Here is a 57671-nt window from a genome sequence, read left to right on the forward strand (position 1 = left end):
CCTGGCAGAGTCGGCTTTATCCGGCATTATCATCGCATCGAAACGCGGATTGGTCAATTTATGATATACTCCACCGTCGTTAGGGTCCTGCATGGTGAGCATCCAGCGAAGATTCCACAATACTTCGTCCAGCACATCGGGCAACCGGTTATTGCTTTCGGGGATATTTAGCTTAACTGTTTTCATATACTCCGGGAAATCTTCATATAGGGAAAGGAGCGTCGCCGTAGAGATCCCGCTGTTAACAATATATTTGTTGTAATCGCCGGCATCGTACCAGCCGCGCGGCGAAGAGATCATTGTCCCCTCCGGTCGCCTTTCGGTAGCTGCGGAAGGGTGGATCAGCACTTTATCATCCGGATGCCCTGCTGCTCTATGCCATTTGCCGGCATACTTTTCCTCCAGCGGGATAGAGGCCCTTTGGTAATAAAATGCTTTTATAGTACCATCGGCAACCGGCTTAAGCGCATTAGTACTAATTTCGAAAGGATATGAGTCGCCGAGTCCCGGCAAATTAACTACATATTTCCCCGGCTTTTTAAATGATGAAAAATCGGCTATGGAGGTAAATTTACCAGAGAACGCAGCTTGGGTCGACATTTTTAAGTCGCCCGTAAAAACGGTTTTATTATTAAGCGAGCGAATATAGAATTTACCGCTTTGCTGAACTGCAATTATGGCCACTTTACTTGCCCCGGGGTAAAAACCTACCTGGTTTAAGCGGATAATATTTTTAGCATTTTGCACCTGTGCCTGCGCTTTAACATGCAGTTGCAGGCAAATACATATCGCCACTATTAACACAGTGCTTATTTTTTTACAATACATTTTGCAAGATTTATATCAGCTAAAGGTAATGCTGGCATTCAAACACTTGTAATACTATATTGCCATTTATACCTGTAACAGTTATACTATTTTACCAAAAACGGGTCTGTGCAATGCACAGACCCGTTTTTTTATTAGTGGTTTGTTAGTATTAGAATAACCTATAACCAAGGCTCAAATTAAACAGGCTTACCCGTGTTTTGTACGTATTTGAGTTATCAAAATAAGTTTGTTGGGTTAACCCCGCCTCGTAACGCAAATCAATCGATATCTTTTGTATATCTACACCGGCACCAACCTGTATGGCAAAGTTAGAGCTTTTGTAGTCCAGGCGACTTGCATCTCCCAAGGCGGTACCAAAACCACTGTTTTTATTTATTGCGAACGATAGCAACGGGCCACCATAAAACCTCCCGCCAAAACCCAGTGCACCAACTTTTACACCTAACAATAAGGGGACATCAATACTGGTGAATTTTGCACGGTTCGAGGTGGAATTATTGCTGTTGTTGATGTTAACATTTTTGCTGGTTAGATAAATTTCTGGTTGGAAGTTAAACCCCAATGCACCGAAACGTGCCCAAACACCACCAAGGTAACCGGCGCGATTATCGCTGCTTAACGAGCTGCTGCCTGATGAAAGACTTGTTAAGTTCACGCCTCCCTTCACGCCAAACTGCACGCTTGGTAATACTTGGGCCTGCGCTGCAAACGCAGTTGTTAAAAATATGGATAATACGAGTAGTGACTTTTTCATAAGGGTATAATTTTTTAGTGTTAACAACAAAAATAAGCTTTTGTGTTGTTAAAAATTGCTCAGAAGGAACAGGATGGGCTTTAATGGAAATATCCGGCGCGCCGTTGAAAATGGCGGGCCGGATACCGTGTTAATTCTGCGATAAATGTAATATAATAATCTAATAAGATGCAAATTTTATTATAATGATAATTTTCCCTGGTAATAATCTAAAATTTTGTTATAAATATAAACCGAGTACCTGGCATTGATCATGTTCAGTTTTGTTCTGTCGAGGTTGTTTTTGGCTACCACAAAATCTACTGAGGTAAGTACACCGGCATTAAAGCGGATCTCCGCCGTACGGAAGGATTCGGTGTAGGCCGCCACCTGTTCTACCAATACATTATACTTTTCGTAGGCCGAGGTCATGTTTAAATATGCCTGCTCAACGTTTTGCCTTAGCTGCACTTTGGTGGTTTGTTCTACATAAATATTGTTCTGCAGATCTATCTTCGCTAAAGCTACTTTGTTACGTTTTTGGAAATAGCCCAGTATCGGCACCCTTAAACTGATACCTACATTTGTACCGCGATTGTTTTTAAACTGATCAGCATAACTTACATCCTGCCCGGCAATTTGTCCCGAGCTGGAGATGTTGGTGGATAAGCCCCCGAACAACGATACGGTTGGGAATAGCCCGCCCTTTGCAACGCTCACGCCTTTTTCCGCGCTTTGGCGTCTTAAGGTAGCCGCCTTTACATAAGCAAGCTGGTTTAAAGCGATATCATACACCTGATCGGACGAGTTTGATGTTTGTTTAGCCAGGTCTTCGGCATTGATGGGTGCAAGGGTAATATTTTCCTTGTAAGGGATGTTCAGGATCTGCAATAAACTCAGTTTAGAACCTTTTAGGGTTGCCACGGTGTTCACTACGTTCAATTGATTGTCGCCATAGGTGCCTTTAAGGTCGTACAGATCAGATGGTTGTTTGTTAGCGCCTTCTTTCTCCAATATGTTTAAACGTTCCACCTGCTTTTTCGACACATCTAACTGATTTCGTACCTGGTTAAGCAGTTCGGTATTATTCAGCACCAATAAATAGGCAGTGATAACGCTAATGGTAACCTGGTCTTTAGCCTGCTGAAAATCCATTTTACCGGCCTGATAGGCTAATGAAGTTTGCTTGATGTTATTCAGGTTTTGTAAACCGCTAAACAAAGTAAGATCGCCGTTTAGGTTATAGTTACCCGATTTGAACGACTGGTTCACATACGTATTGGTAGATGGATCGATACCGCGGCCGCTGCTGATGCTGTGATCTACCTGGCCGCTGATGGCCGGCAAAAGGAATTCTTTTGCCTGGTTAGAATTCACCTTGGCGGTTTGCAGCAACAGTTCGCTCTTTTTTACATCCAGGTTGTTTTTGATGGCAATATCGATGCACTGCTGCAGGTTAAGCGTAGTATCGGCCGTTTGGCTGTGTGCCAGTGCCGGAATAGTTAGGGCTAAGCTAAAAAGTAAGTATTTATAGTATCGCATTTTGTGTTATAGTTCAGAATTTTTTTGAAGATTCTACCCTTCCATCCAATAGGTTAATAATACGCGAACCATACTCCGCGTTTTTTTCCGAGTGCGTTACCTGGATGATGGTAACGCCATCTTCTTTGTTTAATTTACGAAACAGCTCCATGATCTCTTCGCCTTGTTTGGAGTTGAGGTTACCGGTAGGCTCATCGGCCAAAAGTAGTTTTGGTTTGGCTATCAGCGCGCGGGCTATACCCACCAGTTGCTGCTGCCCACCAGATAGTTGTGCCGGGAAAAGGTCCTTTTTACCAACGATGTTAAAACGATCGAGCATGTCTGCAACCATGGCTTTGCGTTCGCTGCCTTTTACATCCTGATAGATCAGCGGGGTTTCGATGTTTTCGTAAACGGTTAACTCATCTATTAAATGGTATGCCTGGAAAACGAAGCCGATGTATTGTTTATATAAAGCAGAGCGCTGCTTTTCTTTCATCTGGTGAACGGGCTGATCTACAAAGTAATGGTAGCCGGTTGATGGATCGTCCAACATGCCGATGATATTGAGCAAGGTAGATTTACCCGAACCTGATGGGCCCATGATAGATACAAACTCACCCTCATCCACATCAAGGCTGATATCGTTGATAACGAAATTTTTGTTGCCGCCAACCTGGTAATACTTCGAAATATGCTGTAGTGATAACATTTTAACTGTTTAAGATTAATGGATAATTGTTTACTGGTTGCAATTTCTTAATTTGATTTTGGCATTAAAGTATCAATAACATACCAAAGTTATAAATTGCTAATTATCAGTAATTTATAATTAAATTTAATTGTAATACTGTACGCTTCTGTACAGCAGGGCGTTCGGTAATGATACACTGTCGGAGGGCAAGAGCCAAGAATCAAGAGACAAGACAAAATTACGTGAATGACAACTTTGTTACAAAAGACAAGAGCCAGAACAAATTAATGCCTGACTCCCGCTTCTTACAGTCTTTTATCTTGTCTCTTGATTCTTATCTCTTGGCTCTCGCCTCTACTCGCTCCGCAAGCTCTTCACCGGGTTGCTGAGTGCGGCTTTGAAGGACTGGTAGCCAACGGTGATAAAGGCAATTAGGATGGCCATCCCTCCTGCCAGTAGAAACACATACCACTGGATATCTATGCGGAAGGCGAAATCCTGTAGCCAGGCGCTCATAGCGTACCAGGCCAGCGGTGATGATATGACAACTGCTATGAGTACCAACTTGAGGAAATCGGACGAGATAAGGCCTACAATGCTCATCACATTTGCACCCAAAACCTTGCGGATGCCTATCTCTTTAACACGCTGACGGGTGCTGAACACCGCTAAGCCGAATAAGCCCAGGCAGGATATAAATATGGTAACCATGGTGAAGGCTTGCAGAATTGAGCCGGTACGCTGGTCTGTTTTAAACATTTCTTCAAACTCCTGGTCGAGGAAATGGTACTCGAATGGCGAGTTAGGGTAAAACTTATGCCACTGCGCCTCCATAGCTGCGATGGTGCCCGCGGTATTTTTGCCGTTGGTTTTTACCAGCAGCTTGCCAAACCAATCATACTCCGGGAACACCACCAACGGCTCTATCTTTTGGTGTAAGGATGAAAAATTAAAATCCTTTGCCACGGCTTTAATAGTGCCCGTGCGGCCGTTAAGCCCGATATGCTTACCTATTGCTTGCTCCGGTTTCCAGCCCATGGCGGCAATAGCGGTTTCATTTAAAATAAAACTGTATTGGCGCAGGCTGTCTTTACGCACCTGCTGCTCATCACCAAGGTCAAGGTCGCGGCCGGCAACAAGCGTCATGCCCATGGTTTTGATAAAGGAGCGTTCAATTGGTGTTGCGGTTACGGGCAGGTTAAAATCGGAGTTTTTACCGTCGGCGCTGTTAATGGAATAACCGCCGCGCACGTTTACCGGCGAGTTGTAGGAGGCCGTTGTACCCGTAATGCCGGGGTTTTGCGCTATCGCATTTTTAAAGGGCTCCAGGTTATTAAAAGGCATGCCGCCAATATCAAGCACCATCACCTGCGAGCGGTCCATCCCGGTATTTAGGTTTTGCATGTACCTTAGCTGACTGCCGGCTACCAGCGTACTGATAATAAAAAACACCGAAACAATGAACTGGAAAACCACCAGCGATTTTCGCAGCGTATTACCGCCTGCCGCACCGGTTGATTTTGTTTTAAGTATCACCACCGGCTTAAATGCCGATAAATACAAGGATGGGTAAGTTCCGGCTAATAACGTTACTATAAAGAACAGGCCAAGTACTGCTGTGACCAGCCATGTAATATTCCATGTTTTAAAATTGAGCGCCTGCCCGCTAAAATCGCTAAAAGCCGGGAAGCAAAAGGTTGCGAAAACTACGCCTGCTATGAGCGATACGAGTGTGATGATACCCGCCTCGGTAATAAACTGGAAGAATAGTTGTTTACGCTGTGCGCCCATTACCTTGCGTACGCCTATCTCTTTAGAACGTTCTGCCGAGCGGGCGGTTACCAGGTTAAGGAAGTTTACGCAAGCCAATACCAGCAGTATAACGGCCACAATGCTCAAAATGTAAACGTATTTGATATTGCCCGAAGGTTCTAAACCACCGGCCGTAGAGTACAGGTGTATGGAGGTAAGCGGCTCCAGGTTATACCATATTTTTTCGCCGGCACTCAAATCGTTTTTAAATAAGTCATTAAGATGGGCGTTTATTTTTTTCTCGGCTGCAACCCTGTCGGCACCGGGTTTTAGCAGCAGGTACGAGTAGTCGTTGGCAGAATCCCATTTGCGGGTGAGCGAACGCGGCATCATGGCGTAGCTGCCTACCATGTCAAACTTTATCTGCGAGTACTCGGGTACATCTTCTACTACCCCGGCAACCATCATGTTGTTGGCACCATCTACCTTTAAAATTTTGCCTATAGGGTTATCGGTACCAAAATATTTATTGGCTGTAGAGGACGTGATCACGATAGATGATGAGTTGCCCAAGGCAGAACCCGCATTGCCTGCTATGAACTTAAAGCTGAAGATCTTAAAGAATGATTCATCGGCCATTAGCACGTTCTTTTCTTTAAAAAGCTTATCGCCAAACTGAACGATGGCGGGGCGCATGTCCGAATAATCAATAATGCGTACGCCGTCTTCCACTTCCGACAATTGTTGTTTAAAAACCGGCACCGGCGCTGTTGGTGTTACCGCTATGGTGTTCACCTCCTTGTAATCCGGCGATTTGTGGTTTTGGATGATACGCACAATTCTATCCGCCTTCTGGTGGAAACGATCATACCGAAGCTCGTTGATGAGGTAAGTTGCCAATAGCAAAAAGCAGCAGATACCCACTGCCAAACCGGCTATACTTATAAACGACGTTACCTTGTTTTGCAACAAATTACGCCATGCTGTTTTTAAATAGTTTTTTATCATTATGCTGTAAATTCTAAATTCTAAATACTAAATCCGAAATCGAACATTCGAAATCCGAAATCTCTTTTATTCACTCCTCAAACTCTTCACCGGATTTGCTATGGCTGCTTTTACCGATTGAAAACTGATGGTTAGCAGGGCAATCACTACCGACAGCAACGCTACGAATACAAAAGTGCCCCAGGTGATGCTGATATGGTAGGCAAAATCTTTCAACCACAAATTCATCGCGTACCATGCAAGCGGCCAGGCTATGAGGTTTGAGATCACCACTAATTTTATAAAGTGGCCTGATAATAACAGCACGATATTTTGTACCGATGCGCCCAGAACTTTGCGCACCCCTATTTCCTTAATCCGTTTTTCGGCAGAGAAGGATGCCAAGCCGAATAAGCCAAGGCAGGATATCAAAATAGCCAAACCGGCCAGTATCCCCACAATTTTGCTCACCTGGTTGTCGGCACGGTAAACCTCCGCAAAATGGTCGTCCAAAAATTGGTATTCAAACGGATGGTCGGGGTTAATTTGCTTCCAGGTAGCTTTGATGAATTCAATGGCCTCTTTTGATTTGCCCGCATTTATTTTTACCGAAACCGTGCGGAAACCCCATTCACTTTGATTGACGAGGAATAGGTTTTCTACCTTATAATGCATCGAATTAAAATTAAAGTTTTTGGACACACCCGTAATTACGCCAAGCGAATCGAAGCCGAAGCGTTGCCCTATCAACGAAGCGCGTGTGGCCCCCGGATGATCTTTTAAGAGTTCGTCGGCCATGGCTTCATTCACAATGTATTCACGGCCGTTTTGAGACTTTTCTGTAGAAAAGTTTTTCCCTTGCGACAATTTGATGTTATAAACGTTGAGGTAATCGTTATCAACAATAAGCTGCGTGGCCGCCAAATCCTTCTTTGGAGAATTTTTATACTGAAACGTAACACCATTTTGGTCTAAATGGCTGCCCAATTGATCCTGCGAAGCAGTTACACCTGCAACAAGCGTATTGTTTAATAGTTGCTGCTTAAACAGCTGGTAGCCTTTGCCCGAAATTCTATCCAACGGAATGGTAACCATTTGCTCGCGGGTAAAGCCAGGGTCTTTAGCCTGCATAAATTTAAGCTGCTTCACCACAAATACGGTGGCTATCATCAGGAATACAGCACTGGTAAACTGGCCAACCACCAACACGTTGCGCAAAGCCCCTTTGTTCTTGCCGGTTTCTACCGATCCCTTTAAAACCTTAACCGGCTTAAAGGAGGACAGGAACAAAGCGGGATAAATACCCGAAATAAGACCCACCACAATAGTCCCCAACAAAATAAGCGGCATAAATAATGGCTTGCAGAAAACGGGCAGCGAAATGCCACGAAGGCTGAGGTTATTTACGTAGGGTAAAGCAAGCTCTACCAATATAATAGCAAATACCAGCGCCAGTAAGGATAACAAAATGGTTTCGCCCAGGAACTGCAAAGCCAGTTGCGGCCTGCTTGCACCTATAGATTTACGTATGCCCACCTCTTTAGCCCTATCAGCAGAGCGTGCTGTAGAAAGGTTCATGAAGTTTACGCAGGCAATAACGAGCACTATAATAGCAATGATGGCGAATAGGTTGGTTGATTTCTGGTCGAACTTTTGAAAGTTGAGGTAATCCAGCCCGATGTCTGTAGAACCGGCATGCACGTCTTTCAGCGGGAGGTAAAATAGTTCATAATATTTCCAGCCATCGCCACTGAGGTGTTTTTTTAAGAAACCCGGCATCTTAGCTTCAAAGGCTTTCAAATCGGCACCGGGCGACATTTTAAAGTAGGTATTTAACCAGTTGCTGCCCCAGTTATCCATCCATTTTTGGTGAATGCCCGGCAAGGAGTACAAGGCATCAAATTGTAGCTGGGAGTTTTTGGGCACATTGGCCATCACGGCTGTTACGGTAAACTTCAGCGTATCGCCGCCGTAATGGTTTATTATTTTGCCGATGGGATCCTCCTTACCAAAAAGTTTTTCGGCAGTTTCCTCGGTAATGGCAATGCTGTTTGGTTTGGTTATCGCCGCAAGTGCATCGCCTTTTATTACCTTAAAATTAAATATCTTAAAAAAAGAAGGGTCAACGGCAAAAACCTCGGGCACAAATATTCTTTTCTCGTTGTAGGTGAACTGATATTTATCGTCCCATTTTATACGGGTGTAATCCTTCACTTCAGGAAACTCTGCCTTAATAGCAGGTGCCATCGGAAACATAGACAAGGCTACCTTTTGAGGTGCGGCTAACCCGGGCCATTTTTGTACCTCATTCAGCCTTACAATATTTTCGCCATGAAAACTGTCGAAGCTTTTCTCGTACGATACAAATAGCAGTATAACAATACAGGCAGCCATACCCACGGCAAGGCCTACGATATTGATAACCGAGGAAACTTTATTCTTCCACAGATTGCGCCAGGCGATCTTAAAATAGTTTTTATACATTTATTACACAGATTTATTTTAGTTCATAGTTCATGGATGATAGTTCATGGTAACTGTGTAGTTTCCTTTTGCTATGAACCACGAACTATTAGCTATGAACACTATTCACTCTTCAAGCTCTTCACCGGGTTTACCAGCGCGGCTTTTACGGCTTTGTAGCTTACGGTAAGCCATGCTATACCCATCGAGCCTACTATTGCAATTATAAATACGCCCGCCGTTAGTGGTATGCGGTAAGCAAAGTTCTGTAGCCATTGCGACATAAGGTACCAGGCCAATGGCATGGCAATTACAAATGCGATACCTATCAGCAGTAAGAACTCTTTGGAAAACATAAAAACAATATTGGCGACCGATGCACCTAATACTTTGCGAACGCCGACTTCTTTGGTGCGCTGAACCGCCATGTACGAAACCAAGCCGTATAAGCCAAGGCAGGAAATAAAGATGGCGATACCCGCGAAGATCTTGTAAACCAGCGCCAGTTTGTTTTCCTGTTCATAAAACTTAGCGATGTTCTCATCCAGGAAATAACCGTTGTAAGCGTATTCGGGATAGGTTTGCTCCCACAGGGCTTTAATAGTAGCAACGGTGTTAGAAAGGTTGCCTGTTTGGATCTTCACCGCAGCCAGGGATTCGAACTGCTTGCGCGGCGCTATAGTTATCGGTTTAACGGCATCGCGCAGTGAATTGGTTTTAAAATCTTTAACCACGCCGGTGATGGTTGCCCAGCTTTTAGCCCCGCCAAATTTTAAAGTTTTGCCAATGGCGTCTTCTGCCTTTTTTACACCAAGCTTGTGTATCAGCGTCTCGTTAACCACCACCTGGCGGGTAGTATCGGCAGGGTCATAACCTTTGCCTGCCGCGAATTTAAATCCGAAAGTTTTGAAATAGTCGGCATCACCAAACTTAAGGAAGGTAGCAAAGGTAGCGCCCTTAGTGTCGTTGTTATAATAGAAGTTGGATCCCCAGTTGTTATCAGATGATGGTGCATCCGAAGTAAAGCTCACCGATTTTACCTGCGGATTTTGCAATAGTTGCTGTTTAAATGTTTGCATTTTGCCCAAGCTGATACTGTCGGTATAGCCCGGTAGTATCAATACAGCGCTTTTGTTGAATCCGAGGTCGGCATCATTTACATAGTTCATTTGTTTTACGGCAACTAAAGTGCCGATGATCAATAATTGCGCGATAACGAATTGGCCGACAACCAATGCCCTGCGCAGTGGGATGCCGCCAACGGAAGCGGCTGTAATTTTGTTTTTGATGGCCAGTATTGGCTTAAAGCCCGATACGACGAATGCCGGGTAGATGCCGGAAAGTATAATAACCGCAATGGTTGTCAATGCCAAAAACAGAATTGTTCCGGCGTTAAACAAGCCGATATTATCCGGCACGGTGGCGATATTTTTGAGGTATGGCAGAGCCAGTTCTGCTATTGCGACTGCAATTGCCACCGAAACTAACACGATAATGGTTGTTTCGCCAATAACCTGTAATATAAGTTGCTGCCGGGTGCTGCCTAATACCTTGCGAATACCCACCTCTTTGGACCTGCTTACCGATTGCGCGGTAGACAGGTTAATAAAGTTGATGGATGCCATAACGATGATCAAAACCGCTATAAGACCCAATATACGCAGGGTTGCCATGCTGGTGCTGTGATCGCCAATCGTATTACCGAAACGGGTATCAAAGTGCATAATACTTAATGGCTGTAAAAAATGGGCACGGGTTACTTTGGTTTTATCCTCCGCGAATTTAGCTGTGAAGCGTACCAACTGCTTATCCATATTGCCAGCCGTCATATTCTGTGGTAGTTCGGCAAATATCTGGTGGTTGCTGCTTAACGAGCCCCATTCATTAGAGTAATTATAATCTTTAGGATGTTCTTTCCAGGTGGTGTAGGAGACCATCACCTTTAGCGGGAAATCGGTATTATCTGGCGCGTCGCCAATAATACCGGCAACGCGTAAAGTTAACACGTTATCCATTTTTAGCGTTTTGCCCATGGCTTGTTTCCAATCGCCAAAGTACTTGATCGCTGTGCTTTTAGATATTACCACCATGTTCGGCTGTTTCAAAGCGCTTTTATCTCCTGCCAACCATTCCGAATGGAAAATATCAAAGAACTGCGGTTCCATAAAAAATACGCCAACTTCTTCGCTGAATTTTTTATCGTTTACGGCGTTGTTTGGGTCGTTACCTGGCACGGTTAGCTGGCTGCCGTAACTGGAGTTTAAGGCGGCAAACTTTACCTGCGGAAAGTCGATCCGCAAGGCATCAAGCGCCGGTACGGATACGCCGGGATTATAAGAGGTACCATCTTCGCCCATTTGCTGGGTAACCACATGATACAAGTTCTTGTAATTGGTAAAACTGGTATTGAAGCTCAGCTCGAACTGCAGGATAACAAATATGAGCAGACAGGCAGCAATGCCCACGCTAAGGCCAGAAATATTTATGATGGAATAACCTTTATGGCGTAGGATGTTGCGCCAGGCGATCTTGAAATAATTTTTTAACATACAAACCGATTTTGCCTTATTGTAGTTAAAAGCTATACCAGTTTTTTAAGTTACTGATTATTAATATTTTAATATTTGACCGAATTGCCCGTAATGTTCGCAAGCGTAACAGTGTGTGTTCGGTTATGATACAGTAAGTTAGTGAGTGGTAAGTAGAGAATGGTGAGTGGTTGGAAGTTGGTGAGCGGAGAACAGTGAATGGTTGAGAAGTTCAAAACCACTCACTAATAACCAAAATACTTAATATACGTATCCAAATCCTTATCACCTCTTCCCGACAGGCAGATCACCACGTTATCGTTTTTATCAAACACCATTTTCTCCAAGTAAGCAAGTGCATGGGCGGTTTCAATAGCCGGGATGATGCCTTCCATCTGTGAGCAAAGCAAGCCAGCCTGCAACGCCTCATCATCGGTGATGCTTACGTATTTGGCGCGGTTTATTTTGTACAAATGCGCGTGCTGCGGGCCTATGCCGGGATAATCCAACCCTGCAGATATGGAATACGGTTCTTCCACCTGCCCATCAGCAGTTTGCATCAATATGGTGCGGCTACCGTGTAAAATGCCTTCGCGTCCAAGAAAAGTGGTTGCGGCCGAGTGACCGCTCTCCACACCTTTGCCCGCCGCTTCAACGGCTACTAATTTTACATCCTCATCATCCAGAAAATGGTAGAACATACCCATGGCATTGCTGCCACCGCCTACGCAGGCCATTACATATTGCGGCAACTCATTGCCGGTTTGCTCCAGCAGTTGTTTTTTTGCTTCGAGGGAAATGATGGACTGAAACTTGGCCACCATATCCGGGTAAGGATAAGGACCAACCACCGAGCCGATGATGTAATGGGTATCCACCGGGTTGCCTATCCAGTCGCGCAGGGCCTCGTTGGTGGCATCCTTCAGGGTTTTACTGCCCGATGTTGCCGGTACCACCCTGGCGCCCAGCATCTTCATACGCGATACGTTTGGTGCCTGGCGCGCCATGTCTATTTCGCCCATGTAAATCACGCATTCGATGCCTTTTAGGGCGCAAACGGTAGCCGTAGCCACACCATGCTGCCCGGCGCCGGTTTCGGCGATGATGCGTTTTTTGCCGAGGCGTTCTGCCAACAGGATCTGCCCTATGGCGTTATTTATTTTATGCGAACCGGTGTGGTTAAGATCTTCGCGTTTGAAGAAAATGTTTGCTCCGTATTTTTCCGAATAGCGCTTGGCATGGTATAAAGGCGAAGGGCGGCCCACGTAATCGCGCAGCAGCTGTTCAAACTCAGCTATAAAGCTCGGGTCGTTCATTATCTTCACGTACTCCTGGCGCAGTTCCTCTACGTTAGGGTAAAGCATTTCGGGTATATACGCCCCGCCAAAATCTCCGTAATAACCCTGTTCGTTAACTCCGTACTTCATTTGTTATTGAATGTTTTTATAATATTAAATGCTTCTTTAAGCTTATTTACATCTTTTACAGCCGGCGCCGATTCAAACCTGCTGTTCAGATCAACACCATACAGCATAGGGTGTTTAATGCTGCTCACTTCTGCCAAATTCTCCAGGCTTAAGCCACCCGATAAAAAGAACGGCACATCGCCCGTGTATCTGTTCAGCACTTCCCAGTTGAAGGTTTTGCCTGAGCCGCCATGGGCAACCGTTTTGGTATCGAACAGGAGATAATCTACTTTATTAGCGTAATTTTCCAAGCGGGTAAAATCAAAATCCTCATCTACACCAAAAGCTTTGATGACGATTACCTTGCTTCGGAACATGGCGCAGTTATCCGGTGTTTCGGCACCGTGCAGCTGAATGGCCTCGAAACCATATTTATTCATGGTTTTGTTGATGCGTTCTACCGAGGCATTTACGAACACTCCTGTTTTCAGGATATGATCTGGCAGCTTTGCCAAAATATCTTCATCAAGCTCCCCAATAAAGCGCGGCGACCTGCTGTAGCAGATAAAGCCCATATAATCGGGCGATAGTGCCGCTACAGCTTCGATATTATCCGGGTGTTTTAAACCGCAAACTTTTATCTTCATATTAGCTGGCAATCAAAGTTTTAAAGCTCTGCAGCGCCTTTTTGCTTACGAGCGATTCCTCGGCCTCGTAAAAACTATCTGCAAATGTTTTGCCGGGCGACATGGTTTTAATGGCCATAGCTGCATTGGTCAACACCACATTGCTCTGCGCCTTGGTAGCTTCGCCGTTAAGCACCTGCATAAATATATCCGCAGAATCGCTTACGGTATGCCCGCCGGTTATTTCGTTCTCATTCAGTTTGGCAAAGCCAAGGCTTTCTATCGTGTTCATCTTTTCGCCTTCGGCAGAAAAGGTTTTAAAATCGCAGGTAAGCGAGATCTCATCATAGCCGTCCAAAGCGTTGAGGATGGTGTATTTGATGCCCGATTTTTGGTACAGGTAAGCATAAACTCTCGCCAGCTCCAAATTAAACACACCTACCAGCTGGTTGCCGGGTTTAGCCGGGTTTACTAATGGGCCAAGCATATTAAAAAAGGTTTTCACGCCCAGCTCGCGGCGGATAGGCGCAACGGTTTTCATGGCTGGGTGGAACAAAGGCGCGTGCAAGAAGCAGATGTTTGCTTTATCAATGCTGCGTTTTAGGGCATCGGTATTGTTGGTGAACACATAGCCCAGATGCTCCATTACGTTGGATGAACCACAGCCAGAGGAAACGCCGTAGTTACCGTGTTTGGCCACCTTATACCCTGCCCCTGCCACTACAAATGAAGCGAGTGTAGAAATATTAAACGTGTCTTTACCATCGCCGCCGGTGCCGCAAAGGTCTATGAGTTCGCCGGTTTCCAGATCTATAGGCAGGCAAAGTTCCAGCATGGCGTCGCGGAAACCTTCCAGTTCGTTCACGGTAATACTACGCATGCAATAGGCCGTCATAAAGGCTGCCATTTGCGAGTTATTATATTTACCCAAAGCGATGTTTTTCAAAATTTCTTTTGATTGCTCGCGGCTAAAGGTTTTGTGTTCAAAAAGATGGTTAAGTATCTGTTTCATGTTAGGGCATAAAAAAAGGGCTACCTTGCGGCAACCCTTCTGTATATCTGTAAAAAACAAAAAATGAGGCTGCCTTACGAATTTTCGTTAAGCCAACACCAATTGTTGTTTAATGCTACTGTTTTCATTTGTTAAGGCAAATATGGAAATACTTTTCACTAAAAACAAGCGGAATGATGTTTTTACAAAAGCAAATGCGTTTAAATTTTATTGAGCTGTCGGCTTAGGTGTTCCACTTTTAAATGTGGAACACCTATTTTTAAAACCATATTGATTATCAGTATTTTACAGTTTTTAGTGAAACACTTTGGAACACCCCTGTTTTTTAGATAATATTTGTATATAGTTTATTATCAATAATATATATAATTTATCGTAAAATAAAAAAACAACATGAAATACTTTTGTGAAACACCAAATATAAGCTCACAAAGGTCGGGATGCCCTTAAATGTAAAGGAATTTCTGTAAAATTGCTTATAGATCTATCCACGCACTTTTAATGTTAGTCGTTGAATTACCGTCGAACACATTGCAGTTCAAAATCCTTATTCATTCAATCGTTAATTAAAACAAATGGCCATACGCGAACAAAAGATAAATCCTGAGAACGACCTTGGTTTTGGCCCACAGCCGGTTATCAAAAGCCAGCCGCTTATTAATAAGGATGGTTCGGTAAATGTGCGGCGTAAAGGATTGGCATTTTTTAATACAGCTGATAATTACCATACCCTTATTAAAATGAGCTGGGGCAAGTTCTGGCTCATCGTACTCAGTGGTTACCTGTTTGCCAACCTGTTTTTTGCAGCTATTTATGTTTCGATTGGCATGGATAGCCTGGATGGTGCAACCGGTAATACCATTTACGAACGCTTTTTAGATGCCTTTTTCTTCTCGGCACAAACCATATCTACTGTAGGTTACGGGCATATCAGCCCAAAAGGCGTGGTAGCAAACAGCGTCGCCGCCATCGAATCCATGATGGGTTTGCTGGCATTCGCGCTGGCAACGGGTTTGCTTTACGGGCGTTTTTCTAAGCCATCGGCTAAAATTGTTTATAGCAATAACCTGTTGGTAAGTCCCTACCAGGAAAGCGGCAAGGGGCTGATGTTCAGGATCTCCAACCTGCGGAGGAACGTTTTGATAGACCTTGGTATCGAGGTCATTTTCTCCTATAACGAAATAGTGAACGGAAAGGCCACACGCCGTTTCTTCCCGCTGGAACTGGAGCGCTCTAACGTAAGTATCCTCACCCTCAACTGGACGATTGTACACCCGCTGGATGAGAACAGCCCCCTTGCCGAAATTACGCCCGATGAACTGGAACGCACACAAGCGTCGTTCTCGGTATTGCTAAAAGCCTTTGACGACACCTTCTCTCAAACCGTACACTCCCGTACCTCCTATACCTATGCTGATATGGTATGGGATGCTAAATTTGTGCCGATGTTTGAACGGGATGAGGATGGCAGAATTGTGTTGGATATGAGCAAGATAAGTGAGTTTGGTTCAGTGGTTCAATAGTTCAGTGGTTCATTGGTACTTGCATATTGGCCATTGGGCTGGATGATAAAGTACGCTCTGGTTGTCATTTCGAACCGAGGTATGGCTGGCGTTGTGTGAAAGGCGACCGTGAGAAATCTTATACGCCATGCATCCAAACTTTGCATGTGAACGAGCAATTAACCCAGTGTCATTATTTTTAAAACCCCATCGGGGTTTAAGGTCGGCAGGGTATGTCAGCAAGAAATATTTTATCGTGCCGTTAGGTTACGAAACTTCCGATGTAGTGTACCTGACGGCACACCAAAGACATGTATATGTTTATTCTACCGACCTTTTGCACCTACGGCGCATTGATTGTTCTTAAATAATGATATTGGGCAATTAGTCTACAAGCAGGGCGAATAAGTTCCCTCCTCACCCCTGCACTCAATCCCACGCCGCTCGTTCGGGATGACAGGGTGGGTTTTGTTCAATACAAAACGATAAAGGAAGTCCAACTCCTGCCATTAACTATGAGCCATCATCTATGAACTATCATCCATCAACTATAAAACATCATCCATCAACTAACGAAGCAACGAATTCCGCTCCTTTGCAAATACTTTATACACCTGTGTATCTAAAAACGCGGGGAAGAATTTGCTGAGAAATACGGTGAGTTTGCCTTGCGTGGTCATGATGAGGGTGCGGCTGCGGTTCTCTACGCCATTGGCTATAATGCTGGCCACCTCTTCGGATGTCATCATTTTGTTTTCTTCGAGTGTGCTTTCGCCTTGTTCTTTGCCGCTTTTATCGAGCGCGGTGTTGCGGATGTTAGATGCCGTGAAGCCCGGACAGGCTACCATTACGTGTACGCCGATTTTCAGGTTTTCTACCCGCAGGGCATCTAAAAAGCCGTTCATTGCATATTTGCTGGCAGAATAACCCGCACGCCCAGGCAGCCCCTTATAGCCGGCTATGGAGGATACGCCCACAATGCTGCCTTTTGTTTTGGTGATCTCGGGCAGGGCGTATTTGGTGCAGTAAACCGTTCCCCAAAAGTTGACGTCCATCAGGCTTTTTAAAACTTGTAGGTCTACATCTTTAAGTAATGCACGCATGGAAATGCCGGCGTTATTGATGAGTACATCTACCCTGCCGAAGGTTAGCACGGCTTGCTTGATCAGCATGGCGCAGTCCTGTTCAACGGTAACATCGCACTGTACGGCAACAGCCTTAACTTTTTGGTGGGTTTCTATATTTTGGGCGATGGTGCATAAACCAACGTACTGCCTTGCACCTAAAACAAGGTTGGCGCCGCGATTGGCAAATTCTATGGCGAGGGCTTTACCGATGCCGGAAGAGGCACCGGTGATAACAATTACCTTATTTTTCAAGTTCATATTTCGGGGCAAATATCTGCGGCACGTCCGGCATCTTGATCTCCGGCATACGGAACATATATTTGGCAGCGAATATAATCATAGCACCATAAAAGTGCCTGATGTAAGTCCACGTAAATTTTGAGCCCAGGTGTTCCCTGTAGTTAAGAATATAGGTTTTGGGGTAGTAGTAATTTTTATATCCCGCAAGGCGGATGCGGTACGATAAGTCGATATCGTGCCCAAACATGGCCATGCGCTCATCAAGCTCGCCCACCTCGTTCAATACCGATCTACGAAGCAGCATAAATGCGCCGTTTATCACATCAACTTCGGCGGTTTCAAATTCATCTACCCAGTTATTGTTCTCGTGCTTATATAACCTCGATTTTACAAAGTGTTTGGCAAGGCCGGTAAGTTTAAAGAAGTTTTCCCATGCCTTATTAAAGCCCCTGCGCGATACATGCAGGAAACGTCCTTGTGGGGTTAGCATTCGTACGCTAAGTCCACCAGCGTCGGTGTGCTCTTCCATAAACGCCAAAGTGCCATCCAGCGCGTTGCTGGCGGTAATTGTATCCGCATTGACCAGTAAAATATACTGTCCGCTTGCTTGTGTAGTGGCGAGGTTACGGCTTTTGGCGGTACCGAGTTGCTTTTCGTTGTGGATGATATTGGCTGTTGAGAACTCCTGCTCCAGCATTTTTACTGAGCGGTCTGTAGAGGCATCGTCAACCACAATCAATTCATAATCAATATGCTTACAAGCTTTAATTAAAGAGCTAAGCGAAGCCTTCAATAAAGCGCACATATTGTAATTAACTACAATAACAGAGAGTTTCATAAGCTATCAGGATAATGAATTTTCGTACGGAACCCGGGTCACGATAGATCGTCCTAAAGTAATCTCGTCTACGTACTCTAATTCACCACCAAAAGCTATGCCACGGGCAATGGTAGAGATATTTATATTAAATTGTTTTAAACGCTTGTGCAGGTAAAAAATAGTAGTATCGCCTTCCATAGTAGCGCTAAGGGCAAAAATTATTTCTTTAACCCCCGCTTCTTTTAACCTTTCCACCAGTGTATCCACCTGCAGATCGGACGGGCCTATACCATCCATTGGCGATATTAAGCCACCGAGCACGTGGTATACGCCATTATACTGGTTGGTGTTCTCAATGGCCATTACGTCGCGTGTATCTTCCACCACGCATACTAAAGAGCGATCGCGTTTATGGGAAGCGCAGATTTCGCATATAGTGCTGTCCGAAATATTATGGCAGGTGCTGCAAAACTGAATTTCGTTGCGCAGGCGGCTAACCGAGGTACTGAAACGTGCTACCTCCTCTTTATCACGGTTGAGCAGATGCAACACCAAACGCAGGGCAGTTTTTTGGCCAACACCCGGTAATTTAGCAAACTCCGCAACGGCATCCTCCAGCAGTTTCGACGAAAAATTCATTGTGCGAAAATAGGGAAATTAGTTCATAGATGATAGTTGATGGTTCATAGCCAGGAGTTCATGGATGATGGTTCATAGTTGATGGTTTGGAGCCGGAAGCTGATAATTCATAACCATAGTTAGTTGATGAGGGCAGTGACTACCTGCAATTCCATTCGGCTATGAACTATGAACTAATTGTGCGTTGCCTTCGGCCCAGACTATGCGCTCATACGCGCACACAGCCTTAGTCACAGGCCGGTATGCGCTCCTATCCTTAACGCTATGAATTTGCTCTAAATCACCAACCCCATCCGGCTATGAACGATGAACCATGATCTCTGAACCATCATCTATGAACTGAGGCTTACTCGCTTCTCAAATTCTTAACCGGGTTTACCAGCGCGGCCTTTACCGCCTGCCAGCTCACCGCCGCCAGGCAAATAACCATGCTCAACACCAGCGTAGCCACAAATACCCAAATACTGATTGTGGTGTGGTAGGTATATTGAGAGAGCCACCTGCTGATATTATACCAGCTGATAAGTGAGCCAATAACAAACGATAGCCCCACCAGCACCACAAATTCCTGCGAGAGTTTTAACCAAAGCGCACCGGTACCTGCTCCCAATACTTTGCGGATGCTGATCTCCTTACGCCTGCGCTCGGCAGAGAACGCGGCAAGCCCGAATAAGCCCAGAGCCGATAACAAAATTGCTAAACAGGTGAACAATATGGCCATAGTGCCCAAAAGCTTTTCGTTGCGAAATTTGGCGTTAAAGCTTTCGTCAATAAATTTGTATTCGAAAGGGTAAGTGGGGTTATATTTCTTGTAGATACTTTGTAACACCGCGAGGTTTCCGGATACGGAGGTATTTGGGTTCAGCCGCAGCCCTATACTGGCTGCCCAGCCTTTCATAAAGCCAATGATAACGGGTTTTACAGGTTCGTATGGCGATGCCAATACAAAATTCTTCACTACGCCAATAACAGTACGCTTTGTATTCATCCAGGTAATTTGCTGCCCTACGGGTCCTTTTAAGCGCATCAGTTTTACGGCCGCCTCGTTGAGAATAACCGCCGTAGAATCGGATGGTCTGTCGGAAACGAAATCGCGTCCTTCGGTTATTTGCAGCTGGTAGGTATCAACAAAATGATAGGTGGCGGCTACGCAATCAATCGGGATATTGCTTTCGCCCGGCAATTGTCCCGGCCAGGTATTTTTCCAGGTAGCGCTGGTTACCCCGGTAATCGACTCGGATATCAGCGCGGCATCGGTAATTGCCCCGGCATCCAGCGCGTCGCGGCGAAAAAGGTCGAACTGATCGTACATCCTGCCGTCGGCCATTATTTCAACCATGCCATTGCGGTTATAGCCAACGGGCCTGTCTTTTATAAACTCTATTTGCCGGTAAACAAAAATGCTAAAGATAATTAAGCAGGTGGCAAAGGTAAACTGCGTTACTACCAATATTTGTCTTGGCCTGATGGCCGTCCGGGTGCTGACCATCTGCCCTTTAAGTACCTTAACCGGGTTAAACGATGAAAGAAAAAGCGCCGGGTAGCTGCCTGCAACCAATCCGGTAAATACGGTAACTGCCAGGGCAATTATCCAGGCCAGAGGGTTAGCATAAGGCAGGCTTAAATTAATGTTGATGATATTCCGGAATACGGGAAGTAATATCATCATCAACGCTAAGGAAATCAGGAAAGCAATAAAAGCCAACAGAAGCGATTCGCCCATAAAATGCTTAATCAGTGCGCCGCGCCTTGCCCCGATGGCTTTACGGATGCCCACCTCTTTTGCACGCTTCTCTGATCTGGCGGTTGAAAGGTTCATGAAATTAGTACAGGCTATCAACAGGATCCCAATAGCAAGAAACAGAAATAACCGCACGTACTCTATACTGCCGCCTGTGTTTATGCCATTTTTAAACTCGCCATATAAATGCAGTTTGGTAAATGGGTACATAAATAACTTTACCGCCTTATCGGCCGGGAAATGCTGACCGACCAGGTTCCTGATCTTTGTATTAACGGACTCCGGTGATGCACCAGGTTTTAATAGTACGTAAGTGAAATAGGCGTAATTATCCCAGCCCTCACCTTTTAGCCATGGCATTTGGTTTAAAAAAGCGGCCCAGGGCATGATCGCCTTAAAAGTAAAGCTCGAATTTTGCGGATGATCGTCGATAACAGCGCTCACCTTCATCGGGAACTGGTTATCAAACTTAACCATCTCACCCACCGGGTTGTGTTTGCCGAAGATGGCACGCGCGCTCGACTCACTTAATATGATGCCCGTTGGGTCGGCGAGCGCGGTACGCTTATCGCCCCAAATAAAACGAAAGGTAAACAGATCGAGCAAAGCCGGGTCTGCGGCTACGGTGTTTACCTTGATCCCTTTATCGTTAAAGGTTATCAACGCGTCTCTCGATTCGTTGATACGCGCCACCTGCTCTACCTCCGGGAAATCTTTTTTGAGCGTTTCGGCGAGTAACTGCTGGGTTAAAGGTTTGGTTTTTATTTCGCCATTGGCCGGCTGATTTTTAAAAACCTGGTACAGCCTGTCGCTGTTGGTGTGGAATTTATCGAAACTATATTCGTTATAAACGTACAGCAACAACATAAAACTCACTGCCATACCAACGGCAAGCCCCCCGATGTTGATTAGCGAGGAAGTTTTATTATTTGCAATGCTGCGCCATGCTATTTTTAAGTAACTCTTTATCATAGGCTTTAGGTAATAAGTGCAATATCTGCACTATGGCTATTAATTCCTAAGCTTTTAACATTCGTTAACTTTTGTTGGTTCATGAATATTCGGTGATGTTTCATCAACCATCCACCAATGAACCAATAAACTATTCCGACCTCAAACTCCTCACCGGGTTGGCAACAGCCGCTTTTACGGTTTGGAAGCTGAGCGTAAACAAGGCTGTAGTAATCATTCCACCACCACTAAGCGCGAAGATCCACCAGCTGATGGCGGTACGGTCGGCGAAATCCTCCATCCACTTATGCATGGCGTAATAGGCTATCGGGGTTACCACTACAAAAGCCAAAACAATTAGCCAGATCAATTCGGTAGACAATAAAGTTACTATCTGTGCTACAGATGCGCCTAATTAATGAAGGTAAACAGCTTATGCCTCCGGAAGCCCCTTAAGGCGATTTTGAAATAGTTCTTTATCATAGTTTTTTAGTCATTGTGTCATTTTGCTTCGCGTCATTGGGCGTCTGTACAAAATGACTTAATACCCCAATGACTATTTTATTCGCTTCTTAAATTCTTCACCGGGTTGGTTATGGCCGCTTTAACGGCCTGCCAGCTTACTGTTATAAGCGTTACTGCCAAGCTGATAGTTATCGTCGCCGCGAAAACCCAAATGCTTATGTTGGTGCGGAACGTATAATTCTGCAGCCATTGGCTCATAATGTAAACACTAAATGCCGAGCCGATAAGAAAGGCTATGGTTACCAAAACCATAAATTCCTTTGATAAATTAAGCCACAGGTTGGCGATGGATGCACCCAACACCTTACGGATGCCAATTTCCTTGCGGCGCTGCTCGGCAGAGAACGAAGCAAGACCAAACAAGCCGAGGCAGGATATAACGATAGCCAGTACAGTGAAAGAGTTGGTGAGCGTACCCAACAGTTGTTCGTTACTGAATTTTTCGCTGTACAGCTCATCTACAAATTTGTATTCGAACGGGTACTCGGCGTTGTATTTTTTGTAAACGGTTTGCAGTTTTGCAAGCGCGTCAGATACGGATACGTTTTTATTGAGGCGCAGGCTGGCCGCCCCTGCCCAGCCCTTCATGTAGCCTATAATGACCGGGCTAACAGGTTCAGATGCCCTCCCCCATATAAAATCCTGCACTACCCCAACAACGGTACGCTTTGCGCCCTGCCAATATACAATAGTGCCCAACGGGTCTTTTAAACGCATTAGTTTTACCGCCGATTGATTTAGCATTATCGCGGTGGAATCAGAGGGCCTGCCCATGTCAAAATCGCGCCCTTCCAACACTTTTATGTCGAACGTTTTGGTGAAATGATAAGTGGTAACCATTTGGCTGATAGGTAATTTATCTTCCCCGGGCAACTGGCCGGGCCAGGTTATGCCCCATGATGAGCTGCCATCGTTAGTGATGCTGCCGGATGTGCTGGAGCCTTCGGTAATTGCACCCGCTTCTATCGCGTCGCGGCGGAAGCTTTCAAATTGATCATATACTTTACCAATCAGCGAAAGCTCTACCAACCCGTCCTTATCATATCCCACCGGCAGGTTTTTAATATAGTTGAGCTGCTTGTATATCAGCATGGTTGATACGATAAGGCAGGTGGCAAATGCAAATTGCACTATAACCAATATCTGCCGCGGCCTCAGGGTTGCCTTGCCCGCATTATTAATGCCCTTAAGCACCTTTACCGGCTTGAATGATGAAAGAAATAAGGCCGGGTAACTCCCTGCTATAATACCTGTTATAAGCGTAATGCCCAGCCCTGCTATCCAAAAATAGGATAAACCGTATGGTATAGCCAAGCTTTTGTGGATGATGCCGTTAAAGTAATCTAAAGAGGCGCCGATAATGAGCAGTGCTACTACAAAGGAGATGCAAGCCATCAGCAACGATTCGCCCATAAACTGCCAGATGATAGAAAACCGGCTTGCCCCTACCACTTTACGCACCCCTACTTCGCGGGCACGGTTTTCCGACCGGGCGGTAGACAGGTTCATGAAATTGATGCAGGCGATAAGCAATATACCAATGGCCAGCATCAGGAACAATCTTACGTAGGATATTGCGCCGCCGACGCTTACGCCGTTTTTAAATTCACTATACAAATGCCCTCGCGAAAATTGGGAAAGCATCAGTTTGTTCTCCTTATCCTCGGGGTTGTTTTTTGTGATCAGCCCGGCGAGTTTGGCGTTTAGCTTTTTTATATCGGTGCCGGGTTTTACCAACGCGTAGGTACGGTAATTAAAATTCCCCCAGCTGGCGTTCGTTTTTACCCAGGGCATATCTGCTTCCAGCATGGCCCATGAGCCTAATGCCTGGAACTTACGCGATGAGTTAGCCGGAAGGTCCTTTATAACGCCGGTTACTTTTGCATTTCGGGTATTATCAATTTTCACGATCTTACCCATCGGGTCATCGTTCCCGAAGATGGTTTTTGCGCCTGTTTCGGTCAATACTATTGATGATAACTCCATAAAGGCTGTTGCACGGCTTCCTTTTACAAATTCATAGGCAAAAATATCAAGTAAGGCAGGGTCGGCAGACAGCATGGGTAAATTGAGCGATTTGTCCTGGTATTTAAAAAGGTGGTTATCATGCCAGGTGGTGCGGGCAGCTTTTTCTACTTCCGGGAAATCTTTAACCATGGCTGCCGCTACCGGTGATGAGATAGAGCCACTGGTTTGTATTTCGCCATTGGAGGGCTGATTGCGCAAAACCGAGTAGATCCGGTCGTCGTTTTTGTAGAATTTATCAAATGTAAATTCGTTATAAACATACAGCAGCAGCATAAAGCTTACCGCCATGCCCACTCCCAGCCCTCCTATATTGATAAGGCTGTACAACTTGTTTTTAAACAGATTGCGAAAAGCTATTTTTAGGTTGTTTTTAATCATAACAATGCCAATATATTAAAAGCGATACCAATTTTATAATAAACTCAATATCAATATATTAATATAAAAATACATATTGCGTACTGTACGCATGCGTAACAGCCATTGTACGGTTATGATACACTGTGGTTTTGGGGAGTGGTGAGTTGAGAGTGGTGAGTAAATAATGGTGAGTGGGGAATAATTACACTTTTAACAAAACAAAAGATGGTGAGCAGTCCTAAACCACTCACCATTCTCTATTCACCACTCACTATTTCATTCGTTCTTCAAACTCCTTACCGGGTTGGCAAGCGCCGCTTTTATAGATTGGAAGCTGATGGTAATAAAGGCTATAACGATAGCTCCACCGCCGGCTGTGGCCACTATCCACCATTTGATGCCATCGCGGTAAGCAAAGCCCGATAAAAACCAATGCTGCATACTAAACCAGGCCAATGGCGAAGCAATAACGATAGCGATGATAACCAGTTTGATAAAATCTTTGGAAAGCATAGCCACGATGATGGAGATGTTGGCGCCCAGTACCTTGCGGATGCCTATCTCTTTGGTGCGCTGCTCGGCAGCATACGCCGCCAGGCCGAATAAGCCCAAACATGCAATGATAATAGCCATGGAGGTAAAGGCGATAAATATGCCACCTATGCGCTGCTCGGTACGGTAACTGTTCTCAAAGTCCTCATCCATAAACGAGTAGTCGAACTGTTGGTTTGGCGCTAAGGAGTGCCATTTTTCTTTGACCTGGGCCAGTACGGCGGTGGCATTCGCCGCGTTTACATTCACGCTTAAGGCACCAGTGTTCTGGTTCAGTAAAAATGCAAGCGGCGAAATATTTTCGCGCAGCGAACTAAAGTTAAAATCTTTTATCACGCCAATAATATGCAGCTTCTTCAGGTTTTTGGCCATGTTATCCGTTGGCATATAAAGTTCCTTATTCAAAGCGTCCTTATAACCTAAGATCTGCACCGCAGCCTCGTTTATGATCACTGCGGAGGAATCCAATTTCATTTCCGGTGAAAAATCGCGGCCATACTTTACCCGCATGCCCATGGTATTAATGTAATCCTCATCAACGTCCCAAACGCCAATGGATACGGCATGTTTAGTATCTAATGTAGGGCTTTCAAACATCGATGTATTATTTCTCCAGCCTCCGGTTGGGATGTAGCCTGTTAAAGTGGCGTTCTTAACCCCCGGCAATGCTTTTACTTCCTGTTTAAATACTTTAGCTTGTTTATCCAAAACCTCCGTATTATTAACAATAAGCACTTGCTCGCGGCTGTACCCAAGGTCTTTACTTTGGATGAATTTTAGCTGGTGATAAATAACCAGAGTGCCTATGATGAGGAATATGGAAATAGAGAATTGGAACACCACTAAAAAACTCCGCAGGAAACCACCCTTAAAGCCGGCAGACAATTTACCCTTCAACACGTCTATGGGTTGGAAAGCTGATAAAAAGAAGGCCGGGTACGAGCCTGCCAGGCAGCCAATTACGACTACGATTACCAGCAAGGCGGGCAGCAGCCATACAAAAGTACCGCTAGTAAATGCCAGCTGCTTATCTGCCATTTGGTTAAATACCGGCAGTAACAGCCACGCGCCCACAACGGCAATAACCGTAGCGGCAAAAGTTACCAAAACCGACTCGGACAAAAACTGCGCGATAAGCGAACTTCGTGCCGACCCCAATACTTTACGCACACCCACCTCGCGGGCACGGTTAGATGAGCGTGCGGTGGAGAGGTTCATGAAGTTTACGCAGGCAATGAGCAATATAAAAATTGCCACCGCCGAAAATATGTACACGTACTGGATATTACCGTTGCCGCTCAGTTCGTTTTGCACGTTAGAGCGCAGGTGAATATCCTTCAGCGCAACTAAATTTAATCTAAAGTAGCTGCCGTCTTTTTCAAAGTCGCTAAAGCTCATGTGCGTGGCGGCTTGCAGCTGCCCGCCAACATATTTGGTTACAAAGGCGTGGAATTTTGATTCCAGTGCTTTAGGATTAGCCCCATTTTTCAATAGAACGTATGTGTTAAAATTATTACTTAACCAGGCGCCTTCCTTGCTCTCGTCCAGCCCGTTCATAGCCAGGAAAAAGTCGAAATTAAAGTGTGATTGCTTGGGGATATCTTTAATTACCCCGGTTACTTTATACAGGATGGTGTCGTTAAAGGTCAGCGTTTTGCCAACTACATTTGTTGCGTTAAAATATTTCAGCGCTGTGGTTTCGTTTATGACCACGCTTTTAGGCTCTGTAAGGGCGGTTTTAGGGTCACCCTGGATCATCGGCAAGGTAAAAACAGCAAACAAGGTAGAGTCTACATAGATCATGTGATCCTCCTGAACATTTTGGGCGTCTTTCCGTACTTTAAAACCGCCACGCTCTCTAAAACGTACCGTATTTTCTACTTCGGGGAAATCACTTTTAAGCGTTGCGGCAAGCGGTGCCGGCGAAACCGCATACTGGCTTGTTTTCCCGCCGAACTTAATATCGTTATTCACGCGGTATATCCTGTCGGCTTTGGTGTTGTAGGTATCGTAACCAACCTCATCTATCACGTAGAAAACGATCAGCATACAAACGCACAGCCCCAGGGCAAGCCCCAGTATATTAATGGCCGTAAAGCCTTTGTTTTTCATTAAGCTCCTGAAAGCTGTTTTAACGTAGTTTTTAAACATGATATTTTTAATTGTTTAAGGTGAAATTTTATGGTTGCTTAGTGCTGTAATACAACCACCAAACCATTTACCCCTATTTTAGGTGATTTAAAATGGTTCACCATTTATGACCACACTTTAACGACTTAGGTTACTCGCTTCGCAAACTTTTTACCGGGTTTGCCAGCGCTGCCCTTACCGACTGGAAACTCACCGTAACAAATGCTACCAGTATAGCTATAAAGCCCGCCAGTACAAATACCCACCAGGATATTTCTATCCGATAAGCAAAATCCTGCAGCCATTTGTACATGGCGTACCAGGTTACCGGTACCGATACCACAATGGCTATCCCCACCAGCTTTAAAAACTCGGCAGAGAGCATACCCGTAATGGTACCAGACGATGCGCCCAACACCTTGCGGATGCCAATTTCTTTCACCCTTTGTCTAATGCTGAAGGCAGCAAGGCCGAATAAGCCGAGACTGGCAATAATTACCGCTACGATGGCAAACGACGTAAAGATCTTCCCGGTACGTTGCTCTGCGTTGTATAAAGCGGCGTATTGATCATCCAGGAAGGAATAGCTGAACGGCGCAGTGGCGCGATAGCCATCCCACTGTTTCTTCACATCCGTTAAAAATGGCGCTATATCTGCCGAATGCACTTTTACAGCCATCAGCATATTACTGCGGCCTGGTAAAAACATCAGCGGCGCTATTTTTTCTTTTGCCGATTTATAATGGAAATCTTTCACCACGCCTACTACTTTAAATTCGCGCTGACCAGAGCGTACAATAGTTTTGCCAATCGGGTCGGTATTGCCCCAGCCTATTTCGCGTACAAGCGTCTCGTTTATCACCACAGCTGATGAATCTGCCGGGGATGTGGAAGAAAAGTTACGACCGATGGCCATTTTTATGCCGAGCGTTGCTAAATAGCTATCCTCTACATGGTAAATATTGGTGTGGATCTCTTTGTGTTCCTGTTTGTCGTTAAACTCTTTGGCGTAGATCTGGGTGCCATCCAATATAGAGCCACCCGGTACACTACCGGTTATAGTTGCATTGGCCACACGCGGATCGCGCAGGAGTTGTTGTTTAAAGGCATCTATGTTGTTTCCGAGGGAATAAGCATCGTTTATAACCAGTACCTGCTCTTTATCGTAACCCAATTTTATATTCTGCATATAGTTTAGCTGACGGGATACCACCATGGTAGCTATAATGAGCGATGTGGAAATAAAGAACTGGAAGACCACCAGTCCGCTACGTAAAAAGTTACGCTTTGCGGGGCCTGCCGAGGTATTGCCTTTTAAAACATTCAAAACTTTAAATGAGGACAGGAAGAAGGCCGGGTAGATGCCTGCAATGATGCCAACGAGCAAAACCAGGAACACTTCGATAGCAATACTTTTTGGGCTTATAAATAAGCCCATATCAAACTGCTTGCCGGCAAGGGCGTTAAAATATGGCAGGGCAAAATAAACAAGCACTAACCCAATGACCATTGCCAAGGCAGTTACCACTACCGATTCGGTAAGGAACTGTGAGATGAGCGAGCTTTTTAACGACCCCATCACCTTGCGGATCCCTACTTCTTTTGCCCGTTTAACCGAACTGGCGGTAGACAGGTTCATGAAGTTGATGCAGGCCAGCAGTAAGATAAACGCTGCCAGCGCGCTGAAAATATAGACGTAGTGGATGTCGCCGTTTGGCTCCATCTCGAATTTGGTTGCAGAGTGCAGGTGAATATCGGTTAGCGGCATCAGGAAAAACCGGAAGGTGTTTACGGATTTTTGCGCTTCGGCAAGGCTCACCCCCATATCGTTCTGAATTTCGGGCGCGGCGTATTTTAAAACCAGCGCGGGGAATTGTGCCTCTATTTTTTTTGCGTCGGGACCGTTGTTTAGCTGCAAATAAGTATAAAAATTAATATTGCTCCAGGTTTCACGCTTAGACGGATAGGAAGTTTTGCTAATGAAAGCATCGTAATGAAAATGGGAGTTATCGGGCACTTTATCAATTACACCGGTGACTTTCAAATCCCGCTCGCCCTGTAAGGTAAGCGTTTTACCAATAGCCGATTCGCTGCCGAAGTATTTTTTTGCTGTCTGGCTGGTGATTACCACACTGTTTGGACCCACCAACGCGCTGCGCCCGTCGCCCTGTATAAGAGGCAACGAGAACATCGCCAGGAAATTAGAATCAGCTATGCTGAAGTGCTCTTCTTTAAACAGCTTATCATCATATTTTACATAGACCGATCCCCTGCCGCCGATGCGGGTAGATGCCACCACACCGGGAATATTATTTTTGATGCCCTGCCCTACCGCGGCATCAACTAAAGCAAAATCGGTAACACCGGCATTCTCGGTTAAATGCAGGCCCACACGGTAAATGTTTTTCGCGTTTACGGGGTAGGTATCATAGGTAACCTCCTGGTAAATATAGGCGCTGATGAGCATACAGCAGGTTAAACCAATTGCAAGCCCGAATATGTTGATGAATGAAAAAACCTTGTTTTTGGTAAGGCTTCTCCAGGCGATGGTTAAGTAATTCTTTATCATGATGATGCCAATAGCTTAAAACAAATACCAATTATATAATTATCTAATAATCAAATTATTAACACTTAACTATAGCTGTACGGTGTACGTATGTGTAACAGTGGTTGTTCGGTTATGATACAGTGGGAAGAGATTCAAGACGACAAGAATCAGGAATCAAGATAGTAATAAACAGGAATTCGGCCCAATCATTCCCCGAACGTTTAACGGGTTCATTAGCAGCACAAAAAGCCAAGAGCCAGAATGATTAACATCCTGGCTCTTGAATCTTGATTTCTTGTTTCTCTAAAAGTGTTCACTATGAACCATCAACTATGACCGATAAGCTTAATAGGTTATGTTAACGCTGCCATCGCCGCGCACTTCAACAGGTGAACCGCCGCCGTTAAGCTTACCAACAACTTTCTCTTTTTCTTTCTGCCCCTGAAATGTGCCATTCAAGGCCATATTTACACGATCGCCGCGTACATCCAGGTTAAAGCCTTGTTTAGCTGGTAATTGCAGGTCCACATGGCCCGAGTTACCATCAATTTTAACATATTTATCTACACGGGTCATTTGTACGTGAATGCTGCCCGCGCTGGTGGATGCATCAACACTGCCAGCAACAGCCATCAGGCTAACACTGCCACCGCTGGTACCGGCAATCACTTCGCCATCAATATTGTTACCGTTAACGCTGCCGCCGCTGGTTTCTGCCTTTACATACCCTTTCAGGTTATCCAATCTAACCGAACCGCCCGAAGTTTCCAGTTTAATATTTCCCCGGCAATTGCTGGCGTTAATGCTGCCGCCGCTTGTAGTTAACTCTATCTCTTTGCTCGAATTGGCTACATTGATGCTACCACCGCTGGTTTCGCCTTTAATAATACCTGCAACTGTATTGATATTTAAACTACCGCCGCTGGTTTCAAAGTTTTGGTTGCCTGTTAAGTTAGCAATACTGATAGTACCACCACTTGTATTCAGGTTGGTTTCGGTGGCTTTGTTTACGTAAACTTTAAAGCCAATGCGCAGGCCCTTGTTCCAGTTATTAATATTGTGTTTTTGCTTGGCTGTAGCGTGTAGTTCGCCATCATGCACGGCTATATTTAATGTGTAATCCTCGTCCAGGCGTTTTTTGATCTCTTCTTTGCTCAGGCTTTTGTTGTTGTTGGCAACTACGTAAACCTCAACGCGTGGCTCCTCGCCGCCCTTAACGGAAATGCTGCCGCCGCTGGTGTTTACAAATACGGTTTTTACATTGTCAGATGCTATTGACCTGGTGAGATATGGCGTTTTGTTATCCTGTGCCGAAGCAAGGTATACCGGTGATGCCAGCACTAAGAAAAATAGGAATTTTTTCATGTTATTTAGTTTTTATAATAGATGGTTATCGTTATTAAATAGTTGCATTTTTTGAGACAAAAGATGAAAGATTTTTAGACAAAAGACCGAAGCTGTCTTTGCTCCTTTATCTTTTCATCATTCATCTAAAAACTACTCGCTCTTTAAGCTCTTCACCGGGTTTTTAATGGCTGCTTTTACGGACTGTAGACTGATGGTTGCCAGCGCTATTAAACTTGCGCCACCGCCAGCCAGCAGGAACACCCACCAGTTAATGGTTATCTTATATTCAAAATCCTGCAGCCACTTGCTCATGGCGAAGTAAGCAATTGGACAAGCAATAATAGTAGCAATGAACACCAGCTTCATCAGATCGGTGCCCAGGAGGCTTACAATACTGGTAACACTTGCACCTAATACCTTGCGGATACCGATCTCTTTTACGCGTTGCTCGGCAGTAAAAGTTACCAGACCGAACAAGCCCAGGCAAGCAATGCTGATAGCCAGGATAGTAAATATTAACAGGATACTGCCTTGTTTTTGCTCGGTTTGGTATTGGGCGGCAAAGTTTTGGTCGAGGAAGTGGAACTCTGGTTTTTGTTCGATATCAAAATCGCTGTATGTTTTGGTGATGTAGGCTAATGATCCCTTGATGTTGTTTTTACCCACACGAACGTAGAGGTTATCCTTATCGTTTACTTCTTGTGCCAAGCTCAAAACCAATGGCGATATTTTATGCTGAAGGGAAAAGGTGTTAAAATCTTTTACAACGCCTACAATGGTGCGCGCTATTATCTTGCCCTGGTCATCTACACCGAGGTTAACCCGGCGGCCAACAGGGTTCTTCCAGCCTAGTTTATCAATCAGGGTTTGGTTTACCAAAATTGCTTCGTTTACATCACTGGTAATATCTCTCGAAAAATTGCGGCCCTTACTCATTTTTATCTGCAGCGTTGGGATAAAATATTCATCTATAGTAAGCTTTTGTACCAATAAGGATTCGGAATTGGATTTGCCATCCACCCCGACGTTAAATCCGCCGCTGTTCATGCTATTGCTGCCAATAGGGTTGCCGGCCGTTGACACATCCTCAATGTTGGGATTCTGTAAAAGTTGTTGCCTTAAAGCAGCAATTTTGCCTCGCACGTCGTGATTGTTGATATGGAAAGTAAGCGTTTGCGCTTTATTAAAACCAAGATCTTTATTCATGGCGAAGCGCAGCTGCTGGTATATCACCAAGGAGCCCACGATCATGACGATGGTGATCACAAACTGGAACACCACCAACGATTTACGGAAGAAGATGGTCGCTATTTGGTTGCCCAACTGCCCCTTCATGGCGTTGATGGTACCAAAGCCGGATAAAAACATAGCCGGATAAATCCCACTAAACAACCCGGTGAATAAGGAGAGGCCAAGAAATATAGCAACTGTTTGCACCGTACCGAATTGCATCAAAACAAGGGTTTTACCCGATAACTGGTTGAAGAACGGTAACGAGAACTGGATGATGACCGCAGCTATCATAGTGGCTATAAAAGTAAGCAGCACCGATTCGGCAAAGAACATGATGATGAGCTGGCTCCTGTCAGATCCGATCACTTTGCGTACACCTATCTCTTTAATGCGGATAGATGAACGTGCTGTAGCCAGGTTTACATAGTTGATAACGGCTATCACCAATATGAGCAAAGCAGTAATGCTAAACACGTAAACGTAGGTGATATTACCATTGGAGCCCGCTTCGTAACCCAAATTAGAGTGCAGGTGGATAGAGGTCAGCGGCTGAAGTTCCAAGCCAAACTTCAGGTCGCCCATTTTCTTTTTTAGGTATTTATTAAAAAAAACACTGCTTGATGCTTCGATAACTTTTTTATCGCCTGCATCTTTTAAAAGCAGATAGGTGTAGATACCTGCATCGTCCCAGGCGCTTGTGAAACCTTCCGGTAACGAACGCAGCGCTTTAAACGTAATGTGAGAATTAACCGGCACATCGGCAATTACACCGGTAACATTTGTTGCTGTGCCATCTACAGAGATCGTTTTATTTAATGCCGATTCGGCATCACCGAAAAGCGTTTCCGCAAGGGTTTTTGTTAATACAATGCTCTGCGGCTTGGTCAAAGCGGTTTGGGCATCGCCCTGTAAAAATTGATAGCTAAAGATCTTGAAGATGGCATTGTCAGTAAACATCATGCCGCCTTCGTTGATGGTTTTATCGCCAACGGTTATTTTACCGCCACCCTCCCTGTCTATACGGGCGGTTTGTTCTACCTGCGGGAAATCTGATTTTAAAGCGCCTGCATATGGTGCTGATGTAACAGCGAAATCAAAGCCGCCGCCATCCCAGGTGCCGTGTTGTACCACACGGACGATGCGGTCGGCTTTGGTGTTATACCGGTCATAACTTAATTCGTCGGTAACATAAAGCGCTATCAGCCAGAACGCGGCGATGCCAACAGCAAGGCCGAAAATATTGATGAAGGAAAAAGCTTTGTGCTTTGTTAAGTTTCTCCAGGCTATTTTAAAGTAATTCCTAAGCATGATGTGGTAGTTTGGCATATCTATAGTAAAAGATATACCAAACATACAAAATGCTGTTTATAAGTTAGTTATGATATTTCGTATTGTAAAGCCTGTACGCATGTGTTACAATGCTGTGTTCGGTTATGATACAGGTAGGGAGCAGTGAGTAGTGAATGATTGCCGTAGCAGGGAACCATTCACTACTCACCATTCTCCACTCACTCGGAACGCAGGCTCTTCACCGGGTTTGCCATGGCGGCTTTTACGGCCTGGAAGCTGATGGTGATGAACGCGATAACTACCGCTATCACCCCTGCCGATAGGTACATCCACCAGCTGATATTGATGCGGTAGGCGAAGTTTTCGAGCCATTTACCCATGAGCCAGCCTGCAAGCGGAGCAGCTATAACGAGGGCAGCCAATACCAGCATAATAAAATCCCTCGAAAGTAACGTTACCAGGCCCGATACGGTCGCACCAAGTACCTTGCGAATGCCGATCTCCTTACCACGCTGTTCTGCAGTGAATGCAGCTAAGCCAAATAAGCCTAAGGATGATATCATCACCGCCACGATAGCGAATACCGACATGAGCCCGGATGATTTGGCGTCTTCTTTATACAATTTGTCAAATTCCTGGTCGAGGAAGGTGTATTCTAATGGTTCGCCGCGGAAATACTGGCCCCAAACCGCTGAGATCTTCTTGATGGTTTCGTCCTGCCTGCCCGCCGCTACGCCCACCAAAAATGTATTTACCCAGTCCTCGTCGTTCTTAAATATGGCCGGGCTTATTTTTTCATGCATACTTTTGTAATTGAAATCTTTTACCACGCCAATTACCTGCCCGGTATCGCCCCGCGAAATAAAACGCTGCCCAACGTATGGCTTATGCAGGTTGAGTTCTTTAGCGGCTGTTTCGTTCAGGATAGCATTGCGCTTGTCGGCAGGGTCTCCGGAGATAAACCATCGCCCTTCCAGCATGTTGAGCTTTACAATTTTGGTATAGTCGGGGTCCACATTAAAGAATGCGATGGACGGATCAAAATCTTTGGCGCGACCATCCCAATCTGTACCACCCGATGACAGGTTTTGATTATCCTGTATAGAATGCGTACCCATCATAGATACCGCGCTAATGCCCGACTGCGACAGCAGCGACTGCTTAACACTTTTACATAAAGTGGCGCGCGCCTCACCTTTATATTTATAAAACGAGCTGATAGGCAACGAAATGGTAAGCACCTGTTCGCGTTTGTAGCCTGGGTTTTGCGAATTGATAAAGCTTAATTGCCTGTATATGGTAATTACACCAATAATGAGGAAAATGGAGAAGGTAAATTGTAGCACCACAAGGCCCTTGCGCAACGAGGTATCTTTAACATGTAAAACGCTACTCCCCCTAAAAATACTCATTGGCTTAAAAGAAGAAAGCAGCAACGCGGGGTAAATACTATTGAGCACAATGGCAACCAATAAAGTGCCGATAAGTACCAAACCGACATATCCGGAACCGGCTGTCAGCGAAAATTCGCGCCCGGTAAAGCGGTTAAACGCCGGGAGGGCGATTGAAATAATAACAAGCGTTAATACCAGCGATATCAGGCTAACCAATACCGATTCGGTAATGAATTGTGTGAAAAGCTGGCCTCTACCCGCCCCTACTATCTTTTTTACACTCACTTCTTTAGCGCGGAGACTCGCCCGTGCAGTGGTTAGGTTCACATAATTAATGCAGGCGATCAGCAGAAGTAACACACCGAGGGCAACAAAGATATAGGCCACCTTTTTATCGCCATGAGCGAGGGTGGAATGTTGCAGGTCATTTTCAAAGTGTAACGCAGCCAGTGGGGTGAGCCCAATTTGCAGGTTATCTTCTTTTCGGTTTTTATGGAGGATTCCCTTAATTTTCGCGGAGATCGGTTTCAGCCTGATATTGGGGTGAACCTTTACAAAGGTCATGTAATTGAAGTTACCCCATTGCAGGTCGTTATCCTTCTCGCTTTTATTGCTTTGTTTAGCGGCAATAGGGATCAGCACATCAAAGGCAAAACTGGAGTTTGCCGCAATATCCTTAACAACGCCCTGTACCTGGTAATTTACAGAGTCTATTTTAATGGTTTTACCCACAGCATCCTGGTTGTTGAAGAACTTTTTGGCCTTGCTCTCGGTAAGTATAATGCTAAAAGGATTTTGGTTGAAGGCAATGGCATTGCCGCTTACAAAATCATACTTAAAAACATTGAACCACTCATTATCAACGTAGGCGGTTGTTTTTTCGCCAAAGAACTCGCCGTTCACATTGAGGTATACCGCGCGATAAGTATTTGGTGCGATGCGCGCTACGTTTTCCACCTCGGGGATCTCCTTTTTTAAGGCATCGCCCAGCACATAGGGCGAATTCTCCCAGATCCAGGTGGTGTTCTTATCAATTGAGAGGTAGCTTTTTATCCGGTAGATATTGGCAGCACCGGGCTGATTCTTATCAAAATTAAACTCGTTTTGCACCCATATAAATATCAGCACAGCTGCAGCCATTCCAACAGATAAACCGCCTATATTGATGAAACTCGTTGCCTTTTGGCTGCGCAGGTTGCGCCATGCTGTTTTGAAATAGTTTTTTATCATGATATTTTGATTACACCGATTTTATTTAGATCATAGTTCATGGTTGATGGTAGCTTCCGTTATCCGGCTATTAACTATGACCTATCAACCATGAACGCTTTACTCGCTCCTCAAGCTCTTCACCGGATTAGCCAGCGCGGCTTTTACGGATTGGAAACTGATAGTTACAAATGCTACAATAAGCGCCACTACACCTGCCATGACCAATATCCACCAGCTGATGCTGATACGGAACTCAAAATCGAGCAGCCATTTGTTCATAGCGTACCAGGCTATAGGAAGCGATATTATTGCCGCCAATATTACCAGTTTCAAAAAATCGCGGGACAGCTCGCCTACAATTTGCGTTACGCTGGCGCCTAATACTTTGCGCACGCCAATTTCCTTAACGCGCTGCGTGATTGTAAATGCCGATAAGCCGAACAAGCCTAAACAGGCAATAAATATGGCTATGAAAGAGAATATGGTGAACAAGCTGCTCTGCTGTTGCTCGCTCTGGTAAAGTTTGCCGAAACGTTCATCCAAAAACGTATAATCGAATGGTGTTTCGGGCAGGTATTTGTGCCAAACACCCTCAACCGCAGCAACTGCCATTTTTGGGTTTGCGCCATTTATTTTGACAGAGATACGGTTATAGTCGCCTTTTTGTGCAGGTAACTGAAACAGTAAAGGGATTATTTTCTGATGCAATGATTCGAAGTGGAAATCTTTCACTACGCCAATTATTTTGCCTTTCGCGTTGCCATAATTTAGGTCTTTGCCAATTGCTTCATCAGCGTTTTTCCAACCGAAAGCACGTACAGCGGTCTCGTTGATAATAGAGTTGTTGGTATCGGTAGGAAAAGCTTCGGAGAAGTTTCGGCCCGCGGCCATTTTCATGCCGTAAGCAGGCACAAAACCATAATCGGTCCGAAGACATTTCAGATCGAATTTGATTGGTTGAGCGGTGCCACCTTGTATGAGTGACGCGCCCTGCATATCCAACAACCTGCCGGAAGGGATACGCGACGAACGACCTATCTCCGTCACTTGCCCGGTCTTTAGCAGTCCGTCCTTAAAAGCTTCGTATTGCGGGGTAAGCTGCCTCTCATAACCCATGGTGATGATGTGCTCTTTATCGAAGCCCAGCGCCTTGTTTTGGATGTATTGTAATTGCTGGAAAACCACCGCGGTAGCCACTATGAGAATAATGGAGATAGAAAATTGCAGCACCACCAGCACCTGCCTGAAAGATATATTACCCGACCCTACTTTCAGCATACCCTTAAGCACTTTTGCAGGGATGAAAGACGACATGAATATAGCCGGGTAAATGCCACTAATCAAACCAATAATAAACGGGAGGGCCAGAACTGGTAATAATATCTTCGCCTGAAGCAGGCTATTAATGGATAAACCAAGTTCTGATATGTTGTTTACAAGCGGTAACACCAAGGCAGTTAATATAGCCGCTAAAATCAGCGCCACCCAGGTAATTAATACCGATTCGCTAAGGAACTGTGAGATGATCTCGCGGCGCTGGGCACCAATTACCTTGCGTATGCCTATCTCTTTGGCGCGTAGTACCGAACGGGCAGTAGCCAGGTTCATATAATTGATACAAGCGATCAATAGTATAAACAAGGCGATAGCTGAAAAGATGTAAACCCTTTTTATATCGCCATTTTGTTCAATTTCATCATCCAAATGCGAACGAAGGTGTATATCCGTCAGTTTTTGGAAATTGATCTTGGTTTGCAGGTGGGTTTTTACCGTCCCGCCCAAATTTACATATTTGTCTAAAAACGCCGGTAACTGCGATTCTATGTTCGCAACATTGTACCCTTTAGGAAACAAAAGGTATGTGTAAATAAAATTGCTGCCAAAATCTGCAGTAAGGTCTATTTTGCCGTAGATGGTACTATCTTTTAACGTGTTGAATGACAATAACATCTCCGGGTGCATATGCGAGCTTTTAGGAAACGCCTTAAATATGCCGGTAACTTTAAACTCGTGTTTATTATCATCTAATCGCAGCCCCTTATTCATAGGGTCTTCGTCACCGAAGTACTTTTTGGCAATACCTTCGCTAAGCATAATACTATATGGGTCGGTAAGCGCAGTATGCGGATCGCCTTTTGTAACCGCCACATTAAAAACATCAAAGAAATGCTCATCGGCCACAAAAGTTCCTTTTTCATTAAATAATTTTTCCTTGTAATGCAGGGCGCTTGTACCGGTGGGTATTACACGCGTCACTTTCTTAATATCGGGAAAGGCGGTTTGCAGTAAAGGCCCAAATGGCGGGGCAACGGCGCTTAAATGCAGGCTCTCTACCCCCGGCGCCGAATAGAAGGTGCGGGTTACGCGGTAAGTATCATCGGCATTGGTGTTGTACTTATCATAACTATTCTCGTTGATGATATAAGTTAAAATAAGCAGGCAGCAGGTAAGCCCCACCGTTAAGCCGAATATATTGATGAACGAGATAAACTTGTGCCGGGTAATGTTACGCAGGGCACTTTTTAAATAGTTTCTTATCATGGACCGTTGATTTTAATGATTGAATGATTTCGTTGATGCTTTGATTACACCAATTGAACTGATTTTTTTTATTTCTTGACTCTTAATTCTTGTATCTATTCTGAGCGCAGACTCGCCACAGGATTTGCTATAGCCGCTTTTAGCGCGTGGTAACTAATAGTAACCACCGCCGTAAATACTGCTATTACCCCCGCAGCCCCAAATACCCACCATGGAATGCTGATGCGGTAGGCAAAATTTTGCAGCCAGTTGTGCATGGCCCACCAGGCTACCGGCGAAGCGATGATCACGGATATCACTACCAGTTTTATAAAATCTACCGATAATAGCGACGTGATGGTGGTAAGGCTTGCGCCCAATATTTTGCGGATGCCTATCTCCTTGTTGCGTTGCTCTATAGTAAATGCGGTTAGGCCAAACAGCCCCATGGTGGCCAGCAACACGGTGATATAGGTAAATATGCTAAAGATGGAAGCCAGCCTGTCCTCGGCCTTGTATTGCTCGTTAAAGGCATCATCCATAAAGGTGTAGCTGAACGGGGTGTCGCTGTCGTACTTTCTATAAATGCTTTCCATACTTGCCAGCAGTGTTGGCAGGTTGGTATTAGGTTTTATTTTAGCGAACATGCTGCAACCCACCTTTGCCCAGTTTTTGGTGGTATCGGGCGCGATGAACAGTCCGAGTGGCGCAATGGTGGACTGCATAGAACTGAAGTTGAAATTTTTAAGCACCCCGGTGATCTGGAATTTTTCGTTCCCTGTATTAATATAGCTGCCGACCGGGTTTGGCGTCAGGTGGAGCTTGCCAATAGCTTCTTCGTTAATCACGACCTTATTATAGCCCCGCATGCTGGCTTCAGATACCGGCGCTATTTTCCACTTTAAATTAAGCGTATTAATGTAATGATTATCAACCGATAAAGCCGACAGCGCTACACTCTCATCCTTGGTTTTGCCGTTAATGAAATTCATGTCGTACCCCTTAAACATGGCATAGTGCGAAGTAGCTGTATTGGCTATACCGGCCAGCGATTGGATATCCTGTTTAAAGGCCGGGTAGTTGTCCCCGAAGCTGTTGGAGACGGGAATCATCACAATGTTCTCCCTGTCCATACCGGTATCGGCATGGCGGAAATAATATAGTTGCCTGTCGATTATGATCCCGCAGATGATCAACCCAACCGATATGGCAAACTGCAATGTGGTGAACACCTTACGCACCGCTACACCGCCGGTTTGTTTGCTCATTTTACCCTTCAGCGTGGCAATTGGCTTAAAAGCCGACAGCACCAATGACGGGTAACTACCCGCAATTAAACCGGTTAACAAAAACATCGCGACAAATAATGCAAGCACCAGGGGGCTGTATAAAAACGTGTTATCTATTTTTAATTGCAGTGTATTGGTAAACCAAGGTTTAAAGGCATAGCAGAGCAAATAGCCCAGTATAAAGGAAATCAACGTAAATATCCCCGACTCGACATAAAACTGCAAAGCAATGGTTTTACGGCTGGCACCGGACACCTTGCGCACCCCCACCTCTTTAGCTCGTAAGGTAGAACGGGCGGTAGAAAGGCTCATGTAATTCACCAGCGCCAGCAGTAGTATCAGCACAGCCACCAGCGGGAAGATCTTAAGGTATTTGGTGTTTGATGAGTCGCCGTAATTGGAGTTCAAATGGGCATCAGTTAAAGCAGTAAGGCTGAAGATCTCACCCTCCATACTTACATCCTTTGCGGGGAGCGATTGCAGATCGGCGCGTACAGCCGCGGTATCTGCAGGTTGGTTTAAAAGCAGGTAATTATCAAACGACCCAGGGCCTATTCCCTGGGTACTAATTGCTTTTTTCCCTTCTTTTGTAGCCTGCAACGTTGGGCCGGATACGATGAAATTATAATCGATAGATGAATTAGAAGGGCTATTTTCGGCTACGCCTGTAACCTGGTAGTTATAAGTGCTGTCGGTTTTAATGGTTAGTACTTTGCCTATAGGGTTTTCGGCACCGAAATATTTATCGGCCATATCTTTGGATAACACCACCGAAAAAGGCTTGCTTAACACATCAGTTTTACTACCTGATACGAGCCTAAATGAAAAGAAGTCAAAGAAATTCTGATCGGCAAAGAGTAATTTTTCGCCGGCAAACTTTTGGTGCGGGTTTGCCTCGAGGCTAACCAAAACTTGCTTTGAATATTTCATAGTACGCGAAAATTGCTCCACGCGCGGTTGGCGTTGCTTTACCATTGGCCCGGTAACATAGCTCATGTAAGCCGTGTTCATGATATTGCCACCAATTTTTATTTGCGCCTGCAGCTTGTAAATTCGCTTACCGTTTGCCTGGAAGCTATCATATGTCATCTCATGCGAAACATACATCAGTATGGTCATACAAACAGCAAGCCCAATTGCCAGGCCACTGATATTGATGAGGCTGTACATTTTCTGCTTGGTGAGATTGCGCAGAGCAATTTTAATGTAGTTTCTTAGCATGATTACACAGACTATTATTTTGATTTCACAGATTTTCTATTGATGATTACACTGATTTCACCGACCCTATCCCATCATACTTTTATTCCATCTTGATTCTTGTCTCTTGATTCTTAAATCTAATTCATCTTCACTCGCTTCTCAGACTCTTCACCGGATTGGCCAATGCGGCTTTCATGGTATTGAGGCTTACTACCACAAGGGTAAGCAGCAGTATCAATGCCCCTACGGCGGCAAATACCCAAACGCTTACATCAATATGGTAGGTATATTTTTTAAGCCAGTTACTCATGAGGTACCAGGTTAGCGGTACGGCTATCACAAAGGCAATGGCTACCAGCTTTAAAAATTCGGTTGAGATCAGCATCAGCAGTTGTTGTACCGATGCCCCCATTACCTTGCGCACACCAATTTCGCGGAAGCGTTTTTCGATAGTGAACGATGCCAAACCAGCCAAACCGATACAGCAGATAAAGATGGCCAGCCCGGCAAAAATATTAGTGATGCGGCTGATGAGTTCCTCCGTCAGGAATTTCTTGCCGAACTCCTGGTCTACAAACTGGTATTCGAACAGGTTTTGCGGATTGTATTTTTTAAAGATGGTTTCCAATCTGGTAATTGCCGCCTTTGGCTGTACGCCCTCTTTCAAGCGCAGGTTTACCACGCTTGAGTTATTTGGGTCGTAGTAGATCATCAGCGGTTCAACCGGGTCGTAAGGCGATGCCATTACCACGTTATCAATAACGCCGGCAACGGTAAATTTACGCCCGTACTTCATTACCATCCCAATAGGGTTTTTCAGTTTCATGGCTTCAACGGCGGCTTTGTTCAGCAACATTACCGATGTATCGCCAGGGGTTTTGTTAAAATCGCGGCCCTGCAGTACTTTAATGCCCATGGTTTTTGTAAAGTCGGCATCTGCCTGCAAGCCGGAAAAGATGATATCGCCATTAGCAGCCTTCCCATCGTAATCCGGCGAACCCGATTTCCACCAGATTTCGGTTATCGGCGATGAAGTGCGCGTAGTGGCGGCAACCAACCCTGTATTTTCCAGGTCTTGTTTAATGGCCGCGTAGTTTTTATCGATATCACTGGATGATGGCACCATGATGAGGTTATTGGGGTTATAACCAATGCTCTTATCCTTAATATGCTGAATCTGCTGGTAAACAATGATGGTAGCCGATATCAGCAGTATCGACATTACAAACTGCCCCACAACCAGTATGCGCCTTGGCAATACAGCGCTTTTGCCTGCCGCGAATGTGCCTTTAAGCACCTTAACCGGGTTAAAGGACGATAGGTATAGCGCCGGATAACTGCCCGCAACCACACCGGTGAACAGGATGATAATTAAAGCCCCGATAAGGAAGAACGGATCGATAATACTCAGATGCAGGCTTTTGCTTACCAATAGGTTAAACGATGGCATCAGCAGGTAAACAAAGCCAATAGCCAGTACAAAGGCAATTAGCGCCAGTATGATAGATTCGAAGAAGAACTGGGTAAGCAGCTGTCTCCTGTCGGAACCCAGTGTTTTGCGGATGCCTACCTCCTTAGCGCGTTTCTCTGAACGGGCAGTAGAAAGGTTCATGAAATTCACGCAGGCTATTAGTAATATAATAATGGCGATAACGGTGAACATGCGCACATACTCTATCATGCCGCCTACGTTTTTGCCATCCTTAAACTCGCTGTATAAATGCCACTTGTTTAGCGGGAACGTCCAATAGGTGCTTATTTTATCGCCTGGTGAGTGATCGTGTTTTATTTTGTTCACGTATTTATCAACAGCGGCCATGCTGGCATTTGGCACGGTTTGAATGAACACGCTGTGCGATGAGTTGGTCCATTCCTTCATCCTGTTCTTAAAAAAATCTGATGATTGGTCGAAGGGCGCGATAAAATCAAACTTAAAAGTCGAATTGCCCGGAGGGTCGGCGAGTACAGCCACAATTTTGTAGTTGTCGTGGTTATCAACCTTAACCACTTTATTAATTGGGTCGTCACTGCCAAAAAATGCTTTAGCAGCAGATTCTGTAATAGCGGCAGATCTTGGGTCGCTTAAAACCGTTGCAGCGTTACCCTTAATAAACTTCCAGGTGAAAATGTTAAAGAACTGGTCGCCCACCTGGTACATATCCTTCTTCAGCTTAGTATTGTTGTATTCCACCAAATGCGATTCCTGGTGCGTGGTAACTACCGTGTGCAATATTTGCGGGTTGCCGCCTTCCAGCGTTTTAGCTAAAGGCAGCACCATGTTAGGGTCGGTAAAAATGGTCGGCTTAAAATCGCGCGTAGCCATCACCTGGTAAATATTATCGTGGTTCTGGTGGAACTTATCGTACGCAACCTCATCCTTCACCCATAAAAAAATGAAGATGGTACAGATCATCCCGATGGTTAGCCCCAGGATGTTGGTTAACGAGAACCCCTTGTTCCTGACAAGGTTCCTCCATGCAATTTTAAAATAGTTCTTTATCATGATATTTAGGATTACACTGATTTTATTTTGTGATTACACCGATTTATTGGTTTATGGATCATGGTTAATAGTTTCATGGTAGCTGCATTTTATTTTCGGCTATGAACCATGAACTATCAACCATTACCTTTTCCTTTATTCCCCATTTTTCAAACTCTTCACCGGGTTGGCAATTGCCGCTTTTACCGATTGGATGCTGATGGTTGCCAGTGCTATTAAAGTTGCGCCGCCGCCAGCCAGCACAAATACCACCCAGGTGATATTTATTTTATAGGCAAAATCCTGCAGCCAGGCATTCATGGCATACCAGCCTACCGGGATAGCGATCACAATGGCAATGATAATGAGCACCATAAATTCTGCCGCCAGCAAACCTATAATTCGGCTTACGCTTGCGCCAAGGACTTTGCGGATGCCTATCTCGCGGGTTTTAACCTGTGCCGAGTACGTGGCCAACCCGAACAAGCCAAGGCATGAAATAACGATGGCAATCCCCGAGAACATGTTGAACAGAGAGCCGGTGCGCTGATCGTCGGTATATTGTTTCTTATAGCTTTCGTCCAGGAAGGTGTAGTTGAAAGGAATATCACCGTTGTATTGCTTCCATATGGCTTGTGCTGATGCAATGGCACTTTGGGCATCACGACCTGTTGTTTTCAGGTATACTCTCCAGCAATTATTAGGGTTATACTGAAATACCGCCGGTTCTATTTGTTTATGAATGCTGGCGAAATGAAAATCCTTTACTACGCCAATAATGGTACCATTTACCGTTTGCACACGCAGCCTTTTGCCGATGGGATTTTTAAGGCCCATTTCTTTTACGGCAGTCTCGTTGATGAGGAAGTGCGCGGAATCTGCCACGGCGCCGGTAAAGCCTGCTCCATCAATGATCTTCATTTTGAAGAAACTCAGCAAATCCTTATCGGCATAGATCTGGTTAAACCACATATTGGAGTTGGCCGGTTTGCCATCCCAATCGGTATTACCTGTGGAGCTGCCGCCTGTGACAATATCACGACCGGCACGGGTTATGCCTAATACAGCAGGATTCTTTTGCAGTTCGTTCTTGATAACGTCGTAATGCGGTATCATATCATCGCGCATACTAAAGGATAGCACGTTCTCCTTATCATAACCCAGGTTTTTATCCCTGATATATTTTAGTTGTTTGCCAATAATGAGCGTGCCGATGATCAGCACAATGGATACCGCAAATTGCAGTACTACCAATACCCTGCGAAAAGCTGCGTTACCTATGCCAATAGTTACTCGCCCTTTAAGCGCTTTTAGCGGCTCGAATGAGGAAAGCAACAACGCCGGGTAAATGCTGGATGCCGCCAGTGTGCCTAACAGCGTAACCAAAATGCAGGCCCAGATGTTATAGCTGGACAAGCTCAGCGCAATTTGTTTTCCCGAAAACTGGTTGTAATAAGGCAGCAGCACAAACATCAGCACGAAGGCAAATATGGCAGCAATTACAAAGAGCAAAGTGGTCTCTGCCATAAACTGCATAAACAGCTGGAATTTGTTGGCCCCTATTATTTTGCGCATGCTTACCTCCTTGGCCCGCAGCATACTACGCGCGGTAGACAGGTTTACATAGTTAATGCAGGCAATAACCAATATCATCAACGCAACAATGCCAAAAGTGCGAACCGTAGAAATGCCGCCATCTGTACCATCGGCTTTGTACAGGTGCATTTTTAGCAAGGGTTGAGACAGATATGGTACAGGCGCATCTTCCGGTTTATTACGCTCATGTATGGCCTGCAGTTTTTTCTCTAATGCAGTGGTGTTTACAGTTGTTCCCGGTTTTAAAAGCAAGTAGGTTTGGAAACCAAACATGCTCCAATCAGCATCCATCGATGAAATGAAGGTTTTGTTATCATAGCTTTTTTTGTTTTTGATGTAAGCCAGATCATTAAACCTGGATAGAGGCATCAAAATGCGGTACTTAAAGCTTGAATTTGCGGGATAATTGGGGATAACACCGGTTACTTTTAACTGCTCGTCCTGCCCAAGTGTTACTACTTTACCAATCGGGTCTTCTTTGCCAAAGTATTTATTGGCCATCTCCTCGGTAATTACAATGGAGCTATTATCGGGGAAAGGATGGCGTTTATCTCCTTTAATGAGGTTAAAATCGAACACGGTAAAGTACGACGCATCGGTAAAGGCAAAATCGTCTTCATAAAAAACCTTGTCTTTATACCTGAAAGGCGCGTTACCCAAAGTCATGATTCGCACAGCATCCTGTACCTCGGGCACCTCCCTTTTGGCGAAGGTTGCAACCGGTGCAATAATGTTGTTAAAGATCTGCTTGCTGATGCCAGTGCCGCCAACGATACCTATTTTGTAAATATTATCGGCTTTGGAATTAAACTTATCGTAACTCAGTTCATCCTGCACCCATAGCAGCATAAACAAACCAACTACCAGCCCCACAGTAAGGCCGGCCACATTGATGGAAGCGTAAAACTTATTCCCTAAAATATTACGCCAGGCTGTTTTTAAATAGTTTTTATACATGATTTATTTTGATTTCACAGATTACTTGGGGGTGATTTCACAGATACTTAACTATTCACCACTCACTATTTTACCACTCACTACTCACTAACTTATTCATTCTTCAAACTCTCCACCGGGTTTGCCAATGCCGCTTTTATCGACTGAAAGCTAACCGTTACCACCGCAATTACGATGGCTGTTAAGCCTGCTGCGGCAATTACCCACCATTGTATGTTTATCCGGTAGGCAAAATCCTGCAGCCAGAGGTGCATGCAATACCAGGCCAATGGCGAGGCAACCACAATGGATACCACCACCAGTTTTACAAAATCTTTAGAAAGCATAGCCACTATTGCGCCCACATCGGCACCCAATACTTTGCGGATGCCTATCTCTTTGGTGCGCTGCTCTGCGGCATAAGCCGCCAGGCCGAACAGCCCTAAACAGGCTATAATAATGGCGAGCGTAGTAAATATGATGAAGATGGTGCCCACCCGCTGCTCCGAACGGTACGAGGCATCAAAATCCTGATCCATAAAGGAGAAATTCATTTGTGTTGGCGTAAACGTGGCCCACTTCGTTTTTATCTGCGACATTAAAGCCGGCAGGTTTGTAGTATTTACCCGCAGGCTTACCGCGCCGTTGTTTTCTCCAAGGCGGATAATAACCGGCTCAATTTTATCGTGCAGCGAACTGAAGTGGAAATCTTTCACCACGCCAATTACTTCGTATTTTACGGTGTTGGAGAGTTCAGTTTTTCCGCCGAGCGATTTGTAAAGGATTTGGTTCAGCGGATTTTTATACCCAAGGAATTTGGCGGCCGCCTCGTTGATAATAACCGCTCCCGAATCGGAGAGCCTGCCTTTCTCAAAGTTACGCCCTGCTGCCATTTTCATATCCAGCGTTGGAATCCAGTCGGCGTCTACTTCCCAGCTTTGCGGGAAAATGGAATTCTTTTGATCGAGCGTAGCATCTTTAAAATAGATGGATGTACCCCTGTTGCCCGATACCGGGAGGAAATTCGTCATGGTGACGCCGGCAACACCGGGTAATTGGCTTAGCTCCTCTTTAAAGGTTTTGGTTGATTTGTTGAGTTCGTAAGCGTTTTGAATAATGAGCACCTGGTTACGGTTGTAACCCATATTGGTGGTTTGGATAAAAGTAAGCTGGTTATTGATGACCAATGTACCGATGATGAGGAACACCGAAATACCAAACTGAAATACCACCAGAAAGCTTCTTAAACCGCCACCTTTAAAACCAGCGGATAATTTGCCCTTCAATACATCTATCGGCTGAAAGGCCGACAGGAAGAATGCCGGGTAAGAACCAGCGAGTGTCCCAACAACCAGTGTAATTAAGGCCGACGCCGGGATCAGCCAAACTAATGTTCCGCCGGTGATAGCTATCTCTTTACCTGCCAGTTGGTTAAACAACGGCAGTAAAGCAACCGCCGCGAACAACGCAAGCAGCGTGGCGAAAAAAGTGATCATGATAGACTCGGAAAGAAACTGCGCGATAAGGTATTTTCGCGGCGAGCCAAGTACCTTACGTACACCAACCTCGCGGGCACGATTTGATGAACGGGCTGTTGAAAGGTTCATAAAATTCACACAGGCTATCAGCAATATAAAAATAGCTATGGCCGAGAAGATGTACACGTACTGGGTAGTGCCATTGGCGCCCAATTCACCCGTGCGGTTAGATTTGAGGTGGATATCAGTAAGCGGCGTAAGGTTCAAACGGAAATAGCTGCCGCTTTTTTCAAAGTCGGCGTAGCTCATGCCTATTTCGCTTTTCATTTGGTCGCCGCTGAATTTTTGCAGCAAGGCATCAAAACTGCCATCCAATTTTTTGGCATCTTTAGCGTCCTTCAGCAATACATAGGTATTATAATCATTACGCAGCCAGGCATTTGAACGGCTATCCGCCCAGGTGGCCATCGATAAAAAGAAATCGAAATTAAAGTGTGAGTTTTTCGGCACATCTTTTATCACCCCGGTGATCTTAAAACTTTGATTGTCGTTTATCACCATCATCTTGCCCACCACATCCGTTTTATCAAAATATTTTTTAGCAGTGCTTTGTGTCAATACTACCGAGTTTGGTTCGGCAAGGGCGGTTTTGCTGTCTCCGCTTATCATGGGCAGCGTAAAAACATTAAAAAGAGAAGGATCGGCAAAGGCAACCTTGTTCTCTACTATATTCACCTCACCTTTTTTAACGTGCATAGTGTATGCATTCTTTATTCGTACAGCATCTTCTACGTATGGGTATTCGGCAACCAATGTTTTGGCCAGCGGCGGCATTACTACAGCATAATCTTTTCGGTTCTCACCCAGTTTAAGGTCGGCATTTATACGGAAGATGCGCTCGCTTTTGGTATTGTAGCGGTCATAGCTCAATTCATCTGCTACATAAAAAACAATAAGCAGGCAGGCACCAAGCCCAAGGGCCAACCCAAGTATATTTATGGCCGTAAAGCCCTTGTTTTTCAAAAGGCTGCGGAATGCTGTTTTTATATAGTTTCTGAACATGATTATTATGATTTCACAGATTGCACTGATTCTTTCTTGATCTTGACTCTTAATCTCCTGCTTCTATTCCGACCTCAAACTCTTAACCGGATTTGCCAGCGCGGCTTTTATCGCCTGGAAGCTCACGGTTATAATAGATATCATAATGGTTACCACCCCGGCGGTTATAAATACCCAAATGCTTATTGGCACCCGGTAAGTATATCCTTGCAGCCAGGTATGCATACCGTACCAGGCCAACGGCGTGGCCACTATAAATGCAATGCCAACCAGCTTTAAAAAATCTTTAGATAGCATGGAGCTAACACCCATTACCGATGCGCCAAGCACCTTACGCACGCCTATCTCTTTGATGCGGTTCTGCGCCATATACGTGGCTAAGCCGAACAAGCCGAGGCAGGATATAAAGATGGTTAAGCCCGCAAAAAGGGTTGCCAGGATGCCGGTACGTTGCTCATCCTTAAATTTCTTGGCGTATTCATCGTCTACAAAGTGATAGTCGAAAGGATACTCGGAGTTGAATTTCTTAAACACACCTTCGGCCAGTTTAAGGTTTTGGGCGGTTGTGTTTTTCTCGTTGAGTTTATAATGGATAACATTGAACCATGCTTTTGGCCCTTGTATTACCATTGGCTTAACGGGCTCATAAGGAGATTGCAATATAAAATCTTTCACCACGCCTACTACTGTCATTTTAGTATCGCCATTCTTAACTATTTGGCCTATCGGATTTTTAAAGCCCATTATTTTTACCGATGCCTGATTAAGCATAATGGCAAGCGAATCTGAAGGGTATTTCACCGCGTCAATATCCCGGCCTTCAACTATTTTTAAACCCATTGTTTGGGTGAAGGAGCCATCGGTATTATACACGTTAAAGTCTATCTTAGCGCCCTCTTGCTTGCCGGTCCAGCTAAAGTCCCACGTATCGCTCCAGCCCTCGGTCATCGGCGCGCTGGTTTTACTTACTGCCACAGCCGCGCCGCTGGTTAATAATTCGTTGCGGATAAGCGCATAGTTCTTGCGAACGTTACCTGTCATAAAGCTGTACACCAGGTTATTCTTTTTATAGCCGCTATCGCGATTTTGGGCATATTCCAATTGTTCGCGGATAATGATAGTGCAGATGATAAATCCAATAGCGCAGACGAACTGTAGGACAACCAAAACTTTACGTGGGGAAATGGCGGCGTTGGCTGCTTTAAAAGTGCCTTTTAGTACTTTTACCGGCCTAAAGGCAGATAAGTACAAAGCCGGGTAACTGCCGGATAATACCCCGGTAAACAAGATAAATGATAAGGATATCAGCCAAAATACCGGGCTATTGTAGGGCACAAATAGCTGCTTATCGGTAAGGTTGTTAAAGCCGGCCAGGGATACTTGTACAATTACAAGTGCCAATATCCCGGCGAATAAAGCAATCATCACACTTTCGCCAAGGAACTGGGCTACCAGACTGGTTTTTGATGCACCTACCACCTTGCGGATACCCACCTCTTTGGCGCGTTTCTCGCTGCGGGCGGTGCTCAGGTTCATGAAATTGATACAGGCAATCAATAATATAAGGCCTGCGATAATGCTGAACAACCTAACAGTTTCGATACGACCACCCACAATTTTGCCGTTCTCAAATTTGGAATATAAATGCCATTTAGTGGCGGGGTGCATAAATACATCAATGTCTTTAATCTCGGAATGTGAACGGGTGATATCTTTTACCCGTGCGTTAACCGCTGCTTCGGTTACCCCCGGTTTCAATAATACCCAGGTTTGTACCGAGTTATTGCCCCAATTCTTTTCAACTTCGCCATCTGTTTTCTCCATGTACGTCCACGGCATCAGGTATTCAAAATCGAACTGGGTATTATTTGGGAGGTCTTTCATAATACCGGTTACGGTAAAATAATCCACGCTGTCTATCTTAATGGTTTTACCCATTGGGTCCTCATCTCCGAACAGTTTTTTAGCAGTTTTTTCGGTGAGGACAATATTTTTCATTTCGTTCAGCGCCGTTTTGGCGTTACCCTTTAGCAAGGGAAAACCGAACATTGTGAGGAAATCAGGGTCGGTATGGTTACCGCTCAGGGTAAGGTGTTTTTCGCCTAAGGTGAATAGAAAATTAGCTCGTGTAGTACGTGCAACCTGCTCTACCTGCGGATAATCCTGCTTAAGGCTACTGCGCATAATTTTTGGTGTAGTACCCCAGCACCACATTTTACCATCAAAAACCGAGCGGTTATACATCTGGTAAAGGCGGTCTTTATTGTTGTGGAACTGATCGTAACTCACCTCGTTTTGTACCCAAAACAAAATAAGGGCAGCACTGGCCATCCCAACTGCCAAACCGGCAATATTTATAGCGGTAAAACCTTTGTTTTTCAACAGGTTACGCCAGGTTATTTTAAGGTAATTTTTAAACATAATAAGCAAAATAAAAGACAAAACTCAAGCATCCCACCACCAATTTGCATTGGCGATGGGTAAAGCCGGAGGCACACTTAACTATATATTAATCAAATAGGTTAACCCGTTTTGTGGGTATTATACCATAATGTTTTCCATCACGGTTTGTCCGTCTAACAAACGGATGATGCGGTGGCTGTAGCGGGCGTCGTGCTCAGAGTGCGTAACCATTATGATGGTTGTACCCTGCTCATTCAGGTCGGTTAACAGTTCCATTACATCGTTACCGTTGCTGCTATCAAGGTTACCGGTAGGCTCATCCGCGAGGATCAGTTTAGGTTTGTTTACAACCGCACGGGCAATGGCCACACGCTGTTGCTGACCACCCGATAATTGTTGCGGGTAGTGGTTACGGCGGTGCATGATCTGCATTTTATCCAACACTTCTTCAACGCGTTTAACACGGTCTGCACTGCTTACACCGGTGTAGATCAACGGCAATTCAACGTTTTCGAACACAGTAAGCTCGTCGATAAGGTTAAAGCTCTGGAAAACGAAACCGATGTTGTGCTTGCGCAGGTCGGCACGTTTGCGTTCGTTAAAATGGGCTATTTCAACTCCGTTGAAAACGTAGCTGCCATTATCCGGATCGTCCAGCATACCCAAAATGTTTAGCAGTGTAGATTTACCGCAGCCAGATGGACCCATGATGGCCACAAACTCGCCTGTGTTAACTTCCATCGACAGCTTGTTCAGTGCAATGGTCTCTACCTCTTCTGTGCGGTAAAATTTCTCAAGATTTGTAATTTTTATCATTTGGCCTCCCTTAAACCCTTCCGCCGGTTAAAGCGAAAGGGCTATTTTTGATTTAATTGTGATTTGTATATTTTAAATTAATTATTTGCTTTCTCGTTTATGGCTGCTGCCCGTCAGGGTTTCTTCAGCACCAGCTCCTGTATATCGGTATAGTTCTCGTAGCTCGATGTTACTACTTTGTCGCCAGGTTTTAAGCCTTGCAATACCTCGTAGTAATCCGGGTTTTGGCGACCTATTTGTATATCAACCTTATATGCAGATTTACCGTCTTCGGCAACTTTAAAGATCCAGTTACCACCGGTTTGCTGGTAAAAACCACCCTTAGGTACCAATACCGCGGTTGTTTCATCGCTCAATGCCAAACGGATCTGTAAGGTTTGCCCTTTACGAATGCCTTTAGGCACTTCGCCAACAAACTGCATATCTACCTGGAAACGACCGCTGGTTACTTGTGTAAACACTTTTTTGATAACCAATTTATAAGTTTTATCGGCAAAAGTGAAATCACCTACTAAGCCGTTGTATATGCGGGACAGGTAGTGCTCCTCTACATCCACACGTACTTTAAAGCCGCTTTGCGCATCTATCTGGCCCAAATGCTCGCCTTTGTTTTTGTTCTGCCCTACTTCGGCATCCATTGATGTTAACTGACCGTCTATAGGTGCACGTACAGTTAGGTCGGCCACTTTTTTACGCATCAGCTCGAGTGTGCTCTTCATGTGGGCGTATTGCTCACGGGCCTGGTCTGCTTCCTGTTTGGTTAATGAAGTATCTTGCTTTAAGATCTGCGTAGTCAATTTTTTGCGCCTCACCTGGTAAGCATAAGCATTTTCGGCAGCTTTATATTCCTGCAAGCCTATCGCTTTCTGGTCTAGTAATCTCTTATCCAACAGGTAAACGCGTTCAGCTTCTTTATAAGCATTATCTACATCGGCCATTTGGTTTAGTTTGGTGATGGTGTTTTGCTGTGCGCTGTTGTGCGAGATCTGCATCTGCGTTTGCGCCGCGTACACGGCTGTTTCCTGATTGGCCAGGTTTAGTTCAAGGTCGGTGTTTGCCAATTTGATGATCGGATCACCCTTTTTCAAGTTAGCGCCATCTTCCACATATTTCTCTTCCACACGGCCGCCTTCAACGGCATCCAGATAAATGGTGGTAAGCGGCATCACCACGCCATTAACAGGTATAAACTCCTGGAACGGGCCTTTTTTAATTTCGCTAACAGTTATGCGTTCGGTATCTACGTTTAACTTGCTTTTGCTGGAAGCGGTGCTGATGATCATCCAACCGCCAAATAAAACTGCTGCTGTTATACCGGCTATAGTTACAAGCCTTTTGGTACCCCATGTCTTTTTTTGTATTACTCTGTCCACTGTATAATTCTTAATATTTTGTTGATAGATACAAAAACACATGCCACAAATTAAATTGCTGTATTTCAGTCAATTAAACCTATTTGGCTAAATTACACCGTACGCTATTGTTACAGCATGTGTTCGGTATTGATACAATGGCTTTTTTGGGTTCATAGTTCACGGATAATGGTTCATAGTTGATTATCAATACTATAGCTATTATACTATAAATGGTATGATATTTAACAAGCAAATACTAAATTGCATGGGTGATAAAACCATTGGATTATATAGATAATAAGCTATGCACCAATGAACAAATGTACTACTGAACCAATGAACTAATATGATACTTAAAAAAGCGACCGTTTTAATTGTTGACGACGACCCCGATGTACTAACCGCTGTTAAGTTATTACTTAAAACAGAAACACAGGAAATTATCACCGAAAAGAACCCGGAGAACCTGAACTGGCTGTTGCAACGCAACCAGGTAGACCTGGTGCTGCTGGATATGAACTTTAACAGCGCCATCAATACCGGCAACGAGGGCATATACTGGCTGCGCAAAATAAAGGAATGGAAGCCGAACGTATGCGTTATTATGATCACGGCCTATGGCGATATCGACCTTGCCGTACGTTCGTTAAAAGAAGGCGCAAACGATTTTGTGGTGAAGCCGTGGCATAACGAGAAACTGATAGAAACCATAAAAGATCTGCTGGATAAAAAGGAGGGCACCAGCAAAGCCAGCAAGCCATCGGGCAAAAGTAATGCGGGTACATCCATACTGGGCGAATCGGAAGTGATGGAGGATATCTTCCATAAAGTGAATAAGATAGCCCCTACCGATGCCAATATTTTGATACTGGGCGAGAACGGTACCGGTAAAGACCTGATGGCAAAAGCTATTCACGAACGCTCGCTGCGTGCCGATAAGCCATTTATAAAGGTAGATGTAGGCGCATTAACCGATAGTTTGTTTGAAAGCGAGCTCTTCGGCCATAAAAAAGGCGCTTATACTGATGCACGTGAAGACCGCATGGGCCGCTTTGAAGAAGCCGAAGGCGGGACTTTGTTCTTAGACGAAATTGGCAACATCAGCCTGCAGCAGCAAGCCAAGTTGCTTACCATACTGCAAAACAGGCAGGTTACGCGTTTGGGTACCAACAAGGCTATCGATATCAATATCCGCCTGATATGCGCCACAAACGTACCCTTATCCGAACTGGCAAATGAAAATAAATTCAGGAAAGATTTAATATACCGAATAAACACGGTAGAAATAAACATGCCACCACTGCGCCGCCGCAATGAGGATATTGTGATACTGGCCCGCCACTTTGCCAAGCTTTATGCCAGCAAGTACCTAAAACCGAGCGTTGATTTTGACAGCGCGGCTTTAACAAAATTAAAATCGTACAACTTCCCGGGCAACGTGCGTGAGTTGCAGTACACCATAGAGCGCGCTGTAATTATGGCAGATGACCATATTCTGCGCCCCGATGACCTCATCTTTTCGATACTGGAAACACCGGGCGAAACCCTTTCTGAGGACGACAGCAACATTCCGCTGAGCGCGATGGAGAAGAACGCCATTCTGCGTGTGATAGAAAAACACAGCGGCAATATTACGCGTGCCGCAAAAGAACTGGGTTTAACCCGCACCGCCCTTTACCGCAGATTAAGCAAGTATGACATTTAACCGTTATGAATGGCGGCTCCTGCTGCGGGTCGTATTTTTATTCATTGCCATCACAGCCACCTCTGTAGTGGTGGTATCGGGCCGTAGCGCCTATATATATGGGGTGCTTACTATCCCCATGGTGGTGTTTTCGGTGCTCGATCTGATCCGCTTTCAGCGTAAGGCGCAGGACGAGGTGAACCAGTTTGTAGAATCTATCCATTACCGCGATTTTAGCCGGCACTTTGATGTGCGCCGCGCCCCAAACGAATTAAAACCATTGCGTAAAGGCTTTAACGAAATCAACACCACGTTTAAACTCATCAGTCGCGAACGGGAAACGCAATATCATTACCTGCAAAAGATATTAGAACTGGTGGATACTGGCTTGCTTAGTTACGAACAAGAGACCGGCGAAACCGGATGGATAAATGAGGCTTTTAAAAACCTTATTGGTGTCCCCTATCTAAAAACCATCCACTCGCTGGAAAAGCGCGAACCGGAACTCTATTCAGATATCATCAAACTAAAGCCTGGCGATGCTCAGGTGCTCAGCATTACCCGTAATCAGCAACAGGTAAAAATGCTGGTATCGGCCAGTATTATGCGCAGTGATGAGAAGATGTATAAGCTGGTGGCTTTCCAAAACGTGAGCGAGGCCCTGGACGAGACCGAATCAAAGGCCTGGTCGAAATTACTGAACGTGATGACGCACGAGATCATGAACTCGGTTGCGCCTATTTCTTCCCTTGCCGATACGCTGAAGAACCGCCTGCAAAGCCCCGAGATTACCGGCGGCATTGCTAACTCCGATTTGGAAGATATAGAACTGGGTATAGACACTATTAAACGCCGCAGCGAGGGCCTGCTTAAGTTTACCGAAAGCTACCGCAGCCTCAACAAGATCACCAAGCTGGATCTGACCAAAATATTGGTGCGCAACATGTTCGAGAACCTCAACAGCCTGATGCGCCCAACACTGGAAAAAAAGCATATTGAACTGGAGATAATCCTCCGCGACCCTGCACTGGCCATCGAGGCGGACATCAACCTGATAGACCAGGTGATGATCAACCTGCTTGTGAACGCCATTGAGGCCGTAAAAGACAAGCCCGAACCACGCATTACCCTAAGTGCCGAAGCGAAAGGTAATGGCAAAGTACTGGTAAAAATTATGGATAACGGCCTCGGCATGCCACCGGAACTGCTGGATAAGATCTTTATTCCATTCTTCAGTACCCGCAAAACAGGCAGCGGTATTGGTTTGAGCCTTTGTAAACAGATCATGCTGCTGCACAAGGGCAACATCCAGGTACAATCTACCGATGGTAAGGGCGCCACGTTTATTTTGCAGTTTTAGGAGTCCCTGAACCACTCACAACAACGCAGCCGATCGGCTCCAGTCGAGTGACGACTATTTGAGGCCTCTGGCCGCCTCACTTAATTAAAAAGTTGCGGCCGGAGGCCTTCAAATAGTCGTCACTCGGCAAGAGCCGAGCGACTGCGAAACTTTTGAGTAAAATATGGAAAACCAAAGCGAAAATAAAAATCTTACTCCCCCTTCAGGGGGCCGGGGGGCTTCGGCTGCTAATATCTCCGCCATATCCGGCAGCCTGCGTGCAGGTTCCACTAATCATAACATCCTTAAATATATCGGGACCTTGCTTCCGCGGGAGATCGATTACCACATTTACGATGCCCTTGCTACCATCCCACCTTTCGACCCGGGTTTGGATAATGACACACCACCGCAAGCCGTCGTAGAACTTCGAAGCTTCATCTCCAACGCCGACGCCATCATCATTTGCACACCCGAATATGCCTACGGTGTACCTGGTTAGCTAAAAAACGCGCTGGATTGGATGGTAAGCAGCAGCACATTTGTAGACAAGCCCGTTTCGTTGATAACCGCATCCTTAGGCGGCGAAGCCTGCCACGCGGCGATGCTATTGATATTAGGAGCGATCAATTCTGCGGTAATACCGAAAGCTACTTTGCTGATACAATTCATCCGCTCTAAAATGGGTGCTGATGGAGAGATAGCGGGTGAAAAGACGAGGGATGAAGTTAAGCGGGTTGTTGCGGAGTTACTAAAAGCGATTGGCTAAGCGCTTTGTTCAGCCGTTTTGATGTAAGCCTTATCTCCAAAAGAATGAGCAAGGCGTATATTGACCCCGTAAATAGTATCGATAACAAACCATCCATTAGGGCATCACCCAATAAAAAATTTGTTACAGTACCCAGAAAAGCTATTGCATAAAACACGAAGAAAACGGTGGACGATAAACTAAACCTGAGCTGGTAATAGCATTCTTCGGTATCGAGCGGGAATTTGATAATAAGCTTTGGAAGAAACTTTTCAAACGAGGTCCTCAACCTGGTAAAAGTTAATGCCGACTTACCTATTCTGCCCAAGAACAATTTGTCGGTACCAATATCCGTTGTTGCCGAAGCCAGGTCCAACGAAGAATCGCGCCTTACAGAAGCTTTTCTTAAAAAGAGTTCAACTTCGGGCTTTGACAAATCAGTTATATATACTTTCTTGAAATAGATCATTGGGTTTAAAAGTAATTAATAAATGCCAATTTTAAGCAGAATTTCATTGCTAATGGCACGCCAAGTAATTGGCTACGGATTTTAAACCTCTTAACC

At 45.0% G+C, this 57671-nt stretch carries 33 protein-coding genes and 1 pseudogene (1 of these 34 only partly in view); 4 read left to right on the top strand and 30 right to left on the bottom strand.

Annotated elements, in window-relative coordinates; all coding sequences use genetic code 11:
• The 10 genes from ABIX36_RS15730 to trpD all read right to left on the bottom strand — a co-directional run.
• Positions 1-828, bottom strand: partial view of a glycoside hydrolase family 9 protein gene (locus tag ABIX36_RS15730; protein WP_348083118.1) — the start only. 963 nt of this gene lie to the left of the window's left edge; 828 of the gene's 1791 nt are visible here — the first part of the coding sequence; it begins with the start codon at positions 826-828; its stop codon lies off the left edge, out of view.
• A gap of 151 nt (positions 829-979) precedes the next feature.
• Positions 980-1585, bottom strand: a complete 606-nt coding sequence (locus ABIX36_RS15735; RefSeq protein WP_348083119.1) for an outer membrane beta-barrel protein — start codon at positions 1583-1585, stop codon at positions 980-982.
• A 180-nt stretch (positions 1586-1765) separates the two neighbouring features.
• Positions 1766-3106: a TolC family protein gene (locus tag ABIX36_RS15740; protein WP_348083120.1), complete on the bottom strand. Its 1341-nt coding sequence runs from the start codon at positions 3104-3106 to the stop codon at positions 1766-1768.
• Between the two features lie 13 nt (positions 3107-3119).
• On the bottom strand, positions 3120-3797 hold the full coding sequence (locus ABIX36_RS15745) for an ABC transporter ATP-binding protein (protein WP_128534870.1): 678 nt from the start codon (positions 3795-3797) through the stop codon (positions 3120-3122).
• 336 nt (positions 3798-4133) lie between these two features.
• On the bottom strand, positions 4134-6539 hold the full coding sequence (locus ABIX36_RS15750; protein ID WP_348083121.1) for an FtsX-like permease family protein: 2406 nt from the start codon (positions 6537-6539) through the stop codon (positions 4134-4136).
• 66 nt (positions 6540-6605) lie between these two features.
• Complete coding sequence (locus ABIX36_RS15755) at positions 6606-9002, bottom strand: ABC transporter permease (RefSeq protein WP_348083122.1); 2397 nt, start codon at positions 9000-9002, stop codon at positions 6606-6608.
• Between the two features lie 101 nt (positions 9003-9103).
• Positions 9104-11530 carry an ABC transporter permease gene (locus ABIX36_RS15760; protein WP_348083123.1) on the bottom strand — a complete coding sequence of 809 codons (2427 nt, stop codon included), beginning with the start codon at positions 11528-11530 and terminating at the stop codon, positions 9104-9106.
• A 224-nt stretch (positions 11531-11754) separates the two neighbouring features.
• Complete coding sequence (gene trpB, locus ABIX36_RS15765; RefSeq protein ID WP_348083124.1) at positions 11755-12936, bottom strand: tryptophan synthase subunit beta; 1182 nt, start codon at positions 12934-12936, stop codon at positions 11755-11757.
• On the bottom strand, positions 12933-13562 hold the full coding sequence (locus tag ABIX36_RS15770) for a phosphoribosylanthranilate isomerase (RefSeq protein WP_348083125.1): 630 nt from the start codon (positions 13560-13562) through the stop codon (positions 12933-12935). The genes trpB and ABIX36_RS15770 overlap by 4 nt, the downstream gene beginning before the upstream one ends.
• Before the next feature lies 1 nt (position 13563).
• On the bottom strand, positions 13564-14553 hold the full coding sequence (trpD, locus tag ABIX36_RS15775; protein WP_348083126.1) for an anthranilate phosphoribosyltransferase: 990 nt from the start codon (positions 14551-14553) through the stop codon (positions 13564-13566).
• Between the two features lie 575 nt (positions 14554-15128).
• Between trpD and ABIX36_RS15780 the strand changes: the two genes are divergently transcribed.
• Positions 15129-16076, top strand: coding sequence for an ion channel (locus tag ABIX36_RS15780; RefSeq protein WP_348083127.1), 948 nt, complete (start codon positions 15129-15131; stop codon positions 16074-16076).
• A gap of 548 nt (positions 16077-16624) precedes the next feature.
• On the opposite strand, the gene ABIX36_RS15785 is transcribed toward ABIX36_RS15780, so the two are convergent.
• The 19 genes from ABIX36_RS15785 to ABIX36_RS15875 all read right to left on the bottom strand — a co-directional run bounded on the left by ABIX36_RS15785 (position 16625) and on the right by ABIX36_RS15875 (position 53353).
• Positions 16625-17440 carry an SDR family oxidoreductase gene (locus ABIX36_RS15785; RefSeq protein ID WP_348083128.1) on the bottom strand — a complete coding sequence of 272 codons (816 nt, stop codon included), beginning with the start codon at positions 17438-17440 and terminating at the stop codon, positions 16625-16627.
• The gene (locus tag ABIX36_RS15790; protein WP_348083129.1) at positions 17424-18260 is read right to left on the bottom strand and encodes a glycosyltransferase family 2 protein; all 837 of its coding nucleotides are present in this window, start codon (positions 18258-18260) and stop codon (positions 17424-17426) included. The genes ABIX36_RS15785 and ABIX36_RS15790 overlap by 17 nt, the downstream gene beginning before the upstream one ends.
• 6 nt (positions 18261-18266) lie before the next feature.
• Entirely contained in the window at positions 18267-18881 is a 615-nt protein-coding gene (gene recR / locus ABIX36_RS15795; RefSeq protein WP_348083130.1) for a recombination mediator RecR, read from the bottom strand.
• A 346-nt stretch (positions 18882-19227) separates the two neighbouring features.
• A complete protein-coding gene (locus ABIX36_RS15800; protein ID WP_348083131.1) occupies positions 19228-21594 on the bottom strand; it encodes an ABC transporter permease in 2367 nt (788 codons plus the stop codon).
• 130 nt (positions 21595-21724) lie between these two features.
• On the bottom strand, positions 21725-21943 hold the full coding sequence (locus tag ABIX36_RS15805) for a hypothetical protein (protein WP_348083132.1): 219 nt from the start codon (positions 21941-21943) through the stop codon (positions 21725-21727).
• Between the two features lie 191 nt (positions 21944-22134).
• Entirely contained in the window at positions 22135-24504 is a 2370-nt protein-coding gene (locus ABIX36_RS15810; protein WP_348083133.1) for an FtsX-like permease family protein, read from the bottom strand.
• 258 nt (positions 24505-24762) lie between these two features.
• Positions 24763-27189, bottom strand: coding sequence for an ABC transporter permease (locus ABIX36_RS15815; RefSeq protein WP_348083134.1), 2427 nt, complete (start codon positions 27187-27189; stop codon positions 24763-24765).
• Positions 27190-27319: 130 nt separating this feature from the next.
• Entirely contained in the window at positions 27320-29737 is a 2418-nt protein-coding gene (locus tag ABIX36_RS15820) for an ABC transporter permease (protein ID WP_348083135.1), read from the bottom strand.
• Between the two features lie 327 nt (positions 29738-30064).
• The gene (locus ABIX36_RS15825; protein WP_348083136.1) at positions 30065-31084 is read right to left on the bottom strand and encodes a DUF4097 family beta strand repeat-containing protein; all 1020 of its coding nucleotides are present in this window, start codon (positions 31082-31084) and stop codon (positions 30065-30067) included.
• Positions 31085-31216: 132 nt separating this feature from the next.
• Positions 31217-33652: an ABC transporter permease gene (locus ABIX36_RS15830; RefSeq protein ID WP_348083137.1), complete on the bottom strand. Its 2436-nt coding sequence runs from the start codon at positions 33650-33652 to the stop codon at positions 31217-31219.
• A 155-nt stretch (positions 33653-33807) separates the two neighbouring features.
• Positions 33808-36213, bottom strand: a complete 2406-nt coding sequence (locus ABIX36_RS15835) for an ABC transporter permease (RefSeq protein WP_348083138.1) — start codon at positions 36211-36213, stop codon at positions 33808-33810.
• A gap of 99 nt (positions 36214-36312) precedes the next feature.
• Positions 36313-38736 (bottom strand): ABC transporter permease, encoded by a 2424-nt coding sequence (locus ABIX36_RS15840; protein ID WP_348083139.1) that lies wholly within the window; start codon positions 38734-38736, stop codon positions 36313-36315.
• Positions 38737-38831: 95 nt separating this feature from the next.
• Entirely contained in the window at positions 38832-41225 is a 2394-nt protein-coding gene (locus ABIX36_RS15845) for an ABC transporter permease (protein WP_348083140.1), read from the bottom strand.
• 130 nt (positions 41226-41355) lie between these two features.
• Positions 41356-43710, bottom strand: coding sequence for an ABC transporter permease (locus ABIX36_RS15850; RefSeq protein ID WP_348083141.1), 2355 nt, complete (start codon positions 43708-43710; stop codon positions 41356-41358).
• Positions 43711-43845: 135 nt separating this feature from the next.
• A complete protein-coding gene (locus ABIX36_RS15855; protein WP_348083142.1) occupies positions 43846-46242 on the bottom strand; it encodes an ABC transporter permease in 2397 nt (798 codons plus the stop codon).
• 92 nt (positions 46243-46334) lie between these two features.
• Positions 46335-48761: an ABC transporter permease gene (locus ABIX36_RS15860; protein WP_348083143.1), complete on the bottom strand. Its 2427-nt coding sequence runs from the start codon at positions 48759-48761 to the stop codon at positions 46335-46337.
• Between the two features lie 63 nt (positions 48762-48824).
• The gene (locus ABIX36_RS15865; RefSeq protein WP_348083144.1) at positions 48825-51182 is read right to left on the bottom strand and encodes an ABC transporter permease; all 2358 of its coding nucleotides are present in this window, start codon (positions 51180-51182) and stop codon (positions 48825-48827) included.
• 120 nt (positions 51183-51302) lie between these two features.
• The gene (locus ABIX36_RS15870; RefSeq protein ID WP_128534849.1) at positions 51303-51980 is read right to left on the bottom strand and encodes an ABC transporter ATP-binding protein; all 678 of its coding nucleotides are present in this window, start codon (positions 51978-51980) and stop codon (positions 51303-51305) included.
• Between the two features lie 113 nt (positions 51981-52093).
• Positions 52094-53353: an efflux RND transporter periplasmic adaptor subunit gene (locus tag ABIX36_RS15875; RefSeq protein WP_348083145.1), complete on the bottom strand. Its 1260-nt coding sequence runs from the start codon at positions 53351-53353 to the stop codon at positions 52094-52096.
• 328 nt (positions 53354-53681) lie between these two features.
• On the opposite strand from ABIX36_RS15875, the gene ABIX36_RS15880 reads away from it, so the two are divergent.
• From ABIX36_RS15880 to ABIX36_RS15890, 3 genes and pseudogenes are all read left to right on the top strand, one after another.
• Complete coding sequence (locus tag ABIX36_RS15880; RefSeq protein WP_348083146.1) at positions 53682-55040, top strand: sigma-54 dependent transcriptional regulator; 1359 nt, start codon at positions 53682-53684, stop codon at positions 55038-55040.
• On the top strand, positions 55030-56379 hold the full coding sequence (locus ABIX36_RS15885) for a HAMP domain-containing sensor histidine kinase (RefSeq protein ID WP_348083147.1): 1350 nt from the start codon (positions 55030-55032) through the stop codon (positions 56377-56379). Before ABIX36_RS15880 ends, ABIX36_RS15885 begins: the two co-directional genes overlap by 11 nt.
• Positions 56380-56542: 163 nt before the next feature.
• Positions 56543-57127, top strand: a pseudogene (locus tag ABIX36_RS15890) (NADPH-dependent FMN reductase).
• Here ABIX36_RS15890 and ABIX36_RS15895 read toward each other — a convergent pair.
• Positions 57087-57575 carry a hypothetical protein gene (locus ABIX36_RS15895; RefSeq protein WP_348083148.1) on the bottom strand — a complete coding sequence of 163 codons (489 nt, stop codon included), beginning with the start codon at positions 57573-57575 and terminating at the stop codon, positions 57087-57089. The pseudogene ABIX36_RS15890 and the gene ABIX36_RS15895 overlap by 41 nt on opposite strands.
• Between the last annotated feature and the right edge of the window lie 96 nt (positions 57576-57671).

It is taken from the genome of Mucilaginibacter sp. (genome assembly GCF_039925265.1).
Taxonomy (GTDB): Bacteria; Bacteroidota; Bacteroidia; order Sphingobacteriales; family Sphingobacteriaceae; genus Mucilaginibacter.

Bases quoted from the DNA above. Each gene is read 5' to 3' on its own strand.
- ABIX36_RS15785 (WP_348083128.1), bottom strand. From the start codon at position 17,440: ATGAACTTGAAAAATAAGGTAATTGTTATCACCGGTGCCTCTTCCGGC.
- ABIX36_RS15780 (WP_348083127.1), top strand. From the start codon at position 15,129: ATGGCCATACGCGAACAAAAGATAAATCCTGAGAACGACCTTGGTTTT.
- ABIX36_RS15850 (WP_348083141.1), bottom strand. From the start codon at position 43,710: ATGATAAAGAACTATTTTAAAATTGCATGGAGGAACCTTGTCAGGAAC.
- ABIX36_RS15800 (WP_348083131.1), bottom strand. From the start codon at position 21,594: ATGATAAAGAGTTACTTAAAAATAGCATGGCGCAGCATTGCAAATAAT.
- ABIX36_RS15770 (WP_348083125.1), bottom strand. From the start codon at position 13,562: ATGAAGATAAAAGTTTGCGGTTTAAAACACCCGGATAATATCGAAGCT.
- trpD (WP_348083126.1), bottom strand. From the start codon at position 14,553: ATGAAACAGATACTTAACCATCTTTTTGAACACAAAACCTTTAGCCGC.
- ABIX36_RS15865 (WP_348083144.1), bottom strand. From the start codon at position 51,182: ATGTTTAAAAATTACCTTAAAATAACCTGGCGTAACCTGTTGAAAAAC.
- ABIX36_RS15750 (WP_348083121.1), bottom strand. From the start codon at position 6,539: ATGATAAAAAACTATTTAAAAACAGCATGGCGTAATTTGTTGCAAAAC.
- ABIX36_RS15820 (WP_348083135.1), bottom strand. From the start codon at position 29,737: ATGATAAAGAATTACTTAACCATCGCCTGGAGAAGCCTTACCAAAAAC.
- trpB (WP_348083124.1), bottom strand. From the start codon at position 12,936: ATGAAGTACGGAGTTAACGAACAGGGTTATTACGGAGATTTTGGCGGG.
- ABIX36_RS15870 (WP_128534849.1), bottom strand. From the start codon at position 51,980: ATGATAAAAATTACAAATCTTGAGAAATTTTACCGCACAGAAGAGGTA.
- recR (WP_348083130.1), bottom strand. From the start codon at position 18,881: ATGAATTTTTCGTCGAAACTGCTGGAGGATGCCGTTGCGGAGTTTGCT.
- ABIX36_RS15735 (WP_348083119.1), bottom strand. From the start codon at position 1,585: ATGAAAAAGTCACTACTCGTATTATCCATATTTTTAACAACTGCGTTT.
- ABIX36_RS15760 (WP_348083123.1), bottom strand. From the start codon at position 11,530: ATGTTAAAAAATTATTTCAAGATCGCCTGGCGCAACATCCTACGCCAT.
- ABIX36_RS15860 (WP_348083143.1), bottom strand. From the start codon at position 48,761: ATGTTCAGAAACTATATAAAAACAGCATTCCGCAGCCTTTTGAAAAAC.
- ABIX36_RS15755 (WP_348083122.1), bottom strand. From the start codon at position 9,002: ATGTATAAAAACTATTTTAAGATCGCCTGGCGCAATCTGTGGAAGAAT.
- ABIX36_RS15845 (WP_348083140.1), bottom strand. From the start codon at position 41,225: ATGCTAAGAAACTACATTAAAATTGCTCTGCGCAATCTCACCAAGCAG.
- ABIX36_RS15880 (WP_348083146.1), top strand. From the start codon at position 53,682: ATGATACTTAAAAAAGCGACCGTTTTAATTGTTGACGACGACCCCGAT.
- ABIX36_RS15835 (WP_348083138.1), bottom strand. From the start codon at position 36,213: ATGATAAAAAACTATTTCAAAACAGCATGGCGCAACCTGCGCAGCCAA.
- ABIX36_RS15790 (WP_348083129.1), bottom strand. From the start codon at position 18,260: ATGAAACTCTCTGTTATTGTAGTTAATTACAATATGTGCGCTTTATTG.
- ABIX36_RS15885 (WP_348083147.1), top strand. From the start codon at position 55,030: ATGACATTTAACCGTTATGAATGGCGGCTCCTGCTGCGGGTCGTATTT.
- ABIX36_RS15825 (WP_348083136.1), bottom strand. From the start codon at position 31,084: ATGAAAAAATTCCTATTTTTCTTAGTGCTGGCATCACCGGTATACCTT.
- ABIX36_RS15815 (WP_348083134.1), bottom strand. From the start codon at position 27,189: ATGTTTAAAAACTACGTTAAAACAGCTTTCAGGAGCTTAATGAAAAAC.
- ABIX36_RS15840 (WP_348083139.1), bottom strand. From the start codon at position 38,736: ATGATAAGAAACTATTTAAAAAGTGCCCTGCGTAACATTACCCGGCAC.
- ABIX36_RS15740 (WP_348083120.1), bottom strand. From the start codon at position 3,106: ATGCGATACTATAAATACTTACTTTTTAGCTTAGCCCTAACTATTCCG.
- ABIX36_RS15855 (WP_348083142.1), bottom strand. From the start codon at position 46,242: ATGTATAAAAACTATTTAAAAACAGCCTGGCGTAATATTTTAGGGAAT.
- ABIX36_RS15895 (WP_348083148.1), bottom strand. From the start codon at position 57,575: ATGATCTATTTCAAGAAAGTATATATAACTGATTTGTCAAAGCCCGAA.
- ABIX36_RS15810 (WP_348083133.1), bottom strand. From the start codon at position 24,504: ATGATTAAAAACAACCTAAAAATAGCTTTTCGCAATCTGTTTAAAAAC.
- ABIX36_RS15830 (WP_348083137.1), bottom strand. From the start codon at position 33,652: ATGTTTGGTATATCTTTTACTATAGATATGCCAAACTACCACATCATG.
- ABIX36_RS15745 (WP_128534870.1), bottom strand. From the start codon at position 3,797: ATGTTATCACTACAGCATATTTCGAAGTATTACCAGGTTGGCGGCAAC.